The organism is Burkholderia sp. RF2-non_BP3 (assembly GCF_001522185.1).
GTDB classification, from domain to species: Bacteria; Pseudomonadota; Gammaproteobacteria; order Burkholderiales; family Burkholderiaceae; genus Burkholderia; species Burkholderia diffusa.
Window position 1 is genome coordinate 455,808 of record NZ_LOSU01000028.1, and the last position, 56,293, is coordinate 512,100.

Annotated in this window: 51 protein-coding genes and 1 pseudogene (2 of these 52 only partly in view); 28 read left to right on the forward strand and 24 right to left on the reverse strand. The window is 68.8% G+C overall.

The annotated features are described in order from the left end of the window. The 6 genes in view from aepY to WS45_RS12530 are tightly spaced (at most 36 nt apart) and all read right to left on the reverse strand, a layout consistent with a single transcriptional unit that may run on beyond the window. A protein-coding gene (aepY, locus tag WS45_RS12505) for a phosphonopyruvate decarboxylase (protein ID WP_059700092.1) crosses the window boundary here: on the reverse strand, window positions 1–118 show its 5' end (the start). The gene continues 1,064 nt to the left of window position 1, outside the view; 118 of the gene's 1,182 nt are visible here — the first part of the coding sequence; its start codon is at window positions 116–118; its stop codon lies off the left edge, out of view. Then, complete coding sequence (aepX, locus tag WS45_RS12510; protein ID WP_059524989.1) at window positions 115–1,803, reverse strand: phosphoenolpyruvate mutase; 1,689 nt, start codon at window positions 1,801–1,803, stop codon at window positions 115–117. The genes aepY and aepX overlap by 4 nt, the downstream gene beginning before the upstream one ends. Then, window positions 1,800–2,567 carry a phosphocholine cytidylyltransferase family protein gene (locus tag WS45_RS12515; RefSeq protein ID WP_059524991.1) on the reverse strand — a complete coding sequence of 256 codons (768 nt, stop codon included), beginning with the start codon at window positions 2,565–2,567 and terminating at the stop codon, window positions 1,800–1,802. Before WS45_RS12515 ends, aepX begins: the two co-directional genes overlap by 4 nt. Window positions 2,568–2,603: 36 nt before the next feature. Beyond that, window positions 2,604–3,605, reverse strand: coding sequence for an HpnL family protein (locus WS45_RS12520; RefSeq protein WP_059700095.1), 1,002 nt, complete (start codon window positions 3,603–3,605; stop codon window positions 2,604–2,606). Next, the gene (locus tag WS45_RS12525) at window positions 3,602–4,411 is read right to left on the reverse strand and encodes a HalD/BesD family halogenase (protein ID WP_059524995.1); all 810 of its coding nucleotides are present in this window, start codon (window positions 4,409–4,411) and stop codon (window positions 3,602–3,604) included. Before WS45_RS12525 ends, WS45_RS12520 begins: the two co-directional genes overlap by 4 nt. Continuing rightward, the gene (locus WS45_RS12530; RefSeq protein ID WP_059700097.1) at window positions 4,408–5,088 is read right to left on the reverse strand and encodes a CDP-alcohol phosphatidyltransferase family protein; all 681 of its coding nucleotides are present in this window, start codon (window positions 5,086–5,088) and stop codon (window positions 4,408–4,410) included. The genes WS45_RS12525 and WS45_RS12530 overlap by 4 nt, the downstream gene beginning before the upstream one ends. 643 nt (window positions 5,089–5,731) lie before the next feature. Between WS45_RS12530 and WS45_RS12535 the strand changes: the two genes are divergently transcribed. The 3 genes and pseudogenes from WS45_RS12535 to WS45_RS12545 all read left to right on the forward strand — a co-directional run bounded on the left by WS45_RS12535 (window position 5,732) and on the right by WS45_RS12545 (window position 7,923). Continuing rightward, the gene (locus WS45_RS12535) at window positions 5,732–7,246 is read left to right on the forward strand and encodes an acetyl-CoA hydrolase/transferase family protein (protein WP_059700099.1); all 1,515 of its coding nucleotides are present in this window, start codon (window positions 5,732–5,734) and stop codon (window positions 7,244–7,246) included. After that, window positions 7,243–7,386, forward strand: a pseudogene (locus WS45_RS12540) (MarR family transcriptional regulator); the annotation flags it as partial. The gene WS45_RS12535 and the pseudogene WS45_RS12540, both read left to right, overlap by 4 nt. Window positions 7,387–7,497: 111 nt before the next feature. After that, on the forward strand, window positions 7,498–7,923 hold the full coding sequence (locus tag WS45_RS12545; protein WP_059525001.1) for a helix-turn-helix domain-containing protein: 426 nt from the start codon (window positions 7,498–7,500) through the stop codon (window positions 7,921–7,923). An 87-nt stretch (window positions 7,924–8,010) separates the two neighbouring features. Here the strand turns inward: WS45_RS12545 and WS45_RS12550 are convergent, their stop codons facing one another. Together WS45_RS12550 and WS45_RS12555 are read right to left on the reverse strand one after the other, a co-directional pair. Continuing rightward, window positions 8,011–8,889 (reverse strand): helix-hairpin-helix domain-containing protein, encoded by an 879-nt coding sequence (locus WS45_RS12550; protein WP_059700101.1) that lies wholly within the window; start codon window positions 8,887–8,889, stop codon window positions 8,011–8,013. A 186-nt stretch (window positions 8,890–9,075) separates the two neighbouring features. After that, window positions 9,076–10,626, reverse strand: coding sequence for a sigma-70 family RNA polymerase sigma factor (locus WS45_RS12555; protein WP_059700103.1), 1,551 nt, complete (start codon window positions 10,624–10,626; stop codon window positions 9,076–9,078). A gap of 310 nt (window positions 10,627–10,936) precedes the next feature. On the opposite strand from WS45_RS12555, the gene WS45_RS12560 reads away from it, so the two are divergent. Continuing rightward, window positions 10,937–11,362, forward strand: a complete 426-nt coding sequence (locus WS45_RS12560; RefSeq protein ID WP_059700104.1) for a hypothetical protein — start codon at window positions 10,937–10,939, stop codon at window positions 11,360–11,362. Between the two features lie 33 nt (window positions 11,363–11,395). After that, the gene (locus tag WS45_RS12565; protein ID WP_059700106.1) at window positions 11,396–12,202 is read left to right on the forward strand and encodes an SH3 domain-containing protein; all 807 of its coding nucleotides are present in this window, start codon (window positions 11,396–11,398) and stop codon (window positions 12,200–12,202) included. Window positions 12,203–12,318: 116 nt separating this feature from the next. On the opposite strand, the gene ilvD is transcribed toward WS45_RS12565, so the two are convergent. From ilvD to WS45_RS12585, 4 genes are all read right to left on the reverse strand, one after another. Beyond that, window positions 12,319–14,178 carry a dihydroxy-acid dehydratase gene (gene ilvD, locus WS45_RS12570; RefSeq protein ID WP_059700108.1) on the reverse strand — a complete coding sequence of 620 codons (1,860 nt, stop codon included), beginning with the start codon at window positions 14,176–14,178 and terminating at the stop codon, window positions 12,319–12,321. A 258-nt stretch (window positions 14,179–14,436) separates the two neighbouring features. Further along, on the reverse strand, window positions 14,437–15,459 hold the full coding sequence (locus tag WS45_RS12575) for an Ldh family oxidoreductase (RefSeq protein WP_059700110.1): 1,023 nt from the start codon (window positions 15,457–15,459) through the stop codon (window positions 14,437–14,439). After that, window positions 15,452–17,044 (reverse strand): aldehyde dehydrogenase (NADP(+)), encoded by a 1,593-nt coding sequence (locus tag WS45_RS12580; RefSeq protein WP_059700112.1) that lies wholly within the window; start codon window positions 17,042–17,044, stop codon window positions 15,452–15,454. The genes WS45_RS12575 and WS45_RS12580 overlap by 8 nt, the downstream gene beginning before the upstream one ends. A 71-nt stretch (window positions 17,045–17,115) precedes the next feature. Continuing rightward, entirely contained in the window at window positions 17,116–18,741 is a 1,626-nt protein-coding gene (locus WS45_RS12585; protein WP_059700114.1) for an APC family permease, read from the reverse strand. A gap of 605 nt (window positions 18,742–19,346) precedes the next feature. Here WS45_RS12585 and WS45_RS12595 point away from each other — a divergent pair. The 4 genes from WS45_RS12595 to WS45_RS12610 are packed head-to-tail and all read left to right on the forward strand — an operon-like array spanning window position 19,347 to window position 22,898. Further along, window positions 19,347–20,279 (forward strand): 4-hydroxyproline epimerase, encoded by a 933-nt coding sequence (locus WS45_RS12595; RefSeq protein WP_059700116.1) that lies wholly within the window; start codon window positions 19,347–19,349, stop codon window positions 20,277–20,279. Then, window positions 20,276–21,403, forward strand: a complete 1,128-nt coding sequence (locus WS45_RS12600; protein WP_059700118.1) for an NAD(P)/FAD-dependent oxidoreductase — start codon at window positions 20,276–20,278, stop codon at window positions 21,401–21,403. The genes WS45_RS12595 and WS45_RS12600 overlap by 4 nt, the downstream gene beginning before the upstream one ends. Then, window positions 21,400–21,633, forward strand: coding sequence for a 2Fe-2S iron-sulfur cluster-binding protein (locus tag WS45_RS12605; protein ID WP_011658575.1), 234 nt, complete (start codon window positions 21,400–21,402; stop codon window positions 21,631–21,633). Before WS45_RS12600 ends, WS45_RS12605 begins: the two co-directional genes overlap by 4 nt. Further along, the gene (locus WS45_RS12610) at window positions 21,630–22,898 is read left to right on the forward strand and encodes an NAD(P)/FAD-dependent oxidoreductase (protein ID WP_059700120.1); all 1,269 of its coding nucleotides are present in this window, start codon (window positions 21,630–21,632) and stop codon (window positions 22,896–22,898) included. Before WS45_RS12605 ends, WS45_RS12610 begins: the two co-directional genes overlap by 4 nt. A 46-nt stretch (window positions 22,899–22,944) precedes the next feature. Here the strand turns inward: WS45_RS12610 and WS45_RS12615 are convergent, their stop codons facing one another. Beyond that, window positions 22,945–23,889 (reverse strand): LysR substrate-binding domain-containing protein, encoded by a 945-nt coding sequence (locus tag WS45_RS12615; RefSeq protein ID WP_059689902.1) that lies wholly within the window; start codon window positions 23,887–23,889, stop codon window positions 22,945–22,947. Between the two features lie 164 nt (window positions 23,890–24,053). Between WS45_RS12615 and gtdA the strand changes: the two genes are divergently transcribed. The 8 genes from gtdA to WS45_RS12655 all read left to right on the forward strand — a co-directional run bounded on the left by gtdA (window position 24,054) and on the right by WS45_RS12655 (window position 30,548). After that, a complete protein-coding gene (gene gtdA / locus WS45_RS12620) occupies window positions 24,054–25,100 on the forward strand; it encodes a gentisate 1,2-dioxygenase (RefSeq protein ID WP_059700122.1) in 1,047 nt (348 codons plus the stop codon). 90 nt (window positions 25,101–25,190) lie between these two features. Further along, window positions 25,191–25,889, forward strand: coding sequence for a fumarylacetoacetate hydrolase family protein (locus WS45_RS12625; RefSeq protein WP_059525029.1), 699 nt, complete (start codon window positions 25,191–25,193; stop codon window positions 25,887–25,889). A 34-nt stretch (window positions 25,890–25,923) separates the two neighbouring features. After that, complete coding sequence (gene maiA, locus WS45_RS12630; protein WP_059689905.1) at window positions 25,924–26,565, forward strand: maleylacetoacetate isomerase; 642 nt, start codon at window positions 25,924–25,926, stop codon at window positions 26,563–26,565. 19 nt (window positions 26,566–26,584) lie between these two features. After that, window positions 26,585–27,793, forward strand: a complete 1,209-nt coding sequence (locus WS45_RS12635; RefSeq protein WP_059700581.1) for a 3-hydroxybenzoate 6-monooxygenase — start codon at window positions 26,585–26,587, stop codon at window positions 27,791–27,793. Window positions 27,794–27,869: 76 nt separating this feature from the next. Next, window positions 27,870–29,231: an MFS transporter gene (locus WS45_RS12640; RefSeq protein ID WP_059700124.1), complete on the forward strand. Its 1,362-nt coding sequence runs from the start codon at window positions 27,870–27,872 to the stop codon at window positions 29,229–29,231. Window positions 29,232–29,349: 118 nt separating this feature from the next. Continuing rightward, a complete protein-coding gene (locus tag WS45_RS12645; protein WP_059525037.1) occupies window positions 29,350–29,700 on the forward strand; it encodes an ArsR/SmtB family transcription factor in 351 nt (116 codons plus the stop codon). Then, entirely contained in the window at window positions 29,690–30,124 is a 435-nt protein-coding gene (locus WS45_RS12650) for a YeeE/YedE family protein (RefSeq protein ID WP_059700126.1), read from the forward strand. Before WS45_RS12645 ends, WS45_RS12650 begins: the two co-directional genes overlap by 11 nt. 1 nt (window position 30,125) lies before the next feature. Further along, window positions 30,126–30,548 carry a DUF6691 family protein gene (locus WS45_RS12655; RefSeq protein WP_059700128.1) on the forward strand — a complete coding sequence of 141 codons (423 nt, stop codon included), beginning with the start codon at window positions 30,126–30,128 and terminating at the stop codon, window positions 30,546–30,548. A 195-nt stretch (window positions 30,549–30,743) separates the two neighbouring features. On the opposite strand, the gene WS45_RS12660 is transcribed toward WS45_RS12655, so the two are convergent. The 3 genes from WS45_RS12660 to WS45_RS12670 all read right to left on the reverse strand — a co-directional run bounded on the left by WS45_RS12660 (window position 30,744) and on the right by WS45_RS12670 (window position 34,080). Beyond that, window positions 30,744–31,019, reverse strand: a complete 276-nt coding sequence (locus WS45_RS12660) for a hypothetical protein (RefSeq protein WP_059525043.1) — start codon at window positions 31,017–31,019, stop codon at window positions 30,744–30,746. 98 nt (window positions 31,020–31,117) lie between these two features. Next, the gene (locus WS45_RS12665) at window positions 31,118–32,446 is read right to left on the reverse strand and encodes a cytochrome-c peroxidase (RefSeq protein WP_059700582.1); all 1,329 of its coding nucleotides are present in this window, start codon (window positions 32,444–32,446) and stop codon (window positions 31,118–31,120) included. Window positions 32,447–32,616: 170 nt separating this feature from the next. Then, entirely contained in the window at window positions 32,617–34,080 is a 1,464-nt protein-coding gene (locus WS45_RS12670) for a metallophosphoesterase family protein (RefSeq protein WP_059700130.1), read from the reverse strand. A 182-nt stretch (window positions 34,081–34,262) separates the two neighbouring features. Between WS45_RS12670 and WS45_RS12675 the strand changes: the two genes are divergently transcribed. Then, window positions 34,263–35,111: a class I SAM-dependent methyltransferase gene (locus tag WS45_RS12675; protein WP_059700132.1), complete on the forward strand. Its 849-nt coding sequence runs from the start codon at window positions 34,263–34,265 to the stop codon at window positions 35,109–35,111. Between the two features lie 90 nt (window positions 35,112–35,201). Here WS45_RS12675 and WS45_RS12680 read toward each other — a convergent pair whose 3' ends face one another. From WS45_RS12680 to WS45_RS12700, 5 genes are all read right to left on the reverse strand, one after another. Next, window positions 35,202–35,513, reverse strand: coding sequence for a hypothetical protein (locus WS45_RS12680; protein WP_059700134.1), 312 nt, complete (start codon window positions 35,511–35,513; stop codon window positions 35,202–35,204). Between the two features lie 58 nt (window positions 35,514–35,571). Then, a complete protein-coding gene (locus WS45_RS12685; RefSeq protein WP_059700136.1) occupies window positions 35,572–37,593 on the reverse strand; it encodes a BCCT family transporter in 2,022 nt (673 codons plus the stop codon). A 283-nt stretch (window positions 37,594–37,876) separates the two neighbouring features. Beyond that, window positions 37,877–39,064, reverse strand: a complete 1,188-nt coding sequence (locus tag WS45_RS12690) for a porin (protein ID WP_059700138.1) — start codon at window positions 39,062–39,064, stop codon at window positions 37,877–37,879. Between the two features lie 121 nt (window positions 39,065–39,185). Beyond that, window positions 39,186–41,606, reverse strand: a complete 2,421-nt coding sequence (locus WS45_RS12695; protein WP_059700140.1) for a glycoside hydrolase family 31 protein — start codon at window positions 41,604–41,606, stop codon at window positions 39,186–39,188. A 27-nt stretch (window positions 41,607–41,633) separates the two neighbouring features. Next, a complete protein-coding gene (locus tag WS45_RS12700) occupies window positions 41,634–42,905 on the reverse strand; it encodes an MFS transporter (protein ID WP_059525059.1) in 1,272 nt (423 codons plus the stop codon). A 185-nt stretch (window positions 42,906–43,090) separates the two neighbouring features. Between WS45_RS12700 and WS45_RS34940 the strand changes: the two genes are divergently transcribed. The 10 genes from WS45_RS34940 to WS45_RS12745 all read left to right on the forward strand — a co-directional run bounded on the left by WS45_RS34940 (window position 43,091) and on the right by WS45_RS12745 (window position 53,743). Then, window positions 43,091–43,360, forward strand: coding sequence for a hypothetical protein (locus WS45_RS34940; protein ID WP_156437135.1), 270 nt, complete (start codon window positions 43,091–43,093; stop codon window positions 43,358–43,360). Beyond that, entirely contained in the window at window positions 43,357–44,313 is a 957-nt protein-coding gene (locus tag WS45_RS12705) for a MurR/RpiR family transcriptional regulator (RefSeq protein ID WP_059700142.1), read from the forward strand. Before WS45_RS34940 ends, WS45_RS12705 begins: the two co-directional genes overlap by 4 nt. Continuing rightward, complete coding sequence (locus WS45_RS12710; RefSeq protein ID WP_059700145.1) at window positions 44,310–45,296, forward strand: isoaspartyl peptidase/L-asparaginase family protein; 987 nt, start codon at window positions 44,310–44,312, stop codon at window positions 45,294–45,296. The genes WS45_RS12705 and WS45_RS12710 overlap by 4 nt, the downstream gene beginning before the upstream one ends. Window positions 45,297–45,323: 27 nt before the next feature. Then, the gene (locus WS45_RS12715) at window positions 45,324–47,246 is read left to right on the forward strand and encodes a dipeptide ABC transporter ATP-binding protein (protein WP_059689917.1); all 1,923 of its coding nucleotides are present in this window, start codon (window positions 45,324–45,326) and stop codon (window positions 47,244–47,246) included. A gap of 129 nt (window positions 47,247–47,375) precedes the next feature. Then, the gene (gsiB, locus tag WS45_RS12720) at window positions 47,376–48,938 is read left to right on the forward strand and encodes a glutathione ABC transporter substrate-binding protein GsiB (RefSeq protein ID WP_059525068.1); all 1,563 of its coding nucleotides are present in this window, start codon (window positions 47,376–47,378) and stop codon (window positions 48,936–48,938) included. A gap of 67 nt (window positions 48,939–49,005) precedes the next feature. Continuing rightward, window positions 49,006–49,926: a glutathione ABC transporter permease GsiC gene (gsiC, locus tag WS45_RS12725; RefSeq protein ID WP_059525070.1), complete on the forward strand. Its 921-nt coding sequence runs from the start codon at window positions 49,006–49,008 to the stop codon at window positions 49,924–49,926. A gap of 13 nt (window positions 49,927–49,939) precedes the next feature. Further along, complete coding sequence (gene gsiD / locus WS45_RS12730; protein ID WP_059450559.1) at window positions 49,940–50,833, forward strand: glutathione ABC transporter permease GsiD; 894 nt, start codon at window positions 49,940–49,942, stop codon at window positions 50,831–50,833. After that, a complete protein-coding gene (locus WS45_RS12735; RefSeq protein ID WP_059700147.1) occupies window positions 50,833–51,912 on the forward strand; it encodes a DmpA family aminopeptidase in 1,080 nt (359 codons plus the stop codon). Before gsiD ends, WS45_RS12735 begins: the two co-directional genes overlap by 1 nt. Continuing rightward, on the forward strand, window positions 51,909–52,736 hold the full coding sequence (locus tag WS45_RS12740) for a M55 family metallopeptidase (protein ID WP_059700149.1): 828 nt from the start codon (window positions 51,909–51,911) through the stop codon (window positions 52,734–52,736). Before WS45_RS12735 ends, WS45_RS12740 begins: the two co-directional genes overlap by 4 nt. Before the next feature lie 227 nt (window positions 52,737–52,963). Then, the gene (locus tag WS45_RS12745; RefSeq protein ID WP_059689921.1) at window positions 52,964–53,743 is read left to right on the forward strand and encodes an AraC family transcriptional regulator; all 780 of its coding nucleotides are present in this window, start codon (window positions 52,964–52,966) and stop codon (window positions 53,741–53,743) included. A gap of 459 nt (window positions 53,744–54,202) precedes the next feature. Here the strand turns inward: WS45_RS12745 and pcaG are convergent, their stop codons facing one another. The 3 genes from pcaG to WS45_RS12760 form a co-directional block, all read right to left on the reverse strand. Further along, window positions 54,203–54,796, reverse strand: a complete 594-nt coding sequence (pcaG, locus tag WS45_RS12750) for a protocatechuate 3,4-dioxygenase subunit alpha (RefSeq protein ID WP_059525080.1) — start codon at window positions 54,794–54,796, stop codon at window positions 54,203–54,205. A 3-nt stretch (window positions 54,797–54,799) separates the two neighbouring features. Then, entirely contained in the window at window positions 54,800–55,507 is a 708-nt protein-coding gene (pcaH, locus tag WS45_RS12755; RefSeq protein ID WP_059525082.1) for a protocatechuate 3,4-dioxygenase subunit beta, read from the reverse strand. 293 nt (window positions 55,508–55,800) lie between these two features. Beyond that, window positions 55,801–56,293 carry the 3' portion of a YiiX/YebB-like N1pC/P60 family cysteine hydrolase gene (locus WS45_RS12760; protein ID WP_059700151.1) on the reverse strand. It continues 71 nt past the right edge of the window, so the window shows 493 of its 564 coding nt (coding positions 72–564); its start codon lies off the right edge, out of view; it ends in the stop codon at window positions 55,801–55,803.

Below are 56,293 nucleotides of genomic sequence, written 5' to 3' on the forward strand. Positions count from 1 at the left end.
GCGTCGGGTCCTGCAGCACGTAGTTGATGAACGGCGTGAGGTACGAGCAGGGTACGCCCGCGTACCAGTCGAAGCCGCGTTCGCGCGCGGCCTCGACGAACTGGGCCGCTTCGATCATTGCGCGCCCCCGTTGCCGGCGCCCGGCTCCGACAGCGGCGTCTGGCCGTGCGCGAAGTCGCCCGCGCGGCGGAAGTCTTCGAGATCGTTGACGCCGCGCCAGTGGCCGTGCACGTACTGCACCTCGATCTTCTCGCCGGCGGCGATCAGTTCGTTGAGCAGGGACGGGATGTCGAGCGTGTCGAAATCGGGGCGCGCCTGCAGCGTCGCGAGCATCGCCTTCAGGCGATCGACGCCGGCGCCGCGCACGTTCAGCAGACCGATCCAGCGGCCGTGCGGCGTGCCGGCGGCGGCGACGTCGCTCGATACACGTTGCAGATACGTCTTCTGGCCGAACAGGCCGCGATCGTCCGCGGCCGAGCAGAGCGCGAAGTCGCGCACGCTTTGGTTGGTTTCCGTGAGCGACGAATCGACGACGACGCTGAACTCGGCCTCGCTCTCCGCCAGGTCGCGCAGGATGTAGCTGCGGAACAGCAGGTCGCCGTACGAGATCACGGTGTCGCCGGTCAGGCGTTCGGCCGCGCATGCGAGCGACGTGAGTTCGCCCGTCTGCGCATGGCGCTCGTTGACGACGAGCTTGATGCCCGACGTGTCGATCGCGTCGGCGCGATAGCCGCCGACCACGGTGATGTCGTTCACGCCATGCTTCTTGAAGCCGTCGACGAGCCAGCGCAAGAGCGGCTTGCCGGCGACCGGCAGCATGACCTTGGGCTTGTCTTCGGTGACGGCCTCCAGCCCCTTGCCGCGGCTCGCGGCGAGCACGATCGCGGCGTTCGACGCGCGCGACGACGACGACAGGTAGATGCGCTCGGCCGCCGAGTATTCGTCGGCGTCCTGCAGGCGGAAGATTTCGTTGACCGACGCGACGCGGTCCTCGACGTTGATCAGCGTCTGGTTTTCGTGGATCTCGCGTGCGACGGACTGCATCGCCGATGCCGACGCACGGATCAGGTGGTTCGCCCAGATCACGGTGCTGATGCCGGCCTGACGGAACACGTCGGTCGGCGTGCTGTAGTACTTGGTCGGCACGATCACGAGCGGCGCGCGGCCGCTCCATTCGCGCGCGAACTGCAGGATCTCGTCCGGGCGCGACAGCTTGCTGTGAATCAGGATCGCGTCGGCGCCGGCTTCCGCATACGCGTTCGCGCGGCGCAGCGCCTCGTCCATCCCCCAGCCCGCGATCAGCGCTTCGACGCGCGCGACGATCGAGAAGTCCGGATCGCTCTGCGAATCCTTGCCGGCCTTGATCTTGCCGCAGAACTCGTCGATCTCGGCAAGCGGCTGGCGCTCGCCGTCGATGAAGCTGTTCGTCTTCGGGAACTGCTTGTCCTCGATGCACACGCCGGCGATGCCGCGCTGCTCGAGCTTCTTCACGAGGCGGCGCACGTTGTTGAAGTTGCCGTAGCCGGTGTCGCCGTCGAGCAGGATCGGCAGGTCGCTCGCGTCGGCCATGAACTCGAGCACGTCGACGACCTGGGTCCAGCTCGCTTCGTTGTTGTCGCGCACGCCGAACTGCGCGGAAATCGCGAGGCCCGATGCCCAGATGCCCTTGAAGCCGGCTTCGCGGACGATCCGTGCCGACAGGCCGTTGTGCGCTTCCATCAGGAATTCGAGGTCGCTGCTGACGAGCATGCGGCGCAGGCGTGCGCTGCGCGATTCGGAGAAGTTGGGTTCGCGTGCGTTCATCGTGCGGCTCCTGCAGTCGTGCGTTGAATCAGGGGAAGAATCTCTTGCGTGGCGCGTGCCACGTCGTTCGGGAAGTCGATCTCGATCCACGGCGAGCCCGTGACGTCGGCGACGTCGAACGAATGGCCGCCTTCGAGCAGCAGGTCGCGCACGGCTTCCTCGTGCGGCATGTTCGCGCGGCCGCTGTCGACGTAGCCCGCGACGATCGTCGCGAGGCGGCGCGCGGTGCCTTCGGTGAAGCGGAAGAAGCCGACCGACTCGCCGATCGTGTCGTATTCGAGGTCGACCGCTAGCTGCTTGCGCAGCTCGACCGGCACGCCGTTCTTCAGGCACAGCTTGACGGGCTCGTCGCCGGCCTCGAAGTCGCGATCGATCAGCAGGCGGTCCACCGACTTGTCCGGATCGGCGACCAGCGCGTGCAGGATGTTCTCGTCGTACAGCACGTCCGCGTCCATCAGCAGCACGTCGCCGCCGCGCGTCATCGCATCGGCGACGGTGTGCACGGTCAGCACGCTGCCGAGGTCGTAGCGCTCGTTCACCACGATCTCGGCGCTGCGGCCGAGGCGCTCGAGTTCCTGCTCGACCTTCCCGGCCTGGAAGCCGAGCCCGAGCACGATTTCATCGACGCCGGCGGCGTCGAGCACGCGCAGATGGCGCTCGAGCAGCGACACGTCGTCGAAGCGCAGCAGGCACTTCGGGAATTGCGCCTCGGGCGGTTGTTGCAGGCGCAAGCCGAGGCCTGCCGCAAGAATGATGGCTCGCATGGGTTCTCCAACCAAAAAGCCGGCGGATCTGAACGATCAGTCGGCGATGGGCTGCGGCGCGCGGCGCCGCTGCCAGTTTCTTTCACTGAAATGCAGATAGAGCAGGCCGGGCAGGCCGAGCGCGAGTTCGCGCGCGCGCTTCGCGAGCGACAGCGCGAGCGCCGCGTCGGGCGGCAGGCCGACCAGCGGGGCGAGCAGCAGGTAACCGCCTTCCTGTGCGCCGAGCGAGCCCGGGATCGCGAATGCCGCACCGCGAATCGCCTGGCCGACGCTCTCGAGCAGCAGCGCGTCCAGCCAGCTGACCGGGTGCCCGAGGAAGTGCAGCGCGAGCCATACTTCGGCGGTGCCGACGATCCAGCCGGCGAGGCTCAACGCGAAAGTCTTCGCGACCTTCGCGCGATCGCGGTACAGCGCGCCGACGGCGTCGTCGATCGCGTCCGCGCGCGTCGCCAGCGACGACCAGTCGCGCGGGCCGAGCAGCTTCGACGCGAGACGCAGCCCGCGGCCGAACAGCCCGCGCCGCTGCGCCACGTAGAACGCGACGGCGAGGGCGCCGAGCACGCCGGTGGCGATCAGCGCCGGCGTGCGCAGGTGAGCGACGGACTCGTGCGTCGCATACAGGCTGAACGTGGCGATGCCGATCAGCGCGAACGCCATCTGCGCGAGCGCCTGCATCGTCGTGCTGACGGTGACCGCGGCGGCGGCATCGGCCATCCGCGTGCCGCGCTGCGCGAGGTGGCGCACCATCAGCACCGGGCCGCCGATCTGCCCGGCGGGCAGCAGGCTGTTCACCGATTCGCCGACCCAGCGCGCGCGCAGCGCGTTGCCGAGCTCGGCGCCCGGCTGGCCGCGGCGGAACATCGCCGAGATCGCCAGCGCGTCGATCACGAGCGGCACGACGTGGAATGCGGCGACGAGCGTGAGGCCCCAGCCGGCCGCGAGAAACGTCGACGCGACCGCGCCGACGCCCTGCCACGCGAGCAGGGCGACGAACAGTGCCGTTCCGAGGGACAGCAGGATCAGGCCGGCGCGTGTCATGACCCGGTCGACCGTCGCGTGGCCAGTTGCTTGAACACCTGGCGGAAACCGAAATACGCGATCGCGTCCTTCATGTTCGAGATGAAGCGCTTCCACGGCCGCATGCCGGGGTTGGTCACGTATTCGAAAGTGAGCGACACGCGCGTCTCGTTCTGGCCGAGCGGCGTGACGCGATGGCGCAGCTTGTCGCCGTCGAACAGCACGATGCCGCCGTCGGCGATCTGCACGGAGCCCGGCGCGTCGGGCACGTCCGGATTGCGCGTATGCAGCTCGTAGTCGAGCCGGCACGACGAATCGTCGATCACGCCGATCAGCAGCGTGTAGCGGCGGCCGTCGTAGTACGACGTGTCGTAATGCCAGCCGATGTGGTCGCCCGGCTTCGTGTAGTAGTACAGCGCGTACGCGTGCGGATCGTCGTCCGGCGACAGCATCAGCTTGTCGCCGGTGATCTTCTCGAGGAAGCCGATCAGCGCCTTCGACCGGTACAGCTCGGCGATGTACGGCGCCTGTTCGTCGATCGTGTGCCGGCTCACGCTGCCGCCCTGCTTGTGGCCGGGCAGGTAATTGCGGTTCAGGCCGGCCTGCATCGCGCGCGCGGCGGCCGCGAGCTTCGCGTGCGCGTCGGCCGGCAGAAAGGCGTCGAGGTACAGGAACGACCCCTGGCGCGTGTAGTCGCCGCGCAGGCGGTCGAGGTCGAGACGGCCGACGCAGTCGGCCACGGTGCGATCGGGATCGGCCGCTGCCGCGCGCGCAGGCGCGGGGCGTGCCGGGCTCAGCACGGAGTCGTCGCGCGTGCTAGGAGTCATTTGGAAGCCTGGATTTCGGTTGAATTCTGAGGGGTGCCGCTTCGCCGAACGATGCGCCACCAGTCGATCACGACCCACGCGGCGAACAGCGGGGCGCCGATCGACGCCGCGAGCAGGAACGGCTGGACGCCGTCGACGAGCGTCACGATCGGCAGCAGGTAGAGCACGTCTTCCGTCTCGAAGCCGCCGGCGAACGCCTGCTTGGTGCCGGCCTTGCCGGCGATCGATTCGATCCGCATGCGCAGGAAGAAGATCAGTGCGACGGCCGCGCCGGCCACCGCGCCGAGCAGCACCGGCGACGCGGCCATCTGGCCGCCCTGGGCGACGATGCCGACGCCCATGCTGACGAACAGCGCGACCGTCACGAGCGCGTCGGCCGCGAGGTCGTAAAAGTGACCGATCTTGCTGGACTTGCCGCTGATGCGCGCGAGTTCGCCGTCGGTGTGATCGACGAAGTTCGACAGCACGATCAGGAATGCGCCCGCGTTGCTCCAGCCGAAGCCGCCGTGCGCAAGGCACCAGGCGCCGGCGAGGCCGATCAGCAGACGAAGGGTGGTGAGGTGATTCGGGGTAACGGGCGTGTCGATCAGCGGTCGGACGAGCGAGCGCGCGAGCCGAGCATCCCAGGTGCGCGGCAAGGGCGGTTCGGAGCGTGTAGCGGTTTTTCTTTGGTCCATCGGCGAAATATATACGGAATTGTAATTTGTTGCTTTTTCTTCGACCAATGTCCTGACATACGGGAGTGTTACCGCGCATTCCGGGCATCGGCCGATTGCAAACCGGATGCGCGAAACGGCGTTCGCGCAGGCGGACCCTGTCTGATCCAGTGTGGTTCGCCTCACGCCGCTGTCAAGGGCGGACGGGCCTTGCACGCGGGCCGGGCGGCAATTCGCGCGCGTCGATGCGTTGACGTGCATCAGGCCCGCAACCGCCGCGTCGGGCGACAATCGGCCGCGGCGATCGCCGATTGGCCATCGCATGCGGATTCTTCGCGTCGATGCGACTAATCCGGAAAGGTATCGGTCGATTCATGTTCAGCCGTTCGTAATTTTCGCGCGGAAAACTGGCGGTCCGCTTTCGCGCACCTTTCGGATACATGCGCTTGCGGCCGCCGCGGGCTGTCACAGAACCGTCGTTCGATACCCGGTGCATTCAGCAAGTATCTTTTGCATCCAGCGGACATTTCGCGGCGATGGCCTCTGCGATACTCCGACCGTGCCCGTGGTGCCGGGCCGCCCCTCGCGGCCCCAAGGGCTTCGCGTCGCTCAGGAGACACCCCCCGCGACGTCAACGACAGACCAAAGCGTCAGATATACAGCCATGTCTTCTTCACGCATCCTCGCTCCCGCCCTGCGTTCGCTCGTCCGCACCGCCGACGAAGCCGCCGCGCTGATCCGCCCCGGCATGACCGTCGCCATGAGCGGCTTCACCGGATCCGGCTATCCGAAGGCCGTGCCCGCCGCGCTCGCCGCCCACATCGACGCGGCCCACGCGCGCGGCGAGGACTTCCGGATCAACGTGCTGACGGGCGCGTCGACCGCGCCGGAACTCGACGGCGCGCTCGCCCGTACCGATGGCATCTCGATGCGCCTGCCGTACCAGTCCGACCCGACGCTGCGCGACAAGATCAACGCCGGTGAAGTCGACTACCAGGACGTCCACCTGAGCCACGTCGCACAATACGCATGGTTCGGGCTGTATGGCGAGCTCGACGTCGCGATCGTCGAAGTCGCGGGCATCCGCGAGGACGGGCTGTTGATTCCGTCCGCGTCGATCGGCAACAACAAGACGTGGCTCGAGCAGGCGAAGCACGTGATCCTCGAAGTCAACGCGCGCCAGCCGCTCGGTCTCGACGGGATGCACGACGTCTATTACGGCACCGCGCTGCCGCCGCACCGCAAGCCGATTCCGCTGACGAAAAGCGACGACCGGATCGGCGAGCCGTACCTGCGCTGCCCGGCGGAGAAGATCGTCGCGATCGTCGAGACCGACGCGCCGGATCGCAGCAACGCGTTCTCCGCGCCGGACGCCACGTCGAAGCAGATCGCGCTGCAACTGATCGACTTCCTGCGCCATGAAGTGAAGCGCGGCCGCCTGCCGGAAAACCTGCTGCCGCTGCAGTCGGGCGTCGGCAACATCACGAACGCGGTGCTCGCGGAACTGAGCTCGGCCGGCTTCTCGAACCTGACTGCTTACACCGAAGTGATCCAGGACGGCATGCTCGACCTGCTCGACGACGGCACGCTGAGCTTCGCGTCGGCCACGGCGCTGTCGCTGAGCCCGGCCGCCGTGCAGCGCTTCGCCGACGAGATCGCGACGTTCCGCGAAAAGATCCTGCTGCGCCCGCAGGAGATCAGCAACCATCCGGAACTCGTGCGCCGCCTCGGCTGCATCGCGATGAACGGGATGATCGAGGCCGACATCTACGGCAACGTGAACTCGACGCACGTGATGGGCACGAAGATCCAGAACGGCATCGGCGGCTCGGGCGACTTCGCGCGCAACGGCTACCTGTCGTGCTTCATGTCGGCCAGCACCGCGAAGGGCGGCGCGATCTCGCGGATCGTGCCGATGGCGAGCCACGTCGACCATACCGAGCACGACGTCGCGGTGGTCGTCACCGAGCAGGGGCTCGCCGACCTGCGCGGCCTGTCGCCGAAGCAGCGCGCGCGTAAGATCATCGCGACCTGCGCGCATCCCGACTACCGGCCGATGCTCGACGACTACTTCGAGCGCGCGTCGCGCGAGAGCTTCGGCAAGCACACGCCGCACCTGCTCGCCGAGGCGCTGTCGTGGCACGAGCGTTACGTGCGCACCGGGACGATGAAGGCCTGACCATCTTTCCGCAGATGCTGGAGGTGGGCGACACGGTCACCGACGACGGGTTGCGCGGCTTCACGCGCGACGAGCGCGACACGCTCGTGCGTCTGCTCGGGCGCGTGCGCCACAACCTGATCGACAGCGGCGGCGAATGAACGCGGTGCGCGGCGCCCGACGACCCGGCTCCGGCGGTTCATGGCGGTCCAGGCTTGTATCGAAGGAGTCGAGCGGCTATCTTGCGACTTCAAGTTCACTTGAGATCGAGCATGAGCCGTCTGGACATCGCCGAAGTCGCGCGCCGCTCGGGCTTGCCCGCGTCGACGCTGCGCTACTACGAGGAAAAGGGATTGATCGTGCCGAACGGCCGTCACGGGCTGCGGCGTCAGTACGACGAGTCGGTGCTGGAGCGTCTTGCGCTGATCGCGCTCGGCCGTGAGGCCGGCTTTTCGCTGGACGACATCCTCGCGATGTTCGGCGCGGACGGCCGGCCCGCGATCGATCGCGCGAAGCTCGACGACAAGGCCGACGAGCTCGACCGTACGATCCGCCGTCTCGGCGCGGTGCGCGACGCGTTGCGGCACGCGGCCGTCTGCCCGGCGCCGAGTCATCTCGAGTGTCCGTCGTTCCGCAAGCTGCTGCGCATCGCGGCGCATCGGCATCCGGCGCGCCGCACGAAGACGGAAGGCGCGTAAGCGGTCAGGCGGTCCGGTTTGCCGGAGCGTGGACGCTCGAGCGTGCCACGGGGCGGCCGCATCGCCACGGCTGGCGTCCCGAGCGCCTCATCCCGCGTAATACACGCGGCATTCCATCTCGCGTCCGCGCACGATGCGCTTGCCGACGAGCGAGCCGAGCGTTTCGGTGACGACGGTCCGCTGGTTCTCGCATTGCAACGCATCATAGAAGTAGAGCGCGACCCAGTCCGCGGTGCGCCCCGACTCTTGCGGGCGCACGGAATACGGGCACAGCGCGGTGAAATGCCAGCCGCCTTTCGTCATGTGCATCACGGGCGGCTGAATGCTCACGTCCGCGTTCAGCCGGCGCGACACGAGCGTGGGCAGGATGCCGGCGGCGGCCTTGTTGCGGTACAGGCGGTCGATGTACAGCAGCAGTTCGACGGGCGGCTCGGTGCCGAGGCTGGCGTCGCGCGCGTGGCCTTGCCAGCGGCGGCGCCGGCTCAGCACGTCGTCGAGCGCCGCGCGGATGCCGGCCGCGCGCCGCGGGCCGACGCCCGGAATCGCCTCGAGCTGGCCGCTGCGGGCCGCGCGTTCGAGATCCTCGAGCGTATCGATGTGCAATTGGTCGTGAATCCGCAGCGCGAGCGCATGGCCGATGCCCGGCACGGCTTCGAATGCGGACGCGCGCTCCGCGTCGCCGCGCAGCCGGTCGAGCAGCCGCCAGCGTCCGGTCACCAGCAGTTCGGCGATCGCCTCTGCGACGCCCGTGCCGACTTCCGGCAGTGCGTCGAGCGCATCGACGCCGCCTGCGTCGAACCGCGTGCGGATACCGTCTTCGAGCGACTCGATCGTATCGGCCGATGCGCGGTAGGCGGCAACCCGATAAGGATTCGCGCCCTGGTCGGCGAGCAACTGCGCGGCCTCGCGCAGGCAGGCCGCGATCTGCCGGTTTTCCTCGTGTGTTTGGCCGATGGTCGTTTGCATGTGCGGAGCCCGGAGATGTGCAAACGGAATGGACGCGGCGCGCAACGCCCCGGTCCACCTCTTATTTCAGCACATTGTCACGGCAAGCGACGAGCAAAAATTGATGTGCGTCAACGGCAAACGTTGCACGGGCGGAACCGGTCCCGCGCGCGTTCGTGCCGGCGTGCAGCACGAGCGCGCGACCCGTTACGCGTCGAGGAACGACTGCGCGCCCTCGGCCTCCGCGGCCATGCGCAGCGTGGCGAGCGCGCGCTTCTCGATCTGCCGCACGCGTTCGCGCGACATTCCTGCGTCCTGCGCGATCGCATCGTAGGTGTCGGGCTCGGCGCCGCCGAGGCCGAACCGCCGGCGCAGCACGTCGGCCTCGGCCGGCGTGACCGAGCGCAGCAGCGACGTCACGCATTCGCGCATGCGCGTGTCGGCCAGACGCTCGAACGGGCTCGCCGATGCCTGGTCCTCGAGCAGGTCGACGAGGCCGGTATCCGCGTCGGGCAGCGGCGTGTCGAGCGACAGCGGCTCGGCAGGCAGCGCGAGCACCGCGCGCAGCTTGTCCTCGGCGAGCCCGGTCTCGGCCGCGAGTTCGGCCGGCGTCGCGCGGCGGCCCGTGCGCTGGCGAAAGCGCAGCGCATGGCGCTGCACGCGCTGGTACTGGTCGCCGACGTGCACGGGCACGCGGATCGTGCGCGAGCGGTCGGCCACCGCGCGCGCGACCGCCTGCCGGATCCACCAGGTCGCGTAGGTCGAGAACTTGAAGCCGCGCCGGTATTCGAACTTCTCGATCGCGCGCATCAGGCCGAGGCAGCCGTCCTGCACGAGATCGGGCAGGTCGACGCCGCGGTTCATGTACTTGCGCGCGATCGACAGCACGAGGCGCAGGTTCGCCTCGAGCATCGCGCGCGTACCGTCGCGCACTTTTTGCTGGCCGTCGCTCAGCGCGGCGCCGAGCGCGCGCCGCGCGACCGGATCGAAGCACGCGGCATCGGCGCCCGCGGTGGTGTCCGCTCCGGCTTCGACCGGGGCAGTGGCGAGCGCGCGCACGACGCGGCTCGCTTCGTCGACGGCCGGTGCAACCCATGCGAGCGAACCGAGCAGCGCGGCCAGGCGGTTGCGCGCGTCGCGATACTCGGCCGAGCGGCAGCCCTGCGCGTGCAATGCGTCGCGCACGGTCGCAACCGCGCCTTGAAGCGTGTCGTAGCGCGCATGCGCCGGTGCGTCATCGCCGTCGTCGCCTTCGTCGGTGGTCGCGGCGGTTGCACGCGTTGCGGCATGGCGCGCGAGCAGCGCCTCGACGGCCGCCGGACAGCCGGCGAGCGCGTGCAGGATCTGATGGCGGCCCGTTTCGATCTCGCGGGCAAGCACGATTTCGTCCTCGCGCTTGAGCAGCGGCACCGCATGGATGCGCCGCATGTAGAGGGCGAGCGGATCGGTCGATGCGCCGGTGCCGCGAGCGAGATCGCCAAGCAGCGCGCGGCCCTCGTCGAGGGCGTCGCGATCGACGTCGACCGGTGCCGCACCCGTGAACGGCGCCGGCGCGACGGGCTCGTCGAGCACGGCGATGCCGATGTCCGCGAGCGCGGCGCGCACGACGTCCAGCGCGTCGGGGCTGTCGCTTTCCGGCGGCAGCGCGTCGACGAGGTCGGCGTGCGTCAGATAACCCTGTTCGCCGGCGAGCGCCAGCAGCTGGATGATCGGATCGAGGGGCGTGTCCGCCCGAAGCGTGGGGCGTGGCGTAGTCATGTCGATGGCGGCGCGAGCCGCGCTCCTGTCTGGGCGGGCCGAAGTCCGCGGGTTTCAGGCTCCCGGGGGGCCGCGAACACCCGTCCGCGCCGGCCAGCCTGATTCGATATTCAACTTGAGGGCATTTGCGCCAACTTCAACGCCGGCGTGGCTGACGCGCGAGCATGCGGCATGCCCGCGCGGTCGCGCCCCGTTCTTGTTGCCGCGAAACAAAAAGTAACGGATCAAACCCGCAGAAATATGCGGGGGACGTAAGCTAGAGTCAGGCGCGCGCCACGCGGCGACGCACCGATTCCCTGCGGAGCCTCGAATGAACCCGATTCCCGCCGCGCGGCCTGCCGTCATGGCGCTGGCCATGTTCGCGCTGAGCGGCTGTTATTACACCGGCCCATACGGCTATGCGCCGTATTACGCACCCGTGCCTGCCACGGTGTCGCAGCGAGAGATCCCGGTGGCGCCGGCAACCGCCGCACCGATCGCGCCGTCGACGGCCGCGGCGGCGCCGCCGGCAGACGATTACGTCTACGTACCGGCCCCGGTATATGTCGCGCCGGCCTATGTGCCTTACCCTGCCTACTATCCCGCGTACTACCCGGGCTGGTATGGGCCGCCCGTCACGATCGGCCTCGGTTTCTGGGGGCATTGGGGCGGCGGCTACCGGGGCGGATACTGGCACCGTCCATGGGGCGGCGGTCACTGGGGAGGCGGGCATGGGGGCGGGGGCCATCGACACTGACCGACGCGCGGTGGCACCGCGCGGGAGAGCATCATGAGCAACACGATCATCCGAAGTTTGTGCGTCGTCCTGTTCGGCATCGCCGCGGTGCCGGGCATCGCCGACGCGCAAAGCAGCGCCTACACGAACTCGCCGGCCGAAATCTATGCGGGGCCGGCGCCCGATTATCCGGTCGTCGCGCAGGTTCCGCCCGGCACCGCGCTGGACGTGTTCGGCTGCCTGAGCGACTACTCGTGGTGCGACGTCGCGCTGCCGGGCGTGCGCGGCTGGATCGACGCGGAGCAACTCGACTATCCGTATCAAGGCAATTACGTGCCGTTGCTCGAATACGGCGCGATCATCGGCGTGCCGGTGACCGGCTTCGCGATCGGCGCGTACTGGGACCGCTACTACCGCCATCGGCCGTGGTTTCACGATCGCGACCGTTGGGAGCGTCGTGCCGAGCCGCGCATCGGCCCCGGCGGAATGCCGCCCGCTTACGGACACCCGCAGCCGGGCGGGCCGAACCAGCGCGCGCCGGGCGGTGGGCCGCCCGAGCGGCATGATGCACGGCCGTCGGCGACGCGCGGTGGCTGGAACGGCCCGAACCGCGCGCCGGCGCCACAACAGGCCGCACCCGCGCCTGCGCCGATGCCCGGCCGTCAGCCGCAGCCGCAGCAGCCGGCGCAGCAGCCCGCACCTAACGGTGGCGCGGCCCGGATGATGGCGCCGCCGACGTATCAGGGCGGCGGCGGTTACGGCGCACGGCCGCAAGGCGGTGGAAACAGCGGCGGGAACCGCGGCGGTGGGAGCCACGGTGGCGGTGGAGGCGGATGGGGCACCGACGAGTTCCGTCATTGATCGATTGACGGCGCCGGTGCCGCGGCTTCGGGCCGGCGCCGGACGAAAAAAAGCCGCTCCGAGGAGCGGCTTCCGAATCACGCAGGCGGGCCGTTCGCGCGGCCCGTCGTCCGGTGTCAGTCGTCGAGCAGCGACAGGTCGCGCACGGCGCCCTTGTCGGCCGACATCACCAGCTTCGCATAAGCCTTCAGCGCCGCGGACACCTTGCGCGGGCGCGGTTGCGCCGGCTTCCAGCCCTTCGCGTTCTGCTCGTCGCGGCGACGCGCGAGTTCCTCGTCCGACACCAGCACGTCGATCGTGCGATTCGGGATGTCGATGCGGATCCGGTCGCCGTCGCGCACGAGGCCGATTGCGCCGCCCGCTGCCGCTTCCGGCGAGCAGTGACCGATCGACAGGCCCGACGTGCCGCCCGAGAAGCGGCCGTCCGTCAGCAGCGCGCATGCCTTGCCGAGGCCCTTCGACTTGATGTAGCTCGTCGGGTACAGCATTTCCTGCATGCCGGGGCCGCCCTTCGGGCCTTCGTACCGCACGATCACCACGTCGCCGGCCTTGACCTTGTCGTTCAGGATGTTCTCGACCGCTTCGTCCTGCGATTCGGTCACGTGCGCCGAGCCCTCGAACACGAGGATGCTTTCGTCGACGCCGGCCGTCTTCACCACGCAGCCGTCGAGCGCGATGTTGCCGGTCAGCACGGCCAGGCCGCCTTCCTTCGAGAATGCATGCTCGTACGAGCGGATGCAGCCTTCGGCGCGGTCGAGGTCGAGGCTCGGCCAGCGCGTGTCCTGGCTGAACGCGACCTGCGTCGGGATCCCGGCCGGGCCGGCCAGGTAGAACGTGCGGACCGCTTCGTCTTCCGTGCGGACGATGTCCCACTGGTCGAGCGCATCCTTCAGCGTCGGCGCGTGCACGGTCGGCACGTCGGTGTGCAGCTTGCCGGCGCGGTCGAGCTCGCCGAGGATCGCCATGATGCCGCCCGCGCGGTGCACGTCCTCGATGTGGTACTTGTTCGTGTTCGGCGCGACCTTGCACAGCTGCGGCACGATGCGCGACAGGCGATCGATGTCCTTCATCGTGAAGTCGATGCCGGCTTCCTGCGCGATCGCCAGCAGGTGCAGGATCGTGTTGGTCGAACCGCCCATCGCGATGTCGAGCGTCATCGCGTTCTCGAACGCCTTGAAGCCGACCGAGCGCGGCAGCACGCGCATGTCGTCCTGCTCGTAGTGCTGGCGGGTCAGCTCGACGATGCGGCGGCCGGCGCGCTTGAACAGCTGCTCGCGATCCGCGTGCGTCGCGACGACCGTGCCGTTGCCGGGCAGCGACAGGCCGAGCGCCTCGGTCAGGCAGTTCATCGAGTTCGCGGTGAACATGCCCGAGCACGAACCGCAGGTCGGGCAGGCCGAGCGTTCGACTTCGGCGACGTCGGCATCCGAATACGACTGGTCGGCCGCGATCACCATCGCGTCGACGAGGTCGAGCTTCTTCAGTTCGACGGTCTTGGTGACTGGGTTCGCGAGGCGCGTCTTGCCGGCTTCCATCGGGCCGCCCGACACGAAGATCACCGGGATGTTGAGGCGCATCGCGGCCATCAGCATCCCCGGCGTGATCTTGTCGCAGTTCGAAATGCACACCATCGCGTCCGCGCAGTGCGCGTTCACCATGTACTCCACCGAGTCGGCGATGATGTCTCGGCTCGGCAACGAATAGAGCATGCCGTCATGGCCCATCGCGATGCCGTCGTCGACCGCGATCGTGTTGAATTCCTTCGCGACGCCGCCGGCGGCCTCGATCTCGCGCGCGACGAGCTGGCCGAGATCCTTCAGGTGCACGTGCCCGGGCACGAACTGCGTGAACGAGTTGACGACCGCGATGATCGGCTTCGAGAAATCGTCGTCTTTCATGCCGGTGGCGCGCCACAGCGAGCGCGCACCTGCCATGTTGCGGCCGGCGGTGGAGGTTTTGGAACGGTATGTGGGCATGGTGATGGCTGAAGAATTATCGCGAAAAAGGGTGGAGGCACGGGAATGGAGGCCTCTCGCGCGCCCGTGCGAACAACCTCTTGAGCTGCGCCCTGGGCAAACCCGTCGATTATCCCACAGCCGCCGGGCATGCGGCCGCCCGCGGGCGCGGGCGCCGGGCTGGGCGCCTGGATGCGGGCACGGGACACGCCGGTCGAACCGGACGGCGGCTTCATCGCCCGTCCTGCCGGCGATGAAGCCGCGCCCGGCGATCGCGCGTCAGTCGAGCAGCGTCAGGATTTCGTCGTACAGCGCCTTCGGAATCCGCACGCCGTGCGCGATGCTGCGCGCGCGGGCGTCGAAGCGCCGCTGCGACGGCAGCCGCGCGCCTTGCCCGGTGATCGACGCGAACATCCGCTCGGCGCGCGCGAGGCCCGCGTCGAGATCGTCGCCGAGGAACACCTTCGGGTCGAATGCGATCACGAGCTCGCCGTGGCACGGCGTCGCGCCGACGCCTTCGTCGAAGTCCATCGACTCCTGGCTCGTCATGTCGCCGATCAGCGCGCCGCCGAGCAGTTCGACCATCGCCGCGAGCGCCGAGCCCTTGTGCCCGCCGAACGTGCGCATCGCGCCGTGCAGCGCGGCCTTCGGATCGGTGGTCGGCTGACCGTCGGCGTCGATCGCCCAGTGCGGCGGGATCGCCTTGCCCTGTTTCGCGTGCAGCTCGATGTCGCCGCGCGCGATCGCGCTGGTCGCGAAATCGAACACGAACGGCACGCCGTCCGGGCGCGGCCACGCGAACGCGATCGGGTTCGTGCCGAACACCGGCTCGCGGCCGCCTTCCGGCGCGACCCAGCTGTGGCTCGGGTTCATCGCGATGCCGACCAGCCCCTCGGCGGCGATCGCCTCGACCTCGGGCCACAGCGCCGAAAAGTGGTAGCAGTGGTTGATCGCCATCGCGGCGATCCCGTGCTGCTTCGCCATCTCGACGAGCACCGGCAGGCCGGTCTCGAAGCTCAGCAGCGAGAAGCCGCGATGGGCGTCGACCGCGACGATCGACGACGACAGCCGGCGCAGCGTCGGCACGGCTTGCGGGTCGACCTTGCCCTTCTTCAGCGAGCGCACGCACACGAGCAGCCGATACACGCCGTGCGAGTGGCACTCGTCGCGCTGGCCCTGCGTGATCACGCCCGCGATCGCCCGCGCGTGCGCATCGGACAGCCCGTGGTGCGTCAGCACCCGCAGCGCGAGCGTATGGACCTCATCGAGCGACAGGACGACTTCGGCGAGCGGCTCAGACATCGCGCGTTTCCCGGGGCGCCGGCACGCCGTCGATGCGTTGCGGCACGTTCAGCGGGTTGCCGTTGCGGATGGCGTCGGGCAGCAGCGCGTCCGGCACGTCCTGGTACGACACGGGGCGCAGGAAACGCTCGATCGCGCGTGCGCCGACCGACGTCGTGCGTGTGTCGGACGTGGCCGGGAACGGACCGCCGTGCACCATCGCATGACCGACCTCGACGCCCGTGCCGAAGCCGTTGACGAGAATGCGGCCGGCCTTGCGCTCGAGCGTCGGGCGCAGCGCGGCGAACAGCGCGGCGTCGCCGTCGGCGAGATGCGCGGCGATCGTCAATTGGCCTTCGAGCGACTTCAGCACGCGATGCAGCGTGTCGGCATCCGGGCAACGCACGATCAGCGATGCCGGACCGAACACTTCGTCACGCAGTTCGGGATGGGCGATGAATGCGTCCGCCGAGGTCGCGAACAGCGCCGCGCGCGCCTGGAAGCGACCGCCTTCCACGCCTTGCGCCAGCAGTTCGACCGCGTCGTGCGCGCGCAGGGTGGCCACGCCTTGCGCATAGCTCGCGTGGATGTGCGGCGTCAGCATCGTCTGCGCGGCGGTCGCCTGCACGGCGGTGGCCGCCGCGGCTTCGAACGCGCGCAGCGCGGGGCCGTCGACGGCGAGCACGAGGCCCGGGTTGGTGCAGAACTGGCCGGCGCCGAGGGCGAGCGATGCGACGAACTGCGGCGCGATCGCGTCGTGGCGCGCGTCGAGCGCGGCCGGGAACAGCAACACCGGGTTGATCGAGCTCATTTCCGCATAGACCGGAATCGGCTCGTGGCGCGCGGCCGCGATGTTCATCAGCGCGACGCCGCCGCGGCGCGAGCCGGTGAAGCCGACGGCCTTGATGCGCGGATCGGCGACGAGCGCCTGGCCGATTTCGCGCGACGCGTCGAACAGCAGCGAGAACACGCCGGCCGGCAGCCCGCATTCGCGCACGGCCTGCTGGATCGCGCGGCCGACGAGCTCGGACGTGCCCGGATGCGCGGAGTGCGCCTTGACGATCACCGGGCAGCCGGCGGCGAGTGCCGACGCGGTATCGCCGCCCGCGACCGAGAACGCGAGCGGGAAGTTCGACGCGCCGAATACGGCGACCGGCCCGATCGCGACGTTGCGCAGGCGCAGGTCGACGCGCGGCAGCGGCTTGCGGTCCGGGCGGGCCGGATCGATGCGCGCATCGACGTAACCGCCGTCGCGCACGAGCGACGCGAACAGCGCGAGCTGGCCGACCGTGCGGCCGCGTTCGCCTTCGATGCGTGCGCGCGGCAGGCCCGTTTCGGTGACGCAGCGCTCGATCAGGTCGTCGCCGAGCGCCAGGATGTTGCGGCCGATCGCATCGAGAAACGCCGCACGTTGCTCGGGGCTCGTCTCGCGATACGTGTCGAAGGCTTCGTCGGCGAGCGCGCAGGCCGTCTCCAGGTCGTGCAGGCTCGCGCCGCCGAATGCGGGCTCGAGCGGTTCGCCGGTCGCGGCGGCGATCGCGTGAAGGGTGCCGTTCTGTCCGGCGATGGCCGACTGGCCGATCAGGAGCTGACCTGTGAGTTGCATGGGTTTTCCTCGGAAAATGCGGGGCCGGGCGTGAGGCGCCCGGCCGGAGTGAAAAGGGGAAAGCGGGTGTGTCAGTCTTCGTCGTCGTCGAGCTGCAGCTTGTCGGAGCGGATGCCGGTATTGGCGCCCCAGTAGTAGATGACGAGCGCGACGGCCGCGACGACGACCGTGTCGTACGGATGCGCGAGCTGGCCCGTGCCGCCGAAGCCGCCGAAGTAGGACAGCACGATCATGGCCGCGTAGAACGCGATCAGCCACGAGGACGAACGCACCTGCTCGGCGAGGCTCAGGTGCGCGGTCGGCACCCAGCGGCGGCACGCGAGATAGATCACGAACATGACGATCTGCAGGCCGAGCAGCCAGGACACCGTGCCCCAGCCCGACCAGTAGACGATCAGCGCGGCGATCACGAACGATGCGGGGCCGGTGATGCCGAACGCCACCGCGCGGAACGGCCGCGGCAGGTCGGGCGCGGTGCGGCGCAGCGCGGCGACCGACACGGGCGCGACCGCATAGCTCAGCACCAGCGCGGCCGACACGATGTTGATCAGCGCCTCCCACGACGGGAACGGCATGGTCCAGAAGATCGCGAGGCCGAACGTGAGCCACAGGCCCGCGCGCGGGATGCCCGATGCCTCGTCGACGCGCGTGAACACCTTGAAGAACGTGCCCGTCTTCGCCCAGCCGTAGACGACGCGCGGCGTCGCGTTCATGTAGATGTTGCCGCAGCCGCTCGGCGAGATCATCGCGTCGGCGACCACCATCACCGCGAGCCAGCCCACGCCGAGCGCGAGCGCGATGTCGCGGTACGGCAGCGAGAAGGCCTTGCTGACGTCGTGCCAGCCGGCGGCCAGCATGTCGGTCGGGATGCTGCCGATGAACGCGAGCTGCAGCAGCACGTAGATCAGCGTGGACAGCAGGATCGACAGGATCAGCGCGATCGGGATCGTGCGCTGCGGGTTGCGCACTTCGCTCGCGACCGACACGATCGGCGTGAGGCCGAGATACGCGAAGATGATGCCGCCGGCCGACACGGCCATCTCGATGCCCGGCATGCCGAACGGCGCGAAACCGTGCGCGGTGAGGTTGGCGGGCTTGAAGAACGTGAACAGCACCGCGATCACCGACAGCGGCACGATGAACTTGAAGATGCTGATGATGTTGTTCGCCTTCGCGAACGTCTTCACGCTCGAATAGTTCAGGTAAAAGAAGAAGCACAGCAGCGCGGCCTGCACGAGCCAGCCGATTGTCGTCGGGTCGCTCGATCCGGCCTTGGTGAGACCGGGAAACCATGCGGCCGCGTACTGGCGCGCGGCGACCACTTCGATCGCGATCAGGCTCGAGAACGCGATCAGCGTGATGAAGCCCATCAGGTAGCCGAGCAACGGGCCGTGCGAGAACACCGGGTAGCGGACCACACCGCCCGCGCGCGGCAGCGCGGCGCCGAGCTCGCAGTAGACGATGCCGAGCAGCAGCACCGCGAAGCCGCCGAGCAGCCACGAGAAGATGCCGGCCGGGCCGGCGATCGTCGACACGTGACTCGCGGCGAACAGCCACCCCGAACCGAAGATCGCACCGAGGCCGATGAACGTCAGGTCGGTCAGCGACAGCTGCTTCTTGAACTTGCCGTGACCGCCGTCGGCGGGCACGGAACGGGAAAGCGGGACGGACGGGTGTGTGTTGCCTTGACCTGGCATGGGTTTGTCTCCTGGGAAATATCGGGGCAGGTGCGGCCTGCGCCGCGTTCCGACGGAGCAGCGGCGCAACACCTGCCGGCCGGCGTGCGGCCGGTTCGAACGACCGCGAGGGCCGGGGCCCGCTCGAGTGCGGCGCGGGCAGGCGCCGCGGTGAACGGGCCCGTGCCGGCCATGCCGGACACGGAAGTGGCGATGCGACGGGGGGAGGCCGCCGCACCGCCGGGGGGAAACCGGTCAGCGGTTCGCGCGGTTCCGTTCGGCGCGGTGCGCGGCGTCGAAAGCGATGGAAGCGTCCGGTACGAACCGGTGGCTGAGGGCGGGGAAAACTCCGGTCCGCTGGATGGCGTTTCGGCTCACTGCAATCTCCTGCTTCGTATCGGTCGACGACAGGCGCGTCGACGTGCAACCAGTATCGCCGTGCAAACACCCATCACGCTTGAGCCGTATCGCGGAGCAAAATGACGAAATCGGCACAGTGGCCGCAAGGGCCGCGAAACGCGTTCCGCACTATGCCGATTTCGTCGCCGTCCTCATCGAAAAGCCACAAGCGGACGGACGCGCGACGGAGGAAGCTATGCTCCTTTCCCCACTTCGAACGGCTCATGATGAAGCGCATCCAGATCATCGATTCGCACACGGGCGGCGAACCCACGCGGCTCGTCGTGTCCGGTTTTCCCTCGCTCGGCAACGGCACGATGGCCGAGCGCCGCGACGTGCTCGCGCGCGAGCACGATCGCTATCGCACCGCGTGCATTCTCGAGCCGCGCGGCAGCGACGTGCTGGTCGGCGCGCTGCTGTGCGAACCCGTGTCGCCGGAGGCGGCGGCCGGCGTGATCTTCTTCAACAACAGCGGTTACCTCGGCATGTGCGGGCACGGCACGATCGGCGTGGTGCGCACGCTGCATCACATGGGCCGCATCGAGCCGGGCGTGCACCGGATCGAAACGCCGGTCGGCACCGTCGAGGCGACGCTGCACGACGACCTGTCGGTCAGCGTGCGCAACGTGCTCGCGTACCGCCATGCGAAGGCCGTCGACGTCGATGTGCCCGGTTACGGTCCCGTCAAGGGCGACATCGCGTGGGGCGGCAACTGGTTCTTCCTGATCAGCGATCACGGCCAGCGCGTGGCCGGCGACAACGTGGCGGCGCTGACCGCCTATGCGTCCGCGGTGCGTGCCGGGCTCGAACGCGCGGGCATCACCGGCGCGAACGGCGGCGAGATCGACCATATCGAACTGTTCGCGGACGATCCCGAGTACGACAGCCGCAGCTTCGTGCTGTGCCCGGGCCATGCGTACGACCGTTCTCCGTGCGGCACCGGCACGAGCGCGAAGCTCGCGTGTCTCGCGGCCGACGGCAAGCTCGAACCGGGCGTCGTGTGGCGTCAGGCGAGCGTGATCGGCAGCGTGTTCCAGGCGAGCTACGCGCAGGCCGACGGCGGCATCGTGCCGACGATTCGCGGCAGCGCGCACCTGAGCGCGGAAGCGACGCTGCTGATCGAGGAAGACGACCCGTTCGGCTGGGGCATCGTGTCGTGAGCGAGACCCGGACCGACGTCGTCGTGATCGGCGCCGGCATCGTCGGCGCGGCGTGCGCGCATGAACTCGCGCAGCGCGGGCTGCGCGTGCTCGTCGTCGACGACGCGAGCGGCGGCGCGACCGGCGCCGGCATGGGGCACCTCGTCGCGATGGACGACAACGCGGCGGAGCTCGCGCTGAGCCATTATTCGATCGAATTTTGGCGCGCGCTCGCCGGCGAGATGCCGGACGGCTGCGCGTACCGCAATTGCGGCACGCTGTGGCTCGCGGCCGACGCGCACGAAATGGATCTCGCGCGCACCAAGCAGGCGACGCTCGCCGCGCACGGCGTGGCGGGCGAGCTGATCGACGCGGCGACGCTCGCGCGGCTGGAGCCGATGCTGCGCGCGGGCCTCGGCGGCGCGCTGAAGATCCCCGGCGACGCGATTCTCTATGCGCCCGTCGCCGCGAGCTGGCTGTTGCAGCGCGCGCCGGGCATCACGTTGCGGCGCGATCGCGCGGTGGCGGTCGACGGTCCGAGCGTGACGCTCGCGAGCGGCGACACGCTGCGTGCGGCGCGCGTGGTCGTCGCGAACGGCGTCGCCGCGCGCGCGCTGTTGCCTGAATTGCCATTGCGCCCGAAGAAGGGCCATTTGCTGATCACCGATCGTTACCCGGGCCAGGTGTCGCACCAGCTCGTCGAACTCGGCTATGCGGCGAGCGCGCACGCGAGCGACGGCACGTCGGTCGCGTTCAACGTGCAGCCGCGGCCCACCGGCCAGCTGCTGATCGGCTCATCGCGCCAGTTCGACACCGAGGACGCGCGCGTCGAGCCGCCGGTCCTCGCGCGCATGCTGCGCCGCGCGGCCGGCTACCTGCCGGATCTGGCCGACCTGAACGGAATTCGCGCATGGACGGGCTTCCGTTCCGCGAGCCCCGACGGTCTGCCGCTGCTCGGCGAGCATCCGGCGCGGCCGGGCGTATGGCTCGCGGTCGGGCACGAAGGGCTCGGCGTGACGACTGCGCCGGGCAGCGCGCGGCTCGTCGCCGCGCTGATGACCGGCGAACGGCCGCCCATCGACATCGAACCGTATTTGCCGGGACGTTTTCTGACGACGTCCCCCGTAGCCGGAGCGCTGACATGATCATTCATCTGGACGGCCGCGCGCTGACGGTGGCCGACGGCGCGACCGTCGCGGCCGCCGTTGCGGCGAGCGGCGACGACACGACGCGCGTGTCGTGCACGGGTGCGGCGCGCGCGCCGTTTTGCGGTATGGGCATCTGCCAGGAGTGCAGGATGACGATCGACGGCCGCCGTCGTCTGGCTTGCCAGACGCTGTGCCGCGACGGGATGCGGGTGGAGCGCACGCGATGAAACAGGAACGACTGAGCGTCGACGTCGCCATCGTCGGCGCGGGCCCGGCCGGATTGTCGGCCGCGCGGGCCGCCGCACGAAGCGGCGCGACGATCGCGATCGTCGACGACAACCCGCGCGCGGGCGGGCAGATCTGGCGCCAGGCGGCGGCCGCGACGCCGGTGCCGGCCGCGGCGGAACGCCTTGCCGTGCTGCGTCGGCCGAACGTCACGCATCTGGCGGCCACGCGCATCGTCGCCGAGACGCAGCCGGGCACGTTGCTGCTGGAGGACGACGAGCGCGGGTTCCTGCTGGAATTCCGCACGCTGATCGTGTGCTGCGGCGCGCGCGAGCTGCTGCTGCCGTTTCCCGGCTGGACGCTGCCGGGCGTCACCGGCGCGGGCGGCCTGCAGGCGCTGATCAAGTACGGTCTCGACGTGCGCGGGCAGCGCACCGTGATCGCCGGCAGCGGCCCGCTGCTGCTCGCGAGCGCGGCGACGGCCCGGCAGGCCGGCGCGCAGGTGTCGCACGTGCTCGAACAGGCCGCGGGGAGCGATGTCGCCGGTTTCGGCGCGGGGCTGTGGCGCTGGCCGTCGAAACTCGCGCAGGCCGCGAAACTCGTCACGGCCGCTTATCGGCCCGGCGCACATGTCGTCGAAGCGTTCGGCGACAAGCGGCTCGAACGCGTGCGGATCCGGCAGGGCGAGCGTGAATTCGAGGTCGACTGCGACCGGCTCGCATGCGGCTTCGGCCTCGTGCCGAACACCGTGCTGCCGAGCCATCTCGGCTGCCGGATCGAGAACGGCGCGGTCGTGGTCGACGCGCACCAGCGCACGAGCCGCGACGGCTGTTTCGCGGCGGGCGAGTGCACGGGTGTCGGCGGCAGCGAACTGGCGATAGTCGAAGGCGAGATTGCCGGCTGCGCGGCCACCGGGCAGACGGCGCCGCTGGCCGGGCTGATTGCGCAGCGCGCGCGCTGGCAGGCATTCGCGGACGCGGTGCGCGAACGCTTCGCGATCCGCGAGCCGATCCGCCGGCTCGCGCGGCCCGATACGCTGCTGTGCCGTTGTGAGGACGTGCGCTTCGACGCGGTCGCGCCGGCGTCCGGCTGGACGGCCGCGAAGCTGCAGACGCGCTGCGGGATGGGGGCATGCCAGGGCCGCGTGTGCGGTGCGGCCGCGCAGGCGCTGTTCGGCTGGACGCCGCCGGCGCCGCGCACGCCGCTCGTGCCCGCGCGGGTCGGCACGCTGATGCTGGACGACACGGCATCCTGCGACGGCGCCTGACGCGCCAGGGCGAGGCGGCCCGGTTCGCAGCGGGCCGCCTTGCCGTTCATTCCGTCTTCACTTTCTCCCATCCGCCCACCTGCGGCGCCGCACAGGCACGCAGGCACTCGATCGCGGCGGCCACGGCCGCGCGATTCGCGCTGTCCGGATGCCAGTACATCGACACCGCGCCCTGGCCCTCGAGCCGCATCGGCAGGATGCGGATCGCGTTCAACTGCTCGAAGCGCCGCGCGGCACGATGCGACGCGACGCCCAGCAGGTCGGTGTTGTTCAGCAGCGTGAGGTTCAGGATCGACGAATTCGATTCGACGCAATGCGGCGGCTGCACGCGGCCGGCGGCCGTCAATGCGACCTGCAGCGCATTGTGCACGGGTGTGCCGGACGGCCAGACGATCCACGAGTGGGCCAGCACCTCGTCCCAGCCGACGGAGGCCGCGCCGACGAGCGGATGATCGGGCCGCGCGACGAACACCACCGGATCGACGTACAGCGCTTCGGCGTGCAGGTGCGGATCGACGGACGCGGAGCCCGAGCGGCCGACGACGATGTCGAGTTCGCCGCGCGCGAGTTGCGGCATCAGCTGGTTCATCGTGCTCTCGGTGAGCCGCACCTGCGCGCGCGGCATCCGCTTCAGCAACTGCGACACCGCGAGCGGCACGGTATCGGCCGCCGCGACGCCCGACGTGCCGATCGTGACCAGGCCGCTGCCGCCTTCGCGCAGCGCGGCCATGTCGTCGCGCGCGACGTCGAGCTGCGCCTCCACACGGCGCGCGTGCTCGATCAGCGCATCGCCGTAGGCCGTCGGCCGCAGGCCGCGCGCGTGCCGCTCGAACAGCGGCAGCCCGACATCCTCTTCCAGTTCCTTCAGCCATTTCGACAGCGCGGGCTGGGTGGTCGCCAGCGCCGTCGCCGACTGGCTCAGGTTGCCCGTGCTGGCCAGGCTCAGCAGCACCTGGAGGTGCCGCAATCGCAGCCGGTAGGTCCAGTCCATCGCGTGCTCCGTGTCGGAAGGTATATCCGAAATAATATGGATTAGATGATTTCGCCATTTTACCGGGTATGTCTGCGTCGAATATAAATGCGCTAACGGACTGAAGCACGCGGTCCCCGACCCGACACAGCGCCGACCGCGATCGGCCGCCCCAAGGAGACATCATGACCAGCCGTCACCCGGATACGTCGCGCGCCGACTACTACGCACGGATCGCCGAACAGCGCCTCGCGCCGTTGTGGGAGTCGCTGCACAACCTCGTGCCGAAAGCGCCGCAGCCGGCCGCGCAGGCCGCGATCTGGAAGTACGCGCAGGTGCGCGACCTGGTGATGCAGGCCGGCGGCGTGATCAGCGCGGAAGAAGCCGTGCGCCGCGTGCTGGTGCTGGAGAACCCGGGGCTGCCCGGCAAGTCGAGCATGACGCCGAGCCTGTACGCGGGCCTGCAACTGATCCTGCCCGGCGAGATCGCGCCGAGCCATCGGCATACGCAGTCGGCGCTGCGCTTCATCGTCGAGGGCAAGGGCGCGTGGACCGCGGTGAACGGCGAGCGCACGACGATGCATCCGGGCGACTTCATCATTACGCCGTCGTGGGCGTGGCACGACCACGGCAACCCGTCGGCGGAAGACGGCGGCGAGCCGGTCGTGTGGCTCGACGGGCTCGACATCCCGCTCGTCGGGTACCTCGACGCGGGCTTCGCGGAGAACTATCCGGAAGCCGAGCAGCCCGTCAGCCGCGCGGAAGGCGACAGCTTCGCGCGCTTCGGCCACAACATGGTGCCGGTGCGCCATCGCGCGAGCGATCCGACGTCGCCGGTGTTCAGCTATCCGTACGCGCGCACCCGCGAGGCCCTCGACGCGCTGTACCGCAACGGCGAGCTCGACGCGTGGGACGGCGTGAAGCTGCGCTACGTGAATCCCGCGACGGGTGGCTGGCCGATGCCGACGATCGCCACCTTCATGCAGTTCCTGCCGGCCGGCTTCGACGGCCGCACGTGTCGCAGCACCGACGCGACGATCTACTGCGTCGTCGAAGGCAGCGGCACCGCGCACATCGGCGGCGACGCGTTCGCGTTCGAGCCGCACGACATCTTCGTCGCGCCGTCGTGGGCGCCGGTCCGGCTGTCGGCGTCGTCCGATAGCGTGCTGTTCAGCTATTCCGACCGGCCGGTGCTGTCCGCGCTGAACCTGCTGCGCGAAGCGCGCGACTGACGCCGCCGGTTGGCCCGATTTTCCCGATTCGTCCAGTGCGCCGCCGAGGCGGCGCGCGTTCCTTCCTTCATGCCTGTGCTGGAGCCGTTCATGACTTACGTTTTCCCGCCCGAAGCGCCGGTGGCGCTTCCCGTCGCCGGCAGCGACGCCCGGTTCGCGGTTCGTCGCGTGTACTGCGTCGGCCGCAACTACGCGGCCCATGCGCGCGAGATGGGCTTCGATCCCGATCGCGAACCGCCGTTCTTCTTCTGCAAGCCGGCCGACTCGATCGTGCCGGTCGCCTACGGCGAAACGCTCGATCTGGCGTATCCGTCGCAGACGCAAAACTATCACTACGAAGCCGAACTCGTCGCGGTGATCGGCAAGGGCGGTTCCGACATTCCGCTCGAGCGCGCGCTCGAGCACGTGTGGGGTTATGCCGTCGGACTCGACATGACGCGCCGCGACTTGCAGATGAAGATGCGCGAGATGGGCCGGCCGTGGGAAATCGGCAAGGCGTTCGACCGTTCCGCGCCGATCGGCCCGGTGCATCCGGCGAGCGAAGTCGGTCATGTCGAGCAGGCCGGCCTGTGGCTGACCGTCAACGGCGCGACGAAGCAGAAGAGCGACGTGTCGCACCTGATCTGGTCGGTCGCGGAAACGGTGGCCGACCTGTCGAAGTTCTTCCGCCTCGAACCGGGCGACGTGATCTTCACCGGCACGCCGGAAGGTGTCGGCGCGGTGGTCAAGGGCGACGTGATGAAGGTCGGCGTCGAGCGTCTCGGCGAACTGGCCGTGCGCGTGGTCTGACGCGCGTTCCTCGATTTCCTCGAAAGGTCACATCGTGCAACTGCATAGCTTCTTCAACAGTTCGACATCCTATCGGGTGCGTATCGCGCTCGCGCTGAAAGGGCTGCCGTTCGACACGCTGCCCGTGAACATCCGCACGGGCGAGCACCGCGAGGCCGGCTACGTCGCGCGGGTGAATCCGTCGGCGTCGGTGCCGGCGCTGGTCGATGGCGATTTCCGTCTCGGCCAGTCGCTCGCGATCATCGATTACCTCGACCAGATTCATCCGGCGCCGCGGCTGATTCCACTCGAACCGCGGCAGCGCGCACGCGTGCTGGAACTCGCGACGCTGATCGCGTGCGACATCCATCCGGTCAACAACCTGCGCGTGCTGCGCTACCTCGACAGCGAACTGCGGGTCACGCCGCAGCAGAAGAGTGCGTGGTACCGGCACTGGATCGCGGAAGGCATGGCCGGCGTCGAGCGCCTGCTCGCGCGCGCGGACGCGGGCCCGTGGTGTTTCGGCGAGGCGCCGACGCTCGCCGACGTGTGCCTCGTGCCGCAGGTCGCGAACGCGTTGCGGATGGATTGCGACCTGAGCGCATATCCGCGCAGCCTCGCGGTTCATGAACACGCGCGCCGCGAGCCGGCGTTCGAAGCGGCGCAGCCGCAGCGGCAACCGGACTACGTCGCGTAACACGAAGGAGGAGACGGACATGGGCGAGACAAACAATACGGGCCGACGCGTACTCGTGATCGGCGGCGGCATCGGCGGGCTCGCGACGGCGCTGGCGCTCGCGCGCCAGGGCATTCGCGTGAAGCTGCTCGAACAGGCCGCGCAAATCGGCGAGATCGGCGCGGGCATCCAGCTCGCCGCGAACGCGTTCAATGCGCTCGACGCGCTGGGCGTCGGCGAGGCCGCGCGCGGCCGCGCGGTGTTCACCGACCGGCTGCAGCTGATGGATGCGGTCGATGCGCGGGAAGTCGCGTGCATCGATACGGGCGCCGCGTATCGCGAACGTTTCGGCAACCCGTATGCGGTGATCCATCGCGCGGACATCCATCTGTCGATCTACGAGGCGGTCAAGGATCATCCGCTGATCGAATTCCGGACCAGCACGCAAGTGTGCGGGTTCGAGCAGGACGGCAACGGCGTGACCGTGGTCGATCAGCACGGCGAACGTTATCGCGCCGACGCGGTAATCGGCTGCGACGGCGTGAAGTCTGCGGTCCGGCAGGCGCTGATCGGCGATGCGCATCGCGTGACGGGACACGTCGTGTACCGCGCGGTCGTCGACGTCGACAACATGCCGAAGAACCTGCAGATCAATGCGCCGGTCGTGTGGGCCGGCCCGCATTGCCATCTCGTCCACTATCCGCTGCGCGGCGGACGGCAATACAACCTCGTCGTCACGTTTCACAGCCGCGAGCAGGAAACCTGGGGCGTGCGCGACGGCAGCAAGGAGGAAGTGCTGTCGTACTTCGACGGCATTCATCCGCTGCCGAAACAAATGCTCGACCGGCCGACGTCGTGGAAGCGCTGGGCAACCGCCGATCGCGACCCGGTCGAGCGCTGGAGCGCGGGCCGCGCGACGGTGCTCGGCGACGCCGCCCATCCGATGACGCAATACCTCGCGCAGGGCGCGTGCCAGGCGCTCGAGGATGCCGTGACGCTCGGCGCGGCCGTCGCGCGGACCGACGGCGACTTCGAGGCCGCGTTCGCGCTGTACGAACGCGTGCGGATTCCGCGCACCGCGCGCGTGCTGTATTCGGCGCGCGAGATGGGGCGGATCTATCACGCGAAGGGCGTCGAGCGGCAGGTGCGCAACGCGCTGTGGGTCGGACGCACGCAGGCGCAGTTCTACGACGCGCTCGACTGGCTGCACGGCTGGCGCGCGGAGGATTGCCTGAAGACCGTCGACTGACGCGCTTCAGCCCGAATCCGGCGGCGCGCGTTCCAACGACATCGCGCGCGACCGCCTTCATGGAGGAGACATCATCATGGCCGATACGCTGTCCATCGACGTCAGCGCATGGATCGACCGGCATCGCGTTGCGCCGTTTCAGGCCGCGATCGTCGTGCTGTGCTTCCTGATCGTCGCGATCGACGGTTTCGACACGGCATCGATCGGATTCATCGCTCCCGTCATTCGCGCGGAATGGGGGCTGTCGCCCGCGCAGCTCGCGCCGGTATTCGGCGCGGGGCTCGCCGGGCTGATGGCCGGCGCGCTCGTGTTCGGGCCGTTCGGCGACCGGTTCGGCCGCAAGCGCCTGCTGCTCGCCTGTGTCGCGTGTTTCGGCATCGCGAGTGCGGCATCGGCGACTGCGGGCGGCTTGACCGAACTGATCGCATGGCGCTTCGTGACGGGCCTCGGGCTCGGCGGCGCGATGCCGAACGCGATCACGCTGACGTCCGAGTATTGCCCCGCGCGGCGGCGCTCGCTGCTCGTCACGACGATGTTCTGCGGCTTCACGATCGGCTCGGCGCTCGGCGGCCTCGCGGCCGCGTCGCTGATCGAACGCGACGGCTGGCGCGCGGTGCTCGTCGTCGGCGGGGCCGCGCCGCTGCTGCTCCTGCCGGTGCTGGCGTGGCGACTGCCGGAATCGGTGCGCTACCTCGTCAACACTGGCGCATCGCGCGAGCGGATCGCGGCGATGCTCGCGCGCATCGCACCGGACCCGGATCTCGCGCACGCGTCGTTCGTCGCGCCGCGCGGCAAGCCGGCCGGGTCGCCGCTCGGCCGCCTGTTCGCTGCCGACCTGCTGCGCGGCACGCTGCTGCTGTGGCTGACGTTCTTCATGAGCCTGCTCGTCATCTACCTGCTGTCGAGCTGGCTGCCGACGTTGTTGCGCACGACCGGCGCGACGCTGCAGACGGCCGCGCGCGTGACCGCGATGTTCCAGGTCGGCGGCACGCTCGGCGCGATCGTGCTCGGCTGGCTGATGGACCGCTTCGATCCGCATCGCGTGCTCGCGTGCAGCTATGCGGCGGCGGGCGTGTTCGTCGCGGCGATCGGAGTGCTGGCCGCGTCGCCGGCGGGCGCGGCACTGGCCGTGTTCGCGGCCGGCTTCTGCGTGTCCGGCTCGCAGGTCGGCGCGAACGCACTGTCGGCCGCGTTCTATCCGACCGAATGCCGAACCACGGGCGTGAGTTGGGCGAACGGAATCGGCCGCGGCGGATCCGTCGTCGGCTCGATGGCGGGCGGCGCGATGCTCGCGATGGGGCTGCCGTTGTCGACCGCGTTCGTATTCGTCGCGGTGCCGTGCGTAATTGCAGGGGGCGCGGTGCTGGTGCTTGGCGCGGTGCGGGCCGGCGCGAAGCGCGCGGTGGCGGCCGAGGCGATTGCCGGCGAGCAGGCGTAGCGGAGGCAGGGCGACCATTGCCGATGGCGCCGTCTTCCGATGGCACCGAACGAAAGCAGGAATCTACATTCTATGAATATATATAATGTAGATTCCTTAATCGTTTATCGTCCCCCTCATGAACGCCGACCCTTCCACCGGGCTGCCCGAGCCCGACCAGATGCGCGCCGCCGCCGAATCGGCATGCGCGCTGCTCAAGGTGCTGTCCAATCCCGACCGGTTGCTGCTGCTCTGCGAGCTGTCGCAGGGCGAACGCTGCGTGAGCGATCTCGAGGCGCGGCTGGACATCCGCCAGCCGACGCTGTCGCAGCAGCTCGGCGTGTTGCGGGACAACGCACTGGTCCGCACGCGCCGTGAAGGCAAGAACATCCACTATTCGCTCGACAGCCCGGCCGTGATCGCGGTGATGGGCGTGCTGTACGAACAGTTCTGCGGCACGGCTGCAAAGGGGACCCGCCATGCAGCTTGATGTGCTTCATTTCACGCCGTGGCTGTCGCTTGCAGGCGGTGTGCTGATCGGGCTGGCGGCCGCGTGGCTCGTTGCGTTCAACGGGCGGATCGCCGGGATCAGCGGCATCGTCGGCGGCTTGTTCACGGCCGGTGCCGCCGCGCGGGACTGGCGTGCCGCGTTCGTCGCCGGGCTGATTGCCGCGCCGCTGATGATGCGTATCGCCGGCGTCGCCGCGGCGCCGCAGGTCGATGCGGGCTGGGGCGAGTTGCTGGCGGCCGGCCTGCTGGTCGGGATCGGTACGCGCTATGCGGGCGGATGCACGAGCGGTCACGGCGTCTGCGGGCTGTCGCGCGGCGCGGCGCGATCGATCGTCGCGACGACGGTGTTCATGGTCGCGGGTTTTGCGACCGTATTCGTGCGACGTCACGTGATCGGAGGCTGACATGCAGGCAGGATTCGCGTTTCTTGCGGGGCTGCTGTTCGGCGCCGGCCTCATCGTGTCGGGGATGGTCAACCCGCAGAAGGTGCTCGGCTTTCTCGACCTGGCAGGCCGCTGGGACCCGTCGCTCGCGTTCGTGATGGCCGGCGCGATCGGCGTTGCCGTGTTCGCGTTCGCCTGGGCGAAGCGTCGGACGCGGTCGTTGCTCGGCCTGCCGATCCAGTGGCCGGCCGTGCGGACGATTACCGTGCGCCTCGTCGCAGGGAGCACCGTGTTCGGCATCGGCTGGGGGCTTGCCGGGTTCTGCCCGGGGCCGGCGATCGTGTCGATCGGACTCGGGTCGGCCAAGGGCATCGCGTTCGTCGTCGCGATGCTGATCGGGATGGCGTTGTTCGAGTGGATCGAGCGCGCGCGGACGGGGCGGTAGCTGGGTGACGTTGCTGCGGCCGAAGTTGTCGGCTCGGGCGCGTTCGATTGCCGCCTGCACCGGTTTCGCGAGCAACTGCGCGTACAGCGCGATGTGACGATCGATGTGATCGCGCGCCATTTTCCGGCCGGCACGCCGCGTTCACCCCGGACGGCCGCCGCGCGGCGATGCGCCGACGATACGATTTCGGCGATTTCATCGGCTGACCGCATGCGCGGCGAGATGCTGACGGATCAGCGACAGGTAGCGATCGCCGACCGAGAAGTCGCGTGCGGCACGCGGCCGCTCGGCCCGGCGCAGCGTGGCCGGCGCGCTCATGCCCAGATACCGGCATACCGCCGACGGGAAGGGCTTGCGTGTATGCCCGAGCTGGCGCGCCGCGCGCTCGACGCGGGCGTCGCCGACCTGCGCACGCAGCCATGCCAGCACTTGGCGATCGGTGTCGTTGACGATACGGACCAGATGTTCCATCGCGCACCTCGCTGTTCATAAATACAGTACTGTAAATATAACCAGTATATGAGGCGGCCGCAAGCGGGCGCGCATGCGCCTGGCCGTTCGGCCAGGGTTCAGCGCACCGGCGCAGGTGGGCGGGCGGCCGGCGATCCGGTCATCCGGGCGGCAGGCGCGGCGGGCGGGACGAGGTTCGCGTAGCGCGCGTCGGTCAGCGTGCCGAGGAACGCGACGATGTCGTCGATTTCCGCGTCGGTCAGCGCGGGCGGCGTGCCCGGCCGGCGGTTCATCGGCGTCGAATTGACGTTGATGTTGCCGCGATACGCGGCCGGCACGTCGTCGAAGGTCCTGGCGCCGTGATACCAGTGGCCGGGGTCGGTCGAGCGCGTGTTGTAGAACGCGACCGCGTCGCGCAGCGTCGCGAACACGCCGTTGTGCATGAACGTCTGCTTGACCGCGACGTTGCGCAGCCCCGGCGTGCGCAGGTAGCCGCACCATTGCGTCGGCTCGGGCCAGCGCAGCCGTGTGGCCGTGTCGCACAGGCCGTTGTCGAAATGGCGCGGATCGCGGTTCGCGGGCAGCGCGCGGTTGCGCGGCACCGCGATCGCGTCGTAGCCGAAATCGGTGAAGAGCGAGCGCTCCGGCCGGCTCGACGTCTCCGACAGCGTATGGCAACTCATGCAGTTGCCCTTGTCGGGATTGCGGAACAGCGTCAGACCGCGCATCTCGGCCGGCGCGAGCGGCTTGCGCGTGCGCAGATACGCGTCGAAGCGCGACGTGAACGGCGCCATGTCGTCGCTCTGCAGATAGGCCTCGACGGCCGAGCCCAGCGCGCGCACCAGTCGCTCGGGGTCGCGCCGCACCGATGCGCCGAAGCGCGCGGCGAGATCGTCCGCCAGTTCGGTGCGGTCGACCTTGCGCAGCAGCGCGGCCGGCGATCGGTTGTTCATCTCGTTCGGATCGAACAGCGGCCCGCGGATCTGTTCGGCGAGCGTGTCCGCGCGGCCGTCGCTGAAGAGGCCGCCGAACGGCGACGGCGCGGGGGCGTCGTCGTCCTGATAGAAGTGGCGGCGCGGCACGTAGCGCACGTAGAGCAGCGACGGCGCGTTGCGCAGGCTGAAACGCCCGTGGCGGCTGCCTTCCGGCACGCCCGGCCCCGCGAGCGAAGCGGCGGACAATGTCGGCGCGAACGCGCGCCCCGGATCGTGGCAGCCCGCGCACGACATGCCGCGCGGCTCGGACAGTCGCGGATCGAAGAAGATCCGGCGGCCCAGCGCGACGAGCGTCGGGTCCGGCGCGAAACGGGCGGCCGCCGCGTCGACCTTGTCGGTCACCTGCGGCGTGCCGTTGCCGATCGTGCCGACGACGCGCGACGGCGGCGCGCCGGGGAGCAGCATCGTCTCGGACGGCGCGGCATGGGCCGCGAACGCCGTGCCGGCGAGCAGGGCGGCGGCAAGTACGCGTACCGTCCATCCGCTGCCGGGGACCGGAACCGAACCGGAAACCCGACGCTCGGCAGCGGTCACCGACGAAACCATCCGCCTCCGCGAGCCGGCCATCCGTCGCCGGCGGCCCGTCGAATCCATCAAATCGTCACTCGATCGAACTGCATCACTCACTGCGCGATGAACCCCGTCTTGTCGCATGCGAGCGTGTTGCCCGACTGGTCGCACGACGCGAGCAGCTTGCCTGCCGCCGAATATGCATGGAACACCCAGCCCGTCGCCGGCGCCGCGCGTCGCTCCATGATCAGGAAGCCGAAGCTGTTGTTGTGCGACAGCCGCTCGATCACGGCGCCCGGCGCGGGCGTCAGGCCGGCCGGGAACGGATCGGGCAGCGCGACGTCGAGGTTGTCGCCGCCATTCCCGGACACGATCGTCGCCGGATGCCCGGACGAGAAGTTGATCGCCTGGAAGTCGTGCACGTGCCCGTGCAGCGCGACGTGGATGCCGGGCGGGTAGTACGCCTGCGCGTTCAGGCTCGCCATCACCGACTGCAGCGCGAGGTTGCCCGGCGCGGGCGTGCTGCCGGCGATCGGCGCGAATGCGAGGATCGGATGGTGGTTCGTGAAGATCGTCGTCGACATGCCGGCTTTCGACGCGAGCGCCGCGACCGTCTGGAACTGCTTCTGGTAGATGCGGAACTGCGCGTCGGTCGTCTTCAGCGGATTGCGGCCGACCTTCGCGGTGTCGAACACGATCACTTGCGTGCCGCCGCCGAGCGACACCGCGTAGGGATCCGAGTAGTTCGCGTCGTCGTCGTTGGCCGGATCATCGCACGAACGGGCCGCCGAATACGGGTGCGGATCGAGGAAGCGGTACCAGCCCTGGCCGGCCCGCGCGCATTCCTCGTGGTTGCCGCGCACGACGACCCACGGCGCCTTCGCGAACAGCGGCGCGGCCGGGCGGAACAGATCGGCCTGCCACGCATCCCAGCCGTAGCCCCACGGGCTGTCCTTGCAGCCGGCGATGTCGGGCGGGCACGCGTTTTCGCGGTAGTGATAGTCGCCGACGTGCAGCACGAGGTCCGGCGACAGCTTCGCGACGCTCGCCGCGATCGTGTCGAACGGCCAGACCGTCGCGTCGTTGCACGCCTGCCATGCGTTGTCGGCCTTCTTCATCCGGCAGCCGGTGTCGGCGATGATCGCGATGCGCTGCGGCTGCGCCTTCGGCAGCGGCAGCGCGCGGCCCGCGACGCTCGCCGTCTGGGCATCGGCCGGCAGCGTCGCTTCGCAGACCGACACCGGGAAGCTCGACGGTTTCGAGTCGGCCGGGGCGCTCGCCGTCGGCCGTTGCGCGACGGTCGCGGCGCCGGCGCGCAGCGTCATGCGCGACAGCTTGCCGTCGACGGACAACTGCGGACAAAGCGGATCGCTCGCGGACGCAGGGCTGTAGTTCGTGACCACGCGTGCGATCGCCTGGTTCGCATCGCCGATCTCGACCCACGCCGCCTGAACGTTGATCGCGGCACTGGCCGGGTCGGCGGGCGTATCGATGTGATTCGAACACGCGGACAGCGCCGCGAGGGCAACAAGCGGAGCGCAGCGCACGAACAGCGCGCGGGAGAGGAGTCGTCGCATGGGAGGCACCGTAGGAAAGCCGTCAACGATACGGAACGCGAATGTAAGAAATGTGAAGGCCGGGGGTACGACGGCCGACACGGCGCGCGAGTCGTGCCGCGTTCACGGGCTTGACCTCAAGCCGGCTTGAAGCAGCATAGTCCGGATCACGGTCAACGATGCGGACAAAAGGAGAATCGACGATGGAAGGAAACCGGACAAACGAAGCGCAGTCTGCGCTGTGGAACGGCCCGTCGGGGCTGGCATGGGTCGACGCGCAGCGCTCGCTCGACCGGATGTTCGAGCCGTTCGAGGCATTGCTCGCGGATGGGGCGGTGGCGGCGTCCGCGAGCAGCGTGCTCGACGTCGGCTGCGGCACCGGCGCGGTGACGCTCGCGATCGCGCGGCGCCTTGGCGCGCACGCGCGCTGTACGGGCCTGGATATTTCGGCGCAGATGCTTGCCGCCGCACGGGCTCGCGCCGAACGCGAGGGCGTTGACGCCGACTTCGTGCATGCCGATGCGCAGACGCATGCGTTCGTGCCGGGAAAGTTCGACCTGATCGTGTCGCGCTTCGGCGTGATGTTCTTCGACGATCCGGTGCAGGCCTTCGCGAACCTGCGGCACGCGGCGCGCCCGAACGCGCGACTGCGATTCGTCGCATGGCGCGGCGCCGCCGACAATCCGTTCATGACGACGGCCGAGCGTGTCGCGGCGCCATTACTGCCGGCCCTGCCGGCGCGGCAGCCGGGGGCACCGGGACAATTCGCGTTCGGCGACCGGCAACGGATCGCGTCGGTCTTGTCGGACAGCGGCTGGGCCGACATCGCGATCGAACCGATCGATATCGCGTGCGCGTTGCCGGCGTCCGCGCTGGACGACTACATCGCGCGACTCGGACCGGTCGGGCTCGCGCTTCGTCAGGTGGACGACGCGACGCGCCGGCGCGTGATCGATACGGTTCGCGCTGCGTTCGAGCGCTACGTGGAGGGCGCGGACGTGCGCTTCGACGCGGCGTGCTGGCTCGTCACCGCGCGGGCGCCGTCCGCATGATGCATCAGGAAAAGGGCGGCAGCCCGTTGTTCGGCATGTGTGCTGCCGTTCATGCGTGAAAGGGCTGCCGCGCCGTGCAAAAGGCGGGTATCAGTCGCGCCTCGCCCGCAACATCAGCCACGCGCAGCCTGCCGCCACGAGCGCGAGCCCCAGCAGCACCGCCTCGACGCCGAGTGCGAAACCGGGCGGCATCTCGCCGCTGTTCGGCATGGGCGACAGGTTGGCGGTGATCGCGATCGCGCCGCCGGCGAGCAGCGCGATGCAGACGATCCAGTAAACCTTGCCGCGCGCGGCGGCGGTGCGGATTCGCCAAAGCGCGAGGCCGACGCCGCCGAGGTAAAGCACCGCGAGCGTCGCGAGCGCGATGAAGTCGCCGGTGCGATCGTTCAGGAGGCCGCTCATGGCACGGCCCCGTCGGGCGCCGCGCGTCGGCTCGACGACAGGAACGCAGCGGTCGGGTTCATTCGGCCTCCGTTGCGTGTCCCGGCGCGCGGCTCAGCAGATGCGTACGCTGGTCGGCTGCGAGCGAGACGTAGCGTTCGTATTGACGCAGGACATCGGCGATCAGTTCGTCGCCGCGCAGATATTCGACGTCGTAGCCGAGCCGGCCGTCCTCGAAGAACGTGACGATGCCGTACACGTGCGGACGCTCCGCTTCCGGCTCGGCCGCTTCGCGTACCAGGAAGGCCGCCGCGGATTTCGCCGTCACGCGCGCGCCGTAGACGAAATCGCGGTGTTCCGCGGTCGGCACGGTCAGCCGCACCGCATCGTCGCTGTCGCGCTGCACGTGTGCGTCGACGCCGCCCGAGCGCAGTTCGTCGGCGACTTTGCGCAGCGCGGGCTCGACGGTTTCCGCGACGAACTGGCGCGCGTCGGACTCGGTCGTCTGCCGCAGGATATGCGTCAGCCGATGGCGCCAGTGCTGGCCGGTCCAGAAGCTCGTCGCGGGCGCGACGTCCTGCGAATAGTGCGCACGATCGGCCGCGAGCCCGCGCCACAGCCCGTAACACAGCGCGAGCATGATCAAGGCGACCGGCAATGCGGCGATCAACGTCATCGCCTGCAGCGCGCCGAGCCCGCCCGCGACCAGCAGCACGGCCGCCGTCACGCCCAGCAGCGCAGCCCAGAACAGCCGCTGCCAGACCGGCGAATGCGCGGCGCCGCGCGTCGCGATCTGGTCGATCACGAATGCGCCGGAATCGGCGGACGTGACGAAGAACACCGCGATCAGCACGATCGCGACGATCGACAGCAACTGCGGAAGCGGCAAGAAATCGAAGAAACGGAACAGCAACGCATCGACACTGCCGGCCGTCTGCGCGAGCGCGCCGGCCGCGCCGTGCGTGTCGAGCCAGATCGCGCTGTTGCCGAACACGGTCATCCACACGAGGTTGAATGCGGTCGGCACGAGCAACACGCCGATCACGAACTGGCGGATCGTACGGCCGCGCGAGATGCGCGCGATGAACATGCCGACGAACGGCGACCACGACACCCACCATGCCCAGTAGAGGATCGTCCAGCCGCCGAACCAGCCTTCCTCGCGCGGCGGCGCGTACGCATAGGTGCGGAACGACAGGTCGACGAGATTCGACAGGTACTGGCCGATGTTGTCGCCGAGCGCGCGCAGCAGGAACGACGTCGGGCCCGCGACGACCACGAACGCGAGCAACAGGAACGCCAGCAGCAGGTTCAGCTCGGACAGCCGCCGCACGCCCTTGTCGAGACCGCTCGCGGCCGATGCGCCGGCCAGGATCACGACGATCACGACGAGCCCGATGCGGAACGCGTTGCCGCTCGTATCCCAGCCGGCGACCGTATGCAGGCCCGCGCTCAACTGCATCACACCGTAGCCGAGCGTCGTCGCGATGCCCGCGACCGTGCCGACCAGCGCGAACGCGTCGACCGTGTGGCCGATCCAGCCGTTCACGCGCTCGCGCAGCACCGGATACAGCCCGGAGCGCAGCGTCAGCGGCAGGTTGTAGCGGAATCCGAAGTATGCGAGCACGAGCCCCATCAGCCCGTAGATCGCCCACGCATGGAAGCCCCAGTGGAAGAAGGTCATCAGCATCGCTTCGCGCGCGGCGGCCGGCGTGCCGGGGTCCACGGTCGGCGGCTTCAGGAAGTGCTGCATCGGCTCGCCGACGCCGAAGTACATGAGGCCGATGCCCATGCCCGCAGCGAACAGCATGGCCGTCCACGACAGGAAGCTGAATTCGGGCTCGGCGTCGTCGGGGCCGAGCCGGATGTTGCCGAAGTCGCTCGCCGCGATCAGCACGAGAAACACGAGGAACGTGGTGACGGCGAGCACGTAGAACCAGTCGAAGCGCGCGACGACCCATTGCTGGCCGGAGGAGAAGAGCGCGCCTGCTTCGGTCGGGCGCAGCGCGCACACGACGAGCAGTGCACCGATGACCGCGAGCGCGGGCAGCACGACCTGCGGCTTGAATGTCGTGCGGGGCGAGGAACGGGAATCTGGCATGGCTGGCATCCAGTTGTGGGCGCAACGAGGCGCGACGCCGCCCGGCGCGCGTGTCGCGCGTCGGACCCTGATACGGCGTGCGTCGAGTGTACCGCGGTGTCAGGACTGCAAGAAGGGATATGCAGCAGGGAAAACCTGACGAATTGTAAGGTATCGGGGCGATCGCGAAAACCCGCACGCCGCGCGTTGCGTGCGAAATAGGTGGATCACGAACGTCAAACCGGCGCCCCGGACGATGCCGGATCGTCCGGGGCGCAAGCAACGGAGGCGCGGCCGTACGGGTTCAGAACGTCACGGCGATCCCGGCCATGCCGACGAACTGGCCGTGCGTCGTCGACGGCGTGAGCTGCTGCGAATCGCCGACGATCGGCGCCGCGTCGACGACATGGCCGGCGCCCAGCGCGCCGAGCGTCCGTCCGCTCGAATGCGTATACGCCTGCAGCGCATACAGCGTCGTGCGCTTCGACAGGCTGTACGACTCCTTCAGCGAATACTGCTGGTAACGGGCCGCGTCCGACACGCCGTTCGCCTTCGACGCGAGCGTGTACGCGAACGCGCCGGCCACCGAGAACGTCGGCGTGAAGCGATACGCGGCGAGCGCGCCGTAGGTGTTGAACACGGCCGTGTCCGTGAACGCGGAGCCGTTGCCGGGCAGATACTTCACGTTCGAGTAGTTGAGGCCCATCGTCAGGTTGCCGAGCGTGTAGTTGCCGGCCGCCGCGACCTGCTCGACGGCCTTCGCGGTCAGGTAGCCCTGGTTCAGCACGGACACCGCGAAGCTGCCCGACGCGGCGGTCGCCGGATTCAGGAAGCCCGCCGTCGAACCCGAGCTGTTGATGCGCAGGTAACCGGCCGCGATCCCGACCGGCCCGTTCGCATAGCGCAGCGCGGCGCTGAACGTGTTGCCCTTGCCGGTCGCGCCGGCGATGCCGCCGAACGCATACATCGCGCTCGCGGTCAGCCCGGACAAGGTCGGAGACGTATAGGTGACGGAGTTGTTGACGCGGATCGTCGTGTCGAGCCCGTCGATGTCGCCCGGATGCGCGCCCGTCGCGCCGGTCAGCCAGCTGCTCGCCGCGTATGGGCCGACCAGCAGGAAGTACGGCGTGTACTGGCGGCCGGCCGTCATCGTGCCGTAATGATCGTTGCGCAGCCCGACGAAGGCCTGGCGGTTGAAGATCGTGCCGGCGGCGGCCTGCGCACCGGTGTTCAGGTTGAAGCCGGATTGCAGGTCGAAGATCGCGTGCGTGCCGCCGCCGAGATCCTCGTCGCCGCGCAGCCCGAACTTCGACGCATACAGGTTGCCGTCGCGCATGTACACGTTCGAGTGGCCTTGCTGGTTGTTCACGTACGCGAGCGAATCGTCGACCACGCCGTACAGCGTCACGCTGCTCTGCGCATGGGCGGCGGAAGCGCCGAGCGACGCGGCCGATAAAATCAGGATTGCAGAGTAGTGATGCGATGCTTTCATTGACGATCTCCAAGTCTCTTCAAGAGGGCGGGAGGCTGCTCGGCCTCCTCTTTGGTGGAGGGCGGGCCGTGTGCGCGGCCCGCCCGATCCGAGGGTTCGGCGTTTTCCCGCGCTTGCGCGGTCAGTCGTCGAGTGCCACGACGACGCGACGCCACGCGCCGTCCCGCGCATCGTGTTCGACGCGCGCACCGCGCACGGCAAGCGCGCCTTGCAGCGATGCCGGCAGCAGGATCTCCACGCGCTCGGCGGGGCGGTTCATGCGGCCATCCCAGCGGACCGACACGCCGAGTTCGCCCGACGCCGTGCGTCCGGTCTCGATGCGCCACAGACCGTATTCGCCGTCGCGCCACGCTTCCGTTTCGCCGTCGTCCTCGACGCATTCGCCGTACGCAACGCCGTCCTCGATGCGCGGCGCGACGAGGAAGCCGCGCGTGTCCGCGCGTGCGCCGAACCGTTGCTCGGCGACGTTCAGCGGCAACACGCGGCCTTCGCGCAACAACATCACCGGCGTGTCGAGCGGCGCGGGCAGCGTCACGTTCGCGCCGCCGTCGAACGACTGCGCGCTCGCGCAGCACACCCAGCGCGCACCGGACGGCAGGTAGACCGCGCGCTCCGTGCGGCCCGGCTCGACGACCGGCGCGACCAGCAGCGCGTCGCCGAGCATCATGTCGTCGCATTCGTCGTAGCAGCGCGGGTCGCCGGGGAAATCGCCGAAGGTCGGCCGCAGCACGGGCTCGTAGCGCGTGGTCGACAGCCACAGCAGGTGATAGAGGTAAGGCAGCAGCCGGTAGCGCTGCTTGATCAGCGACGCGATCCGCGTGGTGATCTCCGGATACATCCACGGTTCGTTGACGGTGCCGTCGTCGTTCCACGAATGGATGCTGAAGCGCGGCATGAAGATGCCGAACTGCACCCAGCGCAGCAGCAGCTCGGGCGACGGCGCGGGGCCGGAGAAGCCGCCGATGTCGTGACCGATGTTCGACACGCCCGACAACGCGAGCCCGAGGCCCATCTTGAGGTTGTAGCGCAGCGTTTCCCACGACGTGTAGTTGTCGCCGGACCAGGTCTGCACGTAACGCTGCATGCCGGCGCCGCCGGAGCGCGACACGAGGAACGGCCGCTGCGCCGGCGCATGCGCGCGCTGGGCTTCGCGCGACGCGCGCATCATCAGCATCGTCTGCAGCACCTTCGCCTCGCGCGCGGGAAACGGCTGGCCGAAGCCGTGCGCGATCGCGTCGGGCGACCAGATCTCGTATTCGTTGTTGTCGTTCCACGTCGACTCGATTCCGTAGTCGAGCAGCGCCGACGTGACCTGCTCGCGCCACCAGCGGTACGCGTCCGGTTGCGTGAAGTCGAGATACGCGCCGACCTCGTCCCAGAACTGCACCCATGCCGGTTCGCCGGATGCCGAGCGGATCAGCAGCCCGCGCCGCGCGGCGTCGTCGAACGCCGGGTGGTCGCGCAGCAGGCACGGCTTGATGTTCGCGCACAGGCGGATGCCGTGGTCGCGGTAGTGCTTCACGAAACCCTTCGCGTCGGGAAATTTCTCGCGGTTCCAGTTGAACACGTAGCGCTTCGCGCCGATCGACGTATAGCCCGACGACAGGTGGAACGAGTCGCACAGGATGTCGTGTGATTCGCACTGCTCGACGAACTGGTTCATCTGCCGCTGCGCGTCCGGCGCGTCGGTGTAGCTCATCGTCGAGCCTGAATAGCCGAGCCCCCATTTCGGCGTGCGCGCCGGGCGTCCGGTGAGCCACGTGAAGCGCCGGGCGGCCGCGAGCGGCGTGTCGGGCGACGCGATGAAGTAGTAGTCGAGATCGCCGTGCTCGGCGACGAAGTAGCGGTAGAGCCCGTGGTAGTTGTCGAGTTCGCGGCCCATGTCGAACGCGCAATCCGACAGCGTGTCGTAGAACAGCCCGAAGCCCTGGCACGCGCCGGGCGACCACGTGACGTAGAACGGAATGTGCTTGTAGAGCGGGTCCGTGTGCTTCGCGCTGTAACCCATCGCGTCGATGTTGCGCATCTCGAAGCGCGCGCCGGTGCGGTCGAGGTCGCCCGCGCGCTCGCCGAGACCGAACACCTTGTCGCCGCGCTCGCGGGCGACGTAGTGATAGGCGCGATCGTCCCACCAGCCGAAGTTGTACGCCTGCGTCGCGCGGTCGGCGAGCACGACGCGCCACGCGTCGTCCGCGCCGCGCATCGACCACGTGCAATGGCCGCCCTGCAGTTTCACGTCGAGGCGGATCTGCGCGGTTTCGATGCGCACGCCGCCGTCGTCTTCGACGAAGTCGTAGGCCGGCAGCGCGAAGCCGCTCAGGTCGAGGCGGTCGCGCCCGTCGAGCGGCACGTCGTCGAGGCCCGGTGCGATCGTCCAGGTGCGCGGGGTGCGCGCCGTCGCGTCGGGCAGCACGCGCACGCGCACGATGTCATCCTCGAGCACGAAGATCTCGAGGGTCGCGCCCGCGTCGGACGCGAGCAGCACACGGTTCGCCTGCCGGTCGGCGACGCGGAACACGGGCGGATGAAGAAGCGAAGTCATGAAGGCGATTCCTGGTGAAGACGGAGGTCAGGCGTGCTGCGCGAGCAGGCGTTCCTGCTTCGACTGCCCGCGGATCAGCACCGCGAGCAGCGTCACGCCGATGATGTCGAACAGGCCGAGGCACGCGAACAGCGGTGCGTAGCCGATCTTGTCGGCGAGCGCGCCGACCAGCAGCGAGAAGCCGAGGCCGCCGATCCACGCGGCCATGCCCGCGAAGCCGCTGGCGGTGCCGACTTCCTCGGGATCGAACACGTCGGCCGACAGCGTGTTGACGAGCGCGGAGATCATCTGGTGCGCGAAGCCGCCGACGCAGAACAGGCCGATGGCCGTGTACGGCGACGACACGAGCCCGATCATCGCCGGCCCCAGCATCAGCACCGCGCCGAGTGCGACGCCGGCGACACGCGACCACACGAGCGGCAGTTTGAACCGGTTCGCGAGGTAGGGCGACAGGTAGCCGCCCGCGATGCCGCCGGCGTCGGCCGCGAGAAACGGCATCCACGCGAACACGGCGATCTGCGTGAGCGGCATGTGGCGTTCGGTGGCGAGGTACAGCGGAATCCAGAAGCTGAAGGTCTGCCATGCGGGTTCCGCGAAGAAGCGCGGCAGCGCGATCGCCCAGAAGCGCCGCGCGGTGACGACGTCGCGAATCCGGCGCTTCGACGCGGCCGGCATCGTGGCCTGACCGTCGCGGATCAGCGTGCGCTCCTGCGACGTGATGCGCGGATGATCGGACGGCGACCGGTACTGCGTGTACCAGAGCGCGGCCCACACGAAGCCGAGCGCGCCGGTGACCATGAACGCGGATTGCCAGCCGAACCGCATCGACAGGAACACGACGAGCGGCGGCGCGATCGCGGCGCCGAGCGACGTGCCCGCGTTGAAGTAGCCGACCGCGACGGATTTCTCGCGATCGGGAAACCATTCGGCGACGGCCTTCATCCCCGACGGGATCGCGGCGGCCTCGAACAGCCCGAGCAAGCCGCGCAGGATGCCGAGCGACAGCCAGCCCGACGCGAAGCCGTGCGCGACGCCGACCACCGACCACAGCATCGCGAACAGCGCGAAGCCGAGCCGCAGGCCGATCAGGTCGACGATGAACCCGCATACCGGCTGCATGATCGTGTAGCCGATCTGGAACGCCCCGACGATATACGAATACTGCTGCGTCGAGATCGCGAACACCTGCTTCAGTTCCGGTGCGAGCACCGCGAGGGAATTTCGTGCGAGGTAGTTGAGGATCGTGCCGAGACATACCAGCACGATGATCCACCAGCGCAACGCCTTGACTGTTTTCACTGCTGTCTCCTGAGCCATGCAAGTCGCCCGGCGGGGGCGTCTTTTGCGGGTCATGTTTGTACGATGTCCGATCTTGATGGGCGACCGATTCACCTGATTTTTATCGGAATCACCGCGTTCAATCGAACATTTCGCTGCTGTTGAAGGTCAATGTTATCGGACGACTGATCATTTTCGAGCATCCTATGTTCGAATTCGAATCCGGTCAACGTGAATCTGCATTCGAACGAACATCCTCGGGGTATTCCCGATATGTCCGCGGACAGGAGCCCCCGGTGCATTGCGCGACGAGTGGCGCCGGATGTCTGCTCGGCGAGGCCGAGCGGCCGTCGCTCGACCGACTGCATCAGGCGGGCCCGGCAGGGGGCGTGACAACCCTGATGAAAATTTATTTTTTTCCTGCCGGCAGATTGTGTAAATTGATTTTCATCCACCTTGCAAAACCATTCGCATGACGCCTCTCGTTCCGCACGATGCCAGTCACGACGAATCCGCGATCGCGGAGCGCATCGCCTCGGCCATGCCGCGAATGACGCCGATCCACCGCCGGATGGGCGAATTCGTGCTCGCGAATCCGTTTCGCGCGGCGACGATGCGGATCGACGAGCTGGCGCAGGCCGTGAATGCGTCGATCGCCACCGCGAACCGCTTCGCGAAGGCGCTCGGCTTCGACGGCTATCCGGCGATGCGCGCGGCGCTCGTGCGCGGCTTCGAGGCCACGCTCGGCCCGGTCGAGCGGCTGCGTTCCGCGCAGGAGCAGGAACAGGAGCACGAGCAGGGCGTGCGCGGCGCCGCGTGGATCGACGCGGTGTTCGACCAGGCCGTCGCGAACATCGAGAACACGCGTGCGCAACTGGATGCGGCCGACGTCGAGGCGGCCGTCGAGGCGATCGTCGGCGCGCGGCGCGTGCTGATTCTCGGCGCCGGTTCGAGCGCCTTTCTGGCCGGGCTGATGGAACACGGATTGTCGGTGTGTCACGACAACGTGCAGTCGCTCGCGCTGCTCGGCGGCCCGTCGCATGCGGCGCGGCGCCTGTACACGGCCGACTCGCGCGATCTCGTGATCGCGCTCGCGTTTCCGCGCTACGTCAAGGACACGATCGAACTGGCCCGCCGCGCGGCCGCGCGCGGCGCGCGCGTGCTCGGCATCTCCGACGGGCCCGGCTCGCCGCTTGCGCCGATCGCGTCGCTGAATCTGTACGTCAAGGCCGAACGGCGTTTCGCGGCCACGTCGGAAGCGGCCGTGCTGACGATGATCGAGGCGCTGATCGACGCAGTCGCGCTGCGCACGCACCGCTCCGCGAAGTCCGCCGCCGAAATGACCGAATTCCTGTTGCCGTGGCTGATCCACCCGCAAGCGGCGCTGCCGGCCGCCAACCCTTCTTCCTCCGGTCCGAAAAAATCATGACTTCACCCGCGATCGTCGCGATTCACGGCGGTGCAGGCACGATCCTGCGCGATGCGATGGACACCGACACCGAACGCCAATACCGCGCCGAACTCACCGCGATCCTGCAGGCCGCGCAACACGTGCTCGCCGATGGCGGCAGCGCGCTCGACGCCGTGACCGTCGCGGTGCGGCTGCTCGAGGACTGTCCGCTGTTCAATGCGGGGCGCGGCGCCGTCTATACGGCCGAAGGCAAGCACGAACTCGACGCGGCGGTCATGGACGGCACGACGCTCGCGGCCGGCGCGATCTGCTGCGCGACCCGCGTGCGCAATCCGGTGCTCGCCGCACGACGCGTGATGGAGGCGAGCGAGCACGTGCTGCTGGCAGGCGCGGGCGCCGACGCGTTCGCGGCCGCACAGGGCCTCGAACTCGCCGAGCCCGGCTACTTCGACACGGAAGCGCGTCATGCCCAGTGGGTCAAGGCGCGCGCGGCGGCCGGCACGATGCTCGATCACGATGCCGCGACCTTCGCCTTCGGCGCCGGGCAGCCGGCCGAGCCGCTCGATCCCGACCGCAAGCACGGCACGGTCGGCGCGGTCGCGTGCGACGTGCACGGCCATATCGCGGCGGCGACGTCGACCGGCGGCATCACGAACAAGCAGCCCGGCCGCGTCGGCGATTCGCCGATCATCGGCGCCGGCTGCTACGCGGACGACGCGACCTGCGCGGTATCCGCGACGGGCACCGGCGAGATGTTCATCCGGCTCGCGACCGCGCATGACGTGGCCGCGCAGATGGCCTATCGCGGCGCATCGCTCGCCGATGCCGCGCACGACGCCGTGATGAACAAGCTGTCGCGCCTGGCCGGGCGCGGCGGGATCGTCGCGGTCGACGCGCACGGCAACGTCGCGATGCCGTTCAACACGGAAGGGATGTATCGCGGCTACGCACGCGTCGGCGAGACGCCCGTGGTCGGCATCTATCGCGACGATGCGGCCTGATTCCGGACCGCACGAGGAGACCTCCGCATGACTTCGAGCCGAACCCCGTCCGCGCTGGTGCTGCCGGAGCAGCGCGTCGTCGCCGTCGACGACCTGTCGGTCATGTTCCGCCGCGAAAACGCGACGTTCGATGCGGTGCGCAACGTGTCGTTTCACGTCGATCGCGGCGAGACGCTCGCGATCGTCGGCGAGTCGGGCTCCGGCAAGTCGGTCACGTCGCTTGCGCTGATGCGGCTCGTCGAGCATGGCGGCGGCGAGATCACGAGCGGCCGGATCGTGTTGCGGCGTCGCGGCGGCGCGCTCGTCGACCTCGCGCAGGCGAGCGCGGCGACGATGCGCGGAATCCGCGGCGCGGACATCGCGATGATCTTCCAGGAACCGATGACGTCGCTGAACCCGGTGTTTACGGTCGGCGACCAGATCAGCGAGGCGATCGCGCTGCACCAGTCGAAGAGCGCGACCGAAGCCCGCGCGGAAGCGTTGCGGCTGCTCGATCTCGTGCGCATTCCGGAGGCGCGCCGCGTGTTCGCGCGCTATCCGCATCAATTGTCCGGCGGGATGCGGCAGCGCGTGATGATCGCAATGGCGCTGTCGTGCCGGCCGGCGCTCCTGATCGCCGACGAACCGACGACCGCGCTCGACGTGACGATCCAGGCGCAGATCCTGCAGCTGATCCGCGGCCTGCAGGACGAAATGAACATGGGCGTGATCTTCATCACGCACGACATGGGCGTGGTCGCCGAAGTGGCCGATCGCGTGCTCGTGATGTATCGCGGCGAGAAGGTCGAGGAGGGCGAGTCCGAACGCATTTTCGCGACGCCCGCGCATCGCTACACGCGTGCGCTGCTCGCGGCCGTGCCGCGGCTCGGCTCGATGCACGGCACCGATAACCCCGAAAAATTCCCGCTGTTGAAGGTGGACGGCGCGAGCGCGGCCGCGCCGGCGCCGGCCGCGAACGATGCGGGCAACGCGGCCGCGGCCTCCGCCGCCGGGCAGCCGCGCGTCGATCCGGCCGCGCCGCCGATCCTGCGCGTGCGTGATCTCGTCACGCGGTTTCCGGTGAAGAGCGGCGTGTTCGGCCGCGTGTCGCAATACGTGCACGCGGTCGAGCGCGTGAGCTTCGAGCTGCGCGCCGGCGAGACGCTCGCGCTCGTCGGCGAATCCGGCTGCGGCAAGTCGACCACCGGCCGCTCGCTGCTGCGCCTCGTCGAATCGCAGAGCGGCTCGATCGAATTCGACGGCCGCGACATCAGCGCGATGAAGGGCCATGACCTGCAGGCGCTGCGCCGAAACATCCAGTTCATTTTCCAGGATCCGTTCGCGTCGCTGAACCCGCGCCTGACGGTCGGTTTCTCGATCATGGAGCCGCTGCTCGTGCACGGCGTCGCGAGCGGCCGCGAAGCGCAGGCGCGCGTCGACTGGCTGCTCGACAAGGTCGGCCTGCCGCCGGATGCCGCGCGCCGCTATCCGCACGAATTCTCGGGCGGCCAGCGTCAGCGGATCGCCATCGCGCGCGCGCTCGCGCTGAATCCGAAGGTCGTGATCGCCGATGAATCGGTGTCGGCGCTCGACGTGTCCGTGCAGGCGCAGATCGTGAACCTGATGCTCGACCTGCAGCGCGAGCTCGGCGTCGCGTATCTGTTCATCTCGCACGACATGGCCGTCGTCGAGCGCGTCAGCCATCGCGTCGCGGTGATGTATCTCGGCCAGATCGTCGAGATCGGCCCGCGCCGCGCGGTGTTCGAGGCGCCGCAGCATCCGTACACGAAGAAGCTGATGAGCGCGGTGCCGGTGGCCGACCCCGCGCGCCGGCATGCGCTGCGCCAGCTCGCGGCGGACGAGATTCCGAGCCCGATCCGCGCGGTCGGCGACGAGCCGCTCGTCGCGCCGCTCGTCGCGGTCGGCCCCGATCATTACGTCGCGACGCATCGCGTCGGCGGCGCGTATTGATTGCACGGCGAGTCGCATATGGACCGCAGCTGCGCACGCGCCAGACAACGGCGCCATTTTCCCGAGCGGATGCAGTCACGCCGCGATTTCCACCACGCGTTACCGAATCATCCACAGGAGCCAGACAAAATGAACAAGTCGCATTCGTTCCCGATGTTCCGTCCGCGCGCGTTGTTCGCCGCGGGGGCCGGCGCGCTCGCGCTGTCGGTCGCCGTGCCCGCGTTCGCGCAGCAGAACGTCGTGGTCGCCGTGTACTCGACGTTCACGACGATGGACCCGTACGACGCGAACGACACGGTGTCGCAAGCCGTCGTCAAGTCGTTCTACGAAGGGCTGTTCGGCTTCGACAAGGACATGAAGCTCGTCAACGTGCTCGCGACGAGCTACCAGGCGTCGCCCGATGCGAAGGTCTACACGGTCAAGCTGCGCCCGGGCGTGAAGTTCCACGACGGCACGGACTTCAACGCCGACGCGGTGAAGGCGAACTTCGACCGCGTGACCGATCCGGCGAACAAGCTGAAGCGTTACGGGCTGTTCCGCGTGATCGAGAAGACCGAGGTGGTCGATCCGATGACGGTGCGCTTCACGCTGCGCGAGCCGTTCTCCGCGTTCGTCAACACGCTCGCGCACCCGTCGGCGGTGATGATTTCGCCGGCCGCGCTGAAGAAGTGGGGGCGCGACGTGTCGCTGCATCCGGTCGGCACGGGCCCGTTCGAGTTCGTCGAATGGAAGCAGACCGACGACATGAAGGTGAAGAAGTTCGCCGGCTACTGGAAGAAGGGCTATCCGAAGGTCGATTCGATCGACTGGAAGCCGGTGGTCGACAACAACACGCGCGCCGCGCTGCTCAAGACCGGCGAAGCCGATTTCGCGTTCACGATCCCGTTCGAGCAGGCTGCCGACCTGAAGAGCAATCCGAAGGTCGAGCTGATCGAGCGGCCGTCGATCATCCAGCGCTACATCTCGCTGAATACGCAGAAGAAGCCGTTCGACAATCCGAAGGTGCGTGAAGCGCTGAACTACGCGGTCAACAAGGAAGCGCTCGCGAAGGTCGTGTTCGCCGGCTACGCAACCCCGCAGACGGGTGTCGCCCCGGTGGGCGTCGAATACGCGACCAAGCTCGGGCCGTGGCCGTACGATCCGGCGAAGGCGCGCGCGCTGCTGAAGGAGGCCGGTTATCCGAACGGCTTCGAGTCGACGCTCTGGTCAGCGTACAACCATTCGACGGCGCAGAAGCTGATCCAGTTCGTCCAGCAGCAGCTCGCGCAGGTCGGCGTGAAGGTGCAGGTGCAGGCGCTCGAGGCCGGCGAGCGGGTCGCGAAGGTCGAGAGCGCGCAGGACCCGGCGACGGCGCCGGTGCGGATGTACTACAGCGGCTGGTCGGCCTCGACGGGCGAGGCGAACTGGGCGCTGTCGCCGCTGCTCGCGTCCGCATCCGCGCCGCCGAAGCTCTACAACACCGCGTACTACAAGAACGGCGCCGTCGACGACGATCTCGCGAAGGCGCTCGAGACGACCGACAACGCGAAGAAGGCCGCGCTGTACGCCGACGCGCAGAAGCAGGTGTGGGCCGACGCACCGTGGATCTTCCTGGTGCAGGAGAAGATCGTCTATGCGCGCAGCAAGCGCCTGCACGGCATGTACGTGATGCCGGACGGCTCGTTCAACTTCGACGAAATCTCGGTGAAATGACGGCGATTCGCCCGTTGTGCGGCGCCGGCGGCGCAAGCTGCCGGCGCGCTGATTCGATCGGTGCCCCATGCTGAATTTTCTCGTCAAACGCCTGTTCGGCCTGCTGCCCACGCTCGCGATCGTCGCGGTGCTGGTGTTCCTGTTCGTGCACCTGCTGCCGGGCGATCCGGCGAGGCTCGCGGCCGGCCCCGAGGCCGACGACGCGACGGTCGCGCTCGTGCGCGCCGATCTCGGGCTCGACCGGCCGCTGCCGACGCAGTTCGCGAACTTCTTCGTGAAGATCGCGCACGGCGATTTCGGCATGTCGACGCGCAGCAAGCGTCCGGTATCGACCGAGATCGGCGAGCGCTTCATGCCGACGCTGCTGCTGACGCTCGTCAGCATGGTCTGGGCGACGGCGTTCGGAATGGCGATCGGGATCGCGTCGGCGGTATGGCGCAACCGCTGGCCCGACCGCTTCGGGATGACGATCGCGGTGTCGGGCATCTCGTTTCCGGCATTCGCGCTCGGCATGCTGCTGATGGAGATCTTCTCGGTGAAGCTCGGCTGGCTGCCCGTCGTGCCGGACGGCACGTGGAAGAGCTACGTGCTGCCGTCGCTGACGCTCGGCGCCGCGGTCGCGGCCGTGATGGCGCGCTTCACGCGCGCGTCGTTCGTCGAGGTGCTCAACGAGGACTACGTGCGCACCGCGCGCGCCAAGGGCGTGCACGAGCCGATGGTCGTGCTCAAGCATTGCCTGCGCAACGCGATGATCCCGGTCGTCACGATGATGGGGCTGCAGTTCGGCTTCCTGCTCGGCGGCTCGATCGTCGTCGAGGCCGTGTTCAACTGGCCGGGGCTCGGGCGCCTGCTGGTCGACGCGGTGACGATGCGCGACTACCCGGTGATCCAGGCGATCGTGCTGCTGTTCTCGCTCGAATTCATCCTGATCAACCTGACCGTCGACGTGCTGTACGCGGTCATCAACCCGACCATCCGGTTCAAGTGAGAGTGAGGCGCGCATGAACGCGACTGTCCAGCCCGCGGCGTCGGCCGCATCGAGCGCGATCCGCACGCCGTGGCGCGAATTCTGGCGCAAGTTCCGCAAGCAGACCGTCGCGCTGGTCGCCGGCGGTTTCGTGCTGGCGCTCGTCGTGCTCGCATTCGTCGGCCCGCACATCGTGCCGTTCGATCCGGAGAACTATTTCGACTACGACGCGTTGAACGCAGGGCCGTCGGCCGTGCACTGGTTCGGCGTCGACTCGCTCGGCCGCGACATCTTCAGCCGGATCGTCACCGGCACGCGCATCTCGCTCGCCGCCGGCTTCTTCTCGGTCGCGCTCGGCGCGCTCGTCGGCACGTTCTTCGGGCTGCTCGCCGGCTACTACGAAGGCTGGTGGGACCGCATCACGATGCGCGTGGCCGACGTGCTGTTCGCGTTCCCGGGGATCCTGCTCGCGATCGGCGTGGTCGCGATCCTCGGCAACGGGATGGTCAACGTGATCTGCGCGGTCGCGATCTTCAGCATTCCGGCGTTCGCGCGGCTCGTGCGCGGCAACACGCTGATGCTCAAGCACATGACCTACGTGGAAGCCGCGCGCAGCATCGGCGCGTCCGACTGGACGATCATCATGCGGCACATCCTGCCGGGCACCGTGTCGTCGGTCGTCGTGTACTTCACGATGCGGATCGGCACGTCGATCATCACGGCCGCGAGCCTGTCGTTCCTCGGGCTTGGCGCGCAGCCGCCGACGCCGGAGTGGGGCGCGATGCTCAACGAGGCGCGCGCGGACATGGTGACCGCGCCGCACGTCGCGATCTTCCCGAGCCTCGCGATCTTCCTGACGGTGCTCGCGTTCAACCTGCTCGGCGACGGGCTGCGCGACGCGCTCGACCCGAAGCTGGAGCGGCGCTGATGCGAGCGGTTCCGATGTGGAGCACGACGCTGCCCGCCGGGCCACGCGGCACGATCGCCGACGTGCCGGGCGTGACGGTCGGCCACGCGACGCTCGATGCCGGTGACGTGCAGACGGGCGTCACCGTCGTCAAGCCGCATCCGGGCGATCTTTACCGCAGCAAGGTGCCGGCCGGCGCGGCCGTGATCAACGGCTTCGGCAAGAGCGTCGGGCTCGTGCAGGTCGACGAGCTCGGCACGCTCGACACGCCGATCGCATTGACCAACACGTTCGGCGTCGGCGCGGTCGCGCAGGCGCAGATCCGCGCGGCGATCGCGAAGAATCCGCACATCGGCCACGACTGGTCGACCGTCAACCCGCTCGTGTTCGAGTGCAACGACGGCTATCTGAACGACATCCAGGCGTTCGCGGTGACGGCCGCGCATTACGACGAAGCCTGCAATACCGCGTCGCGAGACTTCGCGCGTGGCGCGGTGGGCGCCGGGCGCGGGATGTCGTGTTTCGACCTGAAGGGCGGGATCGGCTCCGCGTCGCGCGTGGCCGTCGCGGCCGGCAGGCCGTATACGGTCGGCGCGCTGGTGCTCGCGAATTTCGGCCGTCTGCCGATGCTGACGCTCGGCGGCGTGCCGCTCGGGCGCGTCGTCGCGCAGCGGCGTGCCGCCGCGAACGCGCAGGCGGCGCCGGAGCAAGGATCGATCATCCTGCTGCTGGCGACCGATGCGCCGCTCGACGCGCGGCAACTGTCGCGGCTCGCCCGTCGCGCGGGCGCCGGGCTTGCTCGCACCGGCTCGGTCTACGGGCACGGCAGCGGCGACATCGCGCTCGCTTTTTCGACCGCGTACACGATCGCGCACGATGCATCGACCGTCGCGCTGCCGGCCCTCGTGGCCGATGCGGCGCTCGATCCGCTGTTCATGGCCGCGGCCGAGAGCGTCGAACACGCGATCGCCGACGCGCTGCTGCAGGCCGTGACCGTGACCGGGCGCGACGGCCATGTGCGGCAATCGCTGCGCGACGCGGTGCCCGATCTCGATCGGTTATTCAACGAAGACAACGAAGGACGTCCGATCCATTCATGAAGATTCTGATCTCGACCGACATCGAAGGTGTCGCCGGCGTGTTCGCCATCGAGCAGACGCGTGCCGGCAATCCGGAATACGAACGCGCGCGCCGCTGGATGACCGCCGAGGCGAACGCGGCGATCGAAGGCGCGTTCGCCGGCGGCGCGCAGGCCGTCTGGGTCAACGATTCGCATGGCGGCTTCCGCAATCTGCTGCCCGACGGGCTCGATGCCCGTGCCCGCGTCGTGCTCGGCAAGCCGCGTACGCTGGGGATGATGGCGGGCCTCGAACAGCAGCCCGACCTCGTGTTCATGATCGGCTTTCACGCGAAATCGCAGACGCGCGGCGTGCTGGCGCACACCATCAACAACTTCGCGTTCACGCAGGTGTGGCTGAATGGCGTCGAGCTCGGCGAAGCCGGGCTGTACGGCGCGCTGGCGCGCGAATACGGCGCGCACGTCGCGTTGGCGTCGGGCGACGACGTGTTCGCCGAGGAAACCCGGCCGCTGTTTCCGGACGCGCGTTTCGAGACGGTCAAGACGGCCGGCGGCGCATCGAGCGGCGACACGCTCACGCCGGCAGCGTCCTGCGCGCGCATCGCGACCGCCGCACGCGAAACGGTCGCGCACGCGCTGTCGTCCGGCTGGCGCGCGGGTGCGCATCGGCCCGTGCCGGCTGCTTGCACGCTGCGCGTGCAGACGGCCGCGCTCGCCGATCTGTTCTGCGTGCTGCCGTCGCTCGAGCGGGTCGATGCGGTGACGCTGCGCTTCGACGGGCCGTCGGTGGAGCACGTGGTGCGCACGCTGAACAGCCTGTCGGCCATGTCGTTCATGCTGCGGTGATGCGTGCCGATCGGATGCCGGACCGCGGTCTGGTCGCTGAAATCCGTGTCGGCCCACGCCTCGCGAGATGAAACGTATTCGACATCTCCGCTCCGATGAAGTCGCTATCCGGCCGTTTCGGCCGTCGGGTCTTGCGGCCGTCCGGTCGCGCAAGCGTGGAGCGGATCGTAGACCGATCGAAGGTGACCCGCCTTCGCTATCGGTTCCTTCATGATGGAATTCGGGCCTTGAGAAATACGCTGCTGGATCCCTACGAACATATTCCGCGTAGCGTCGTGGCGACCGCCAACGACTACGCGGCGGGCACGACGTTTCCGGAGCACGCGCACGGGCGCGGGAAGTTCGCGTTCGCGTCGCGCGGCACCATCAGCGTGTCGACGCCGCACGGCCGCTGGCTGGTGCCGCCGCAGCGCGCGTGCTGGGTGCCGGCCGGCGTGCGGCACGAAATGACGATGACCGGGCCGGTCACGATGCTCAACGCGTTCGTGTCCGAAGACGCGGCCCGGGCCGCGGGGCTGTCGGACCAGTGTGGCGTATACGGCGTGTCGCCGCTGTTGCGGCAACTGATCGACGATGCGATCGACCTGCCGGCGATGTACGACGTCGACGGCCGGGCAGGCAAGCTGATGGCGCTGCTGATCGCGGAAATCGCGACGATGCCGCGGCTGTCGCTGCACGCGCCGCTGCCGAGCGATGCGCGCCTCGCGAAGATCTGCCGGCATCTGTTCGCGTCGCCGTCGATCGCGGCCGATCTCGACCAGGTGGCGACCGATGCGGGCGTGAGCCGGCGCACGTTTACGCGGCTGTTCCGCGCGCAGACCGGCGTGAGTTTCGCCGCGTGGCGCCAGCAGGTCTGCATGCTGGCGGCGATCACACGGCTGAGCGACGGGCAGCCGGTGACGCGTGTCGCGCTCGATCTCGGATATGCGAGCGCGAGCGCCTTTACGTCGGCGTTTCGCCGCATCCTCGGCGAAACGCCGAGCCGGTATCTGGAGGCGCGCCGCTAGTCGGAACGGATACGGTGGCGGGCGCGGTGCCGCGCTTCGGTCACGGACGAAAAAAACGCGCCTGCCAGGTTTCGGTCAGACGCGCTTAAAGGCACTCGGTCAGAAAAAATGCGCGACAGCCAGCGGGACGTGTTCGTGCATCGAATCGTGAAATTGTTGCTTGTTTCGAATTAATTGCCTCGGCGGACTGCGGATAGCAAAGCATACGCCGCATAACGCGCAAACGATATTGCGCGACCCCCACGATTTATGTGCAGTCGCAGCATGCGTTTTAATCGCGCGTTCGATTTCGGGTCCGAAGGAGCCAGCGACGGGCGTCGGCAATCCCGACCGGGCGTGCTGCGGCACGGCATCGAATGTTGATGCGCGAAAATGAAAACCGCCGCGCGATGCGATACCTGTTGGAATCGCGCCACGCGGCGGTTCGGTGCGAGCAGCCGGCCGGCGCCGGCTCGCGCGTCACGCGTCGAAGAACACGGTCTCGTCCGGCCCCTGCATGCGGATGTCGAAGCGATACACGACGGGCCGGCCCGGTTGCGCGTCGCGCTTCGCGACGAGCGTCGCGCGGCGTTCGGCCGGCACCAGGTTCAGCACCGGATCGGCCGCGTTCGCGGCAGCTTCGTCGTCGAAATACACGCGGGTGAACGCATGGGTCAGGATCCCGCGCATCATCACGGTCACGTTGACGTGCGGTGCTTCGTCGGCGGCGATGCGGCCCGGCTTCACCGTCGATACGACGAAGCGGTGCTGCGCATCGGTGCCCGTGCCGACGCGGGCGAAGCCCGTGAAACCGGACTTCGCGATGTCGTCACGCGACGCGGGATAGCGGCCCGCGGCGTCCACCTGCGTGAATTCGAGCACCGCGTCGCTGACGACGTTGCCGTCGCCGTCGAACACCTGTCCGACCAGCAGCACGTGCTCGCCGTCGGCGTCCGGCGTGGCGATCGTCGGCGTGAACAGACTCTTCAGATCGTAGTTGTATTGCTGCGGGCACAGGCCGTACGCGAAGTACGGGCCGACCGTCTGCGAAGGGGTTTGCTTCAGCGTCGTCATGGTTCAGCGCTCCATCGGGGTAGCGTCGCGGCCGCGCAGCACGATGTCGAATTCGTAGCCGAGCGCATAGCCTTCTTCGGTGATGTCCATCGAGAAGCGCGAGATCAGGCGGTCGCGCGCCGCTTCCGGCGTGCCCTGGAAGATCGGGTCGTACGCGAGCAGCGGGTCGCCGGGGAAGTACATCTGCGTGACGAGGCGCGAGCCGAAGTAGTCGCCGAACAGCGAGAAGTGGATGTGATTCGGGCGCCACGCGTTCGGATGGTTGCCCCACGGATAGGCGCCGGGCTTGATCGTGAGGAAGCGGTAGCGGCCTTCGGCGTCGGTCATGCAGCGGCCGGCGCCGAGGAAGTTCGGGTCGAGCGGCGCGTCGTGCTGGTCGACCTTGTGCACGTAGCGGCCGGCCGCGTTCGCCTGCCATACCTCGACGAGCGTGTTGCGCACGGGCTTGCCGCCTTCGTCGAGCACGCGGCCGGTGACGACGATGCGCTCGCCGAGCGGCTCGCCGTTCTTCACGGCGTTCTTCGTCAGGTCGTGGTCGAGCGCGCCGAGATCCTCGGCGCCGTAGACGGGTGCGAACTGGTCGCGCAGCTTTTCCTTCAACGGGATCATCGGGCGCGTCGGGCCGCGCTTCACCGACGAACGGTACTCGGGGTGGACATACGCGGGATGCGACGGCCAGTCGCGCGGCGTGAGGATCGTGGGGGAATCCATCGGGCGTCTCCTGATAGGTATTTCGCGAAGTGGATGGCAAGACTTTAGCCAAGCCGGAAAGTTATGAAAAATGACCTTTTTTCGCGAATTGCATAACCGTTCGTTATGTTTTGCGGCGCCAATGAAAATCCGCCGGACAGGCGGCCTGTCCGGCGGAAAAAGCGATCGGGCTTCGCGTCGTCGGTGACGACTCCGTGCACGGCCCTCCAGCCAGCCCGTCGCTGCTTTATTGTGTTTCGTTGTTGTTGTTATCCGGTCTCCCCGAGCGTGTCCGTCGTTCGTCCTTCGTCTCTTTACGGTCGGGCGGGATCGAAGACGATCCCGTTGAATTCGAGCGACAGCGTGCCGCTGCGCAGCAGCGCGGCCGGTGTCGCGGCGCGGTCGGCGCCGAGCACGTCGGTCACATAGTTCGCGCAGAACCCGCGCTGCGCCAGCAGCTTGAGGCGGCTGCCGAGCAGCGCGTCGATCCGCTGTTCGGCCAGCGCGTGCACGTTGCGTTGCGCGTCGGCGTTCGGTGCCGCGACGCGGCGGGCCAGCGCGATGCGCCCGCCGTCGGCGCGGGCGACGAAGCGCGACAGCGGCGTGAGCTTCGTCCGCGCAAACGCGGGCTCGGCGATCAGCGGCTCGTCGCCCGACGTATCGACGACGATGCCGAAGCGACCGGCCCACGCGTCCGCGCTGCCTGCGGCGGCGCGGGACGCGCCGGCCGGTACGCGGATGAACACGAGATCCCCGACGTGCGCGCCGGCGGCCAGCGTGCGCATCGTGGCGAGCGGTAGCGTGCGA

Excerpts from the sequence above, each read along its gene's own strand:
- aepX (WP_059524989.1), bottom strand. The coding sequence starts at position 1,803 with ATGAACGCACGCGAACCCAACTTCTCCGAATCGCGCAGCGCACGCCTG.
- WS45_RS12515 (WP_059524991.1), bottom strand. The coding sequence starts at position 2,567 with ATGCGAGCCATCATTCTTGCGGCAGGCCTCGGCTTGCGCCTGCAACAA.
- WS45_RS12520 (WP_059700095.1), bottom strand. The coding sequence starts at position 3,605 with ATGACACGCGCCGGCCTGATCCTGCTGTCCCTCGGAACGGCACTGTTC.
- WS45_RS12525 (WP_059524995.1), bottom strand. The coding sequence starts at position 4,411 with ATGACTCCTAGCACGCGCGACGACTCCGTGCTGAGCCCGGCACGCCCC.
- WS45_RS12530 (WP_059700097.1), bottom strand. The coding sequence starts at position 5,088 with ATGGACCAAAGAAAAACCGCTACACGCTCCGAACCGCCCTTGCCGCGC.
- WS45_RS12535 (WP_059700099.1), top strand. The coding sequence starts at position 5,732 with ATGTCTTCTTCACGCATCCTCGCTCCCGCCCTGCGTTCGCTCGTCCGC.
- WS45_RS12545 (WP_059525001.1), top strand. The coding sequence starts at position 7,498 with ATGAGCCGTCTGGACATCGCCGAAGTCGCGCGCCGCTCGGGCTTGCCC.
- WS45_RS12550 (WP_059700101.1), bottom strand. The coding sequence starts at position 8,889 with ATGCAAACGACCATCGGCCAAACACACGAGGAAAACCGGCAGATCGCG.
- WS45_RS12555 (WP_059700103.1), bottom strand. The coding sequence starts at position 10,626 with ATGACTACGCCACGCCCCACGCTTCGGGCGGACACGCCCCTCGATCCG.
- WS45_RS12560 (WP_059700104.1), top strand. The coding sequence starts at position 10,937 with ATGAACCCGATTCCCGCCGCGCGGCCTGCCGTCATGGCGCTGGCCATG.
- WS45_RS12565 (WP_059700106.1), top strand. The coding sequence starts at position 11,396 with ATGAGCAACACGATCATCCGAAGTTTGTGCGTCGTCCTGTTCGGCATC.
- ilvD (WP_059700108.1), bottom strand. The coding sequence starts at position 14,178 with ATGCCCACATACCGTTCCAAAACCTCCACCGCCGGCCGCAACATGGCA.
- WS45_RS12575 (WP_059700110.1), bottom strand. The coding sequence starts at position 15,459 with ATGTCTGAGCCGCTCGCCGAAGTCGTCCTGTCGCTCGATGAGGTCCAT.
- WS45_RS12580 (WP_059700112.1), bottom strand. The coding sequence starts at position 17,044 with ATGCAACTCACAGGTCAGCTCCTGATCGGCCAGTCGGCCATCGCCGGA.
- WS45_RS12585 (WP_059700114.1), bottom strand. The coding sequence starts at position 18,741 with ATGCCAGGTCAAGGCAACACACACCCGTCCGTCCCGCTTTCCCGTTCC.
- WS45_RS12595 (WP_059700116.1), top strand. The coding sequence starts at position 19,347 with ATGAAGCGCATCCAGATCATCGATTCGCACACGGGCGGCGAACCCACG.
- WS45_RS12605 (WP_011658575.1), top strand. The coding sequence starts at position 21,400 with ATGATCATTCATCTGGACGGCCGCGCGCTGACGGTGGCCGACGGCGCG.
- WS45_RS12610 (WP_059700120.1), top strand. The coding sequence starts at position 21,630 with ATGAAACAGGAACGACTGAGCGTCGACGTCGCCATCGTCGGCGCGGGC.
- WS45_RS12615 (WP_059689902.1), bottom strand. The coding sequence starts at position 23,889 with ATGGACTGGACCTACCGGCTGCGATTGCGGCACCTCCAGGTGCTGCTG.
- gtdA (WP_059700122.1), top strand. The coding sequence starts at position 24,054 with ATGACCAGCCGTCACCCGGATACGTCGCGCGCCGACTACTACGCACGG.
- WS45_RS12625 (WP_059525029.1), top strand. The coding sequence starts at position 25,191 with ATGACTTACGTTTTCCCGCCCGAAGCGCCGGTGGCGCTTCCCGTCGCC.
- WS45_RS12635 (WP_059700581.1), top strand. The coding sequence starts at position 26,585 with ATGGGCGAGACAAACAATACGGGCCGACGCGTACTCGTGATCGGCGGC.
- WS45_RS12640 (WP_059700124.1), top strand. The coding sequence starts at position 27,870 with ATGGCCGATACGCTGTCCATCGACGTCAGCGCATGGATCGACCGGCAT.
- WS45_RS12645 (WP_059525037.1), top strand. The coding sequence starts at position 29,350 with ATGAACGCCGACCCTTCCACCGGGCTGCCCGAGCCCGACCAGATGCGC.
- WS45_RS12650 (WP_059700126.1), top strand. The coding sequence starts at position 29,690 with ATGCAGCTTGATGTGCTTCATTTCACGCCGTGGCTGTCGCTTGCAGGC.
- WS45_RS12655 (WP_059700128.1), top strand. The coding sequence starts at position 30,126 with ATGCAGGCAGGATTCGCGTTTCTTGCGGGGCTGCTGTTCGGCGCCGGC.
- WS45_RS12660 (WP_059525043.1), bottom strand. The coding sequence starts at position 31,019 with ATGGAACATCTGGTCCGTATCGTCAACGACACCGATCGCCAAGTGCTG.
- WS45_RS12670 (WP_059700130.1), bottom strand. The coding sequence starts at position 34,080 with ATGCGACGACTCCTCTCCCGCGCGCTGTTCGTGCGCTGCGCTCCGCTT.
- WS45_RS12675 (WP_059700132.1), top strand. The coding sequence starts at position 34,263 with ATGGAAGGAAACCGGACAAACGAAGCGCAGTCTGCGCTGTGGAACGGC.
- WS45_RS12680 (WP_059700134.1), bottom strand. The coding sequence starts at position 35,513 with ATGAGCGGCCTCCTGAACGATCGCACCGGCGACTTCATCGCGCTCGCG.
- WS45_RS12685 (WP_059700136.1), bottom strand. The coding sequence starts at position 37,593 with ATGCCAGATTCCCGTTCCTCGCCCCGCACGACATTCAAGCCGCAGGTC.
- WS45_RS12690 (WP_059700138.1), bottom strand. The coding sequence starts at position 39,064 with ATGAAAGCATCGCATCACTACTCTGCAATCCTGATTTTATCGGCCGCG.
- WS45_RS12695 (WP_059700140.1), bottom strand. The coding sequence starts at position 41,606 with ATGACTTCGCTTCTTCATCCGCCCGTGTTCCGCGTCGCCGACCGGCAG.
- WS45_RS34940 (WP_156437135.1), top strand. The coding sequence starts at position 43,091 with ATGTTCGAATTCGAATCCGGTCAACGTGAATCTGCATTCGAACGAACA.
- WS45_RS12705 (WP_059700142.1), top strand. The coding sequence starts at position 43,357 with ATGACGCCTCTCGTTCCGCACGATGCCAGTCACGACGAATCCGCGATC.
- WS45_RS12710 (WP_059700145.1), top strand. The coding sequence starts at position 44,310 with ATGACTTCACCCGCGATCGTCGCGATTCACGGCGGTGCAGGCACGATC.
- WS45_RS12715 (WP_059689917.1), top strand. The coding sequence starts at position 45,324 with ATGACTTCGAGCCGAACCCCGTCCGCGCTGGTGCTGCCGGAGCAGCGC.
- gsiB (WP_059525068.1), top strand. The coding sequence starts at position 47,376 with ATGAACAAGTCGCATTCGTTCCCGATGTTCCGTCCGCGCGCGTTGTTC.
- gsiC (WP_059525070.1), top strand. The coding sequence starts at position 49,006 with ATGCTGAATTTTCTCGTCAAACGCCTGTTCGGCCTGCTGCCCACGCTC.
- gsiD (WP_059450559.1), top strand. The coding sequence starts at position 49,940 with ATGAACGCGACTGTCCAGCCCGCGGCGTCGGCCGCATCGAGCGCGATC.
- WS45_RS12735 (WP_059700147.1), top strand. The coding sequence starts at position 50,833 with ATGCGAGCGGTTCCGATGTGGAGCACGACGCTGCCCGCCGGGCCACGC.
- WS45_RS12740 (WP_059700149.1), top strand. The coding sequence starts at position 51,909 with ATGAAGATTCTGATCTCGACCGACATCGAAGGTGTCGCCGGCGTGTTC.
- pcaG (WP_059525080.1), bottom strand. The coding sequence starts at position 54,796 with ATGACGACGCTGAAGCAAACCCCTTCGCAGACGGTCGGCCCGTACTTC.
- pcaH (WP_059525082.1), bottom strand. The coding sequence starts at position 55,507 with ATGGATTCCCCCACGATCCTCACGCCGCGCGACTGGCCGTCGCATCCC.